The organism is Bacillus sp. GW823-FHT06A10, assembly GCF_058795375.1.
The window spans coordinates 2,780,539-2,838,209 of sequence record NZ_JBXAHT010000001.1; the positions used below are offsets into that span (position 1 = coordinate 2,780,539).

The 57,671-nt window shown below is 35.1% G+C and carries 52 protein-coding genes (1 of these 52 running past the window's edge); 12 read left to right on the top strand and 40 right to left on the bottom strand.

Annotated elements, in window-relative coordinates; all coding sequences use genetic code 11:
- The 7 genes from AC1Q8M_RS14070 to fdhF all read right to left on the bottom strand — a co-directional run.
- A protein-coding gene (locus AC1Q8M_RS14070; RefSeq protein WP_098015675.1) for a molybdopterin-synthase adenylyltransferase MoeB crosses the window boundary here: on the bottom strand, positions 1-541 show its 5' portion. 476 nt of this gene lie to the left of the window's left edge; the window shows 541 of its 1,017 coding nt (coding positions 1-541); it begins with the start codon at positions 539-541; the stop codon falls past the left edge of the window.
- 24 nt (positions 542-565) lie between these two features.
- On the bottom strand, positions 566-1,345 hold the full coding sequence (locus AC1Q8M_RS14075) for a formate channel (protein ID WP_000863998.1): 780 nt from the start codon (positions 1,343-1,345) through the stop codon (positions 566-568).
- Between the two features lie 190 nt (positions 1,346-1,535).
- A complete protein-coding gene (gene moaA / locus AC1Q8M_RS14080; protein WP_000844119.1) occupies positions 1,536-2,552 on the bottom strand; it encodes a GTP 3',8-cyclase MoaA in 1,017 nt (338 codons plus the stop codon).
- A gap of 16 nt (positions 2,553-2,568) precedes the next feature.
- Positions 2,569-3,366, bottom strand: coding sequence for a formate dehydrogenase accessory sulfurtransferase FdhD (gene fdhD / locus AC1Q8M_RS14085; RefSeq protein ID WP_000802685.1), 798 nt, complete (start codon positions 3,364-3,366; stop codon positions 2,569-2,571).
- 16 nt (positions 3,367-3,382) lie between these two features.
- Positions 3,383-3,727 carry a Na-translocating system protein MpsC family protein gene (locus tag AC1Q8M_RS14090; protein WP_000039582.1) on the bottom strand — a complete coding sequence of 115 codons (345 nt, stop codon included), beginning with the start codon at positions 3,725-3,727 and terminating at the stop codon, positions 3,383-3,385.
- Between the two features lie 115 nt (positions 3,728-3,842).
- Positions 3,843-4,325 carry a helical membrane plugin domain-containing protein gene (locus tag AC1Q8M_RS14095; protein ID WP_098855470.1) on the bottom strand — a complete coding sequence of 161 codons (483 nt, stop codon included), beginning with the start codon at positions 4,323-4,325 and terminating at the stop codon, positions 3,843-3,845.
- A 12-nt stretch (positions 4,326-4,337) separates the two neighbouring features.
- Entirely contained in the window at positions 4,338-7,277 is a 2,940-nt protein-coding gene (gene fdhF, locus AC1Q8M_RS14100) for a formate dehydrogenase subunit alpha (RefSeq protein ID WP_098855471.1), read from the bottom strand.
- A 298-nt stretch (positions 7,278-7,575) separates the two neighbouring features.
- Between fdhF and AC1Q8M_RS14105 the strand changes: the two genes are divergently transcribed.
- From AC1Q8M_RS14105 to AC1Q8M_RS14115, 3 genes are read left to right on the top strand one after another with little or no spacing between them, the layout of a single operon-like run.
- Positions 7,576-9,114 (top strand): spore germination protein, encoded by a 1,539-nt coding sequence (locus AC1Q8M_RS14105; protein ID WP_000534547.1) that lies wholly within the window; start codon positions 7,576-7,578, stop codon positions 9,112-9,114.
- The gene (locus AC1Q8M_RS14110; protein WP_000166524.1) at positions 9,111-10,208 is read left to right on the top strand and encodes an endospore germination permease; all 1,098 of its coding nucleotides are present in this window, start codon (positions 9,111-9,113) and stop codon (positions 10,206-10,208) included. The genes AC1Q8M_RS14105 and AC1Q8M_RS14110 overlap by 4 nt, the downstream gene beginning before the upstream one ends.
- Positions 10,209-11,345 (top strand): Ger(x)C family spore germination protein, encoded by a 1,137-nt coding sequence (locus AC1Q8M_RS14115; RefSeq protein WP_098855472.1) that lies wholly within the window; start codon positions 10,209-10,211, stop codon positions 11,343-11,345. It abuts the gene before it with no gap.
- Positions 11,346-11,419: 74 nt separating this feature from the next.
- Here AC1Q8M_RS14115 and AC1Q8M_RS14120 read toward each other — a convergent pair whose 3' ends face one another.
- The 6 genes from AC1Q8M_RS14120 to AC1Q8M_RS14145 all read right to left on the bottom strand — a co-directional run bounded on the left by AC1Q8M_RS14120 (position 11,420) and on the right by AC1Q8M_RS14145 (position 20,194).
- A complete protein-coding gene (locus AC1Q8M_RS14120; protein WP_000051664.1) occupies positions 11,420-12,802 on the bottom strand; it encodes an APC family permease in 1,383 nt (460 codons plus the stop codon).
- A 499-nt stretch (positions 12,803-13,301) separates the two neighbouring features.
- Positions 13,302-13,442: a hypothetical protein gene (locus AC1Q8M_RS14125; protein ID WP_001116193.1), complete on the bottom strand. Its 141-nt coding sequence runs from the start codon at positions 13,440-13,442 to the stop codon at positions 13,302-13,304.
- Positions 13,443-13,499: 57 nt separating this feature from the next.
- Positions 13,500-16,862 (bottom strand): tubulin-like doman-containing protein, encoded by a 3,363-nt coding sequence (locus AC1Q8M_RS14130; protein ID WP_098360623.1) that lies wholly within the window; start codon positions 16,860-16,862, stop codon positions 13,500-13,502.
- 79 nt (positions 16,863-16,941) lie between these two features.
- Positions 16,942-19,038: a vWA domain-containing protein gene (locus tag AC1Q8M_RS14135; protein WP_061660597.1), complete on the bottom strand. Its 2,097-nt coding sequence runs from the start codon at positions 19,036-19,038 to the stop codon at positions 16,942-16,944.
- A gap of 256 nt (positions 19,039-19,294) precedes the next feature.
- Entirely contained in the window at positions 19,295-19,633 is a 339-nt protein-coding gene (locus tag AC1Q8M_RS14140) for a VOC family protein (RefSeq protein ID WP_000511529.1), read from the bottom strand.
- A gap of 225 nt (positions 19,634-19,858) precedes the next feature.
- Complete coding sequence (locus AC1Q8M_RS14145) at positions 19,859-20,194, bottom strand: hypothetical protein (RefSeq protein ID WP_098360622.1); 336 nt, start codon at positions 20,192-20,194, stop codon at positions 19,859-19,861.
- A gap of 134 nt (positions 20,195-20,328) precedes the next feature.
- Between AC1Q8M_RS14145 and AC1Q8M_RS14150 the strand changes: the two genes are divergently transcribed.
- A complete protein-coding gene (locus AC1Q8M_RS14150) occupies positions 20,329-20,724 on the top strand; it encodes a hypothetical protein (protein ID WP_053563839.1) in 396 nt (131 codons plus the stop codon).
- 40 nt (positions 20,725-20,764) lie between these two features.
- Here the strand turns inward: AC1Q8M_RS14150 and AC1Q8M_RS14155 are convergent, their stop codons facing one another.
- The 9 genes from AC1Q8M_RS14155 to AC1Q8M_RS14195 all read right to left on the bottom strand — a co-directional run bounded on the left by AC1Q8M_RS14155 (position 20,765) and on the right by AC1Q8M_RS14195 (position 32,234).
- Positions 20,765-21,484 carry a class I SAM-dependent methyltransferase gene (locus tag AC1Q8M_RS14155; protein WP_071714658.1) on the bottom strand — a complete coding sequence of 240 codons (720 nt, stop codon included), beginning with the start codon at positions 21,482-21,484 and terminating at the stop codon, positions 20,765-20,767.
- A 115-nt stretch (positions 21,485-21,599) separates the two neighbouring features.
- Positions 21,600-23,306 carry a peptide ABC transporter substrate-binding protein gene (locus AC1Q8M_RS14160; RefSeq protein ID WP_000728481.1) on the bottom strand — a complete coding sequence of 569 codons (1,707 nt, stop codon included), beginning with the start codon at positions 23,304-23,306 and terminating at the stop codon, positions 21,600-21,602.
- A 292-nt stretch (positions 23,307-23,598) separates the two neighbouring features.
- Positions 23,599-25,305, bottom strand: coding sequence for a peptide ABC transporter substrate-binding protein (locus tag AC1Q8M_RS14165; protein ID WP_000728443.1), 1,707 nt, complete (start codon positions 25,303-25,305; stop codon positions 23,599-23,601).
- 371 nt (positions 25,306-25,676) lie between these two features.
- The gene (locus AC1Q8M_RS14170) at positions 25,677-27,389 is read right to left on the bottom strand and encodes a peptide ABC transporter substrate-binding protein (RefSeq protein WP_000727534.1); all 1,713 of its coding nucleotides are present in this window, start codon (positions 27,387-27,389) and stop codon (positions 25,677-25,679) included.
- Between the two features lie 348 nt (positions 27,390-27,737).
- Complete coding sequence (locus AC1Q8M_RS14175; RefSeq protein WP_098855659.1) at positions 27,738-28,775, bottom strand: LCP family protein; 1,038 nt, start codon at positions 28,773-28,775, stop codon at positions 27,738-27,740.
- A 17-nt stretch (positions 28,776-28,792) separates the two neighbouring features.
- Positions 28,793-29,791 (bottom strand): anti-sigma factor, encoded by a 999-nt coding sequence (locus tag AC1Q8M_RS14180; protein WP_492334156.1) that lies wholly within the window; start codon positions 29,789-29,791, stop codon positions 28,793-28,795.
- Positions 29,792-29,803: 12 nt separating this feature from the next.
- Positions 29,804-30,337: an RNA polymerase sigma factor gene (locus AC1Q8M_RS14185; RefSeq protein WP_065229191.1), complete on the bottom strand. Its 534-nt coding sequence runs from the start codon at positions 30,335-30,337 to the stop codon at positions 29,804-29,806.
- A gap of 204 nt (positions 30,338-30,541) precedes the next feature.
- Positions 30,542-31,348, bottom strand: coding sequence for a DUF2705 family protein (locus AC1Q8M_RS14190; RefSeq protein WP_098855658.1), 807 nt, complete (start codon positions 31,346-31,348; stop codon positions 30,542-30,544).
- Complete coding sequence (locus AC1Q8M_RS14195; protein WP_025118000.1) at positions 31,341-32,234, bottom strand: ABC transporter ATP-binding protein; 894 nt, start codon at positions 32,232-32,234, stop codon at positions 31,341-31,343. Before AC1Q8M_RS14195 ends, AC1Q8M_RS14190 begins: the two co-directional genes overlap by 8 nt.
- A 155-nt stretch (positions 32,235-32,389) precedes the next feature.
- Between AC1Q8M_RS14195 and AC1Q8M_RS14200 the strand changes: the two genes are divergently transcribed.
- Entirely contained in the window at positions 32,390-32,992 is a 603-nt protein-coding gene (locus tag AC1Q8M_RS14200) for a TetR/AcrR family transcriptional regulator (protein ID WP_120460340.1), read from the top strand.
- Between the two features lie 94 nt (positions 32,993-33,086).
- On the opposite strand, the gene AC1Q8M_RS14205 is transcribed toward AC1Q8M_RS14200, so the two are convergent.
- Positions 33,087-34,055 carry a helix-turn-helix transcriptional regulator gene (locus tag AC1Q8M_RS14205; protein WP_002094112.1) on the bottom strand — a complete coding sequence of 323 codons (969 nt, stop codon included), beginning with the start codon at positions 34,053-34,055 and terminating at the stop codon, positions 33,087-33,089.
- Positions 34,056-34,114: 59 nt separating this feature from the next.
- On the opposite strand from AC1Q8M_RS14205, the gene AC1Q8M_RS14210 reads away from it, so the two are divergent.
- Positions 34,115-34,558, top strand: coding sequence for a VOC family protein (locus tag AC1Q8M_RS14210; protein WP_000171338.1), 444 nt, complete (start codon positions 34,115-34,117; stop codon positions 34,556-34,558).
- A 55-nt stretch (positions 34,559-34,613) separates the two neighbouring features.
- Here AC1Q8M_RS14210 and AC1Q8M_RS14215 read toward each other — a convergent pair whose 3' ends face one another.
- The 8 genes from AC1Q8M_RS14215 to AC1Q8M_RS14250 all read right to left on the bottom strand — a co-directional run bounded on the left by AC1Q8M_RS14215 (position 34,614) and on the right by AC1Q8M_RS14250 (position 45,620).
- A complete protein-coding gene (locus tag AC1Q8M_RS14215; protein WP_000719780.1) occupies positions 34,614-35,645 on the bottom strand; it encodes an oxidoreductase in 1,032 nt (343 codons plus the stop codon).
- Between the two features lie 270 nt (positions 35,646-35,915).
- Positions 35,916-38,339 carry a DNA topoisomerase IV subunit A gene (gene parC / locus AC1Q8M_RS14220; protein ID WP_001147467.1) on the bottom strand — a complete coding sequence of 808 codons (2,424 nt, stop codon included), beginning with the start codon at positions 38,337-38,339 and terminating at the stop codon, positions 35,916-35,918.
- 1 nt (position 38,340) lies between these two features.
- Complete coding sequence (gene parE / locus AC1Q8M_RS14225) at positions 38,341-40,305, bottom strand: DNA topoisomerase IV subunit B (protein WP_001062197.1); 1,965 nt, start codon at positions 40,303-40,305, stop codon at positions 38,341-38,343.
- A gap of 375 nt (positions 40,306-40,680) precedes the next feature.
- Entirely contained in the window at positions 40,681-41,094 is a 414-nt protein-coding gene (locus tag AC1Q8M_RS14230; RefSeq protein WP_000151392.1) for a CoA-binding protein, read from the bottom strand.
- Positions 41,095-41,173: 79 nt separating this feature from the next.
- Positions 41,174-42,415 carry a S1C family serine protease gene (locus tag AC1Q8M_RS14235; protein WP_000542643.1) on the bottom strand — a complete coding sequence of 414 codons (1,242 nt, stop codon included), beginning with the start codon at positions 42,413-42,415 and terminating at the stop codon, positions 41,174-41,176.
- Positions 42,416-42,618: 203 nt separating this feature from the next.
- Positions 42,619-43,296, bottom strand: a complete 678-nt coding sequence (locus AC1Q8M_RS14240; RefSeq protein ID WP_001044679.1) for a response regulator transcription factor — start codon at positions 43,294-43,296, stop codon at positions 42,619-42,621.
- An 18-nt stretch (positions 43,297-43,314) separates the two neighbouring features.
- Positions 43,315-43,767, bottom strand: a complete 453-nt coding sequence (nrdG, locus tag AC1Q8M_RS14245) for an anaerobic ribonucleoside-triphosphate reductase activating protein (protein ID WP_000867078.1) — start codon at positions 43,765-43,767, stop codon at positions 43,315-43,317.
- The gene (locus tag AC1Q8M_RS14250) at positions 43,764-45,620 is read right to left on the bottom strand and encodes an anaerobic ribonucleoside triphosphate reductase (protein ID WP_000940082.1); all 1,857 of its coding nucleotides are present in this window, start codon (positions 45,618-45,620) and stop codon (positions 43,764-43,766) included. The genes nrdG and AC1Q8M_RS14250 overlap by 4 nt, the downstream gene beginning before the upstream one ends.
- Before the next feature lie 225 nt (positions 45,621-45,845).
- Here AC1Q8M_RS14250 and plsY point away from each other — a divergent pair, with 225 nt between their 5' ends.
- Both plsY and AC1Q8M_RS14260 read left to right on the top strand, forming a co-directional pair.
- Positions 45,846-46,442: a glycerol-3-phosphate 1-O-acyltransferase PlsY gene (gene plsY, locus AC1Q8M_RS14255; RefSeq protein ID WP_000258974.1), complete on the top strand. Its 597-nt coding sequence runs from the start codon at positions 45,846-45,848 to the stop codon at positions 46,440-46,442.
- 108 nt (positions 46,443-46,550) lie between these two features.
- Positions 46,551-46,841 (top strand): HesB/YadR/YfhF family protein, encoded by a 291-nt coding sequence (locus AC1Q8M_RS14260; RefSeq protein WP_001054455.1) that lies wholly within the window; start codon positions 46,551-46,553, stop codon positions 46,839-46,841.
- A 26-nt stretch (positions 46,842-46,867) separates the two neighbouring features.
- Here AC1Q8M_RS14260 and AC1Q8M_RS14265 read toward each other — a convergent pair whose 3' ends face one another.
- The gene (locus AC1Q8M_RS14265) at positions 46,868-47,287 is read right to left on the bottom strand and encodes an acyl-CoA thioesterase (RefSeq protein WP_000495808.1); all 420 of its coding nucleotides are present in this window, start codon (positions 47,285-47,287) and stop codon (positions 46,868-46,870) included.
- A gap of 109 nt (positions 47,288-47,396) precedes the next feature.
- Here AC1Q8M_RS14265 and AC1Q8M_RS14270 point away from each other — a divergent pair, with 109 nt between their 5' ends.
- Positions 47,397-48,689 carry a glycoside hydrolase family 18 protein gene (locus tag AC1Q8M_RS14270; protein WP_000614858.1) on the top strand — a complete coding sequence of 431 codons (1,293 nt, stop codon included), beginning with the start codon at positions 47,397-47,399 and terminating at the stop codon, positions 48,687-48,689.
- 86 nt (positions 48,690-48,775) lie between these two features.
- Here AC1Q8M_RS14270 and sspN read toward each other — a convergent pair whose 3' ends face one another.
- From sspN to AC1Q8M_RS14290, 4 genes are all read right to left on the bottom strand, one after another.
- Positions 48,776-48,910, bottom strand: a complete 135-nt coding sequence (gene sspN / locus AC1Q8M_RS14275) for an acid-soluble spore protein SspN (RefSeq protein ID WP_000527987.1) — start codon at positions 48,908-48,910, stop codon at positions 48,776-48,778.
- A gap of 43 nt (positions 48,911-48,953) precedes the next feature.
- Positions 48,954-49,097, bottom strand: a complete 144-nt coding sequence (locus AC1Q8M_RS14280) for an FbpB family small basic protein (RefSeq protein WP_001254699.1) — start codon at positions 49,095-49,097, stop codon at positions 48,954-48,956.
- A gap of 139 nt (positions 49,098-49,236) precedes the next feature.
- Positions 49,237-50,184: a 3'-5' exonuclease gene (locus AC1Q8M_RS14285; protein ID WP_000528766.1), complete on the bottom strand. Its 948-nt coding sequence runs from the start codon at positions 50,182-50,184 to the stop codon at positions 49,237-49,239.
- 115 nt (positions 50,185-50,299) lie between these two features.
- The gene (locus tag AC1Q8M_RS14290; protein WP_000269064.1) at positions 50,300-50,875 is read right to left on the bottom strand and encodes a TlpA family protein disulfide reductase; all 576 of its coding nucleotides are present in this window, start codon (positions 50,873-50,875) and stop codon (positions 50,300-50,302) included.
- 252 nt (positions 50,876-51,127) lie between these two features.
- Between AC1Q8M_RS14290 and AC1Q8M_RS14295 the strand changes: the two genes are divergently transcribed.
- Positions 51,128-51,385, top strand: a complete 258-nt coding sequence (locus tag AC1Q8M_RS14295) for a hypothetical protein (protein ID WP_001083875.1) — start codon at positions 51,128-51,130, stop codon at positions 51,383-51,385.
- Positions 51,386-51,423: 38 nt separating this feature from the next.
- Here the strand turns inward: AC1Q8M_RS14295 and AC1Q8M_RS14300 are convergent, their stop codons facing one another.
- Together AC1Q8M_RS14300 and acnA are read right to left on the bottom strand one after the other, a co-directional pair.
- A complete protein-coding gene (locus tag AC1Q8M_RS14300; protein ID WP_086387325.1) occupies positions 51,424-53,058 on the bottom strand; it encodes an ABC transporter ATP-binding protein in 1,635 nt (544 codons plus the stop codon).
- Between the two features lie 117 nt (positions 53,059-53,175).
- Positions 53,176-55,899, bottom strand: a complete 2,724-nt coding sequence (gene acnA / locus AC1Q8M_RS14305) for an aconitate hydratase AcnA (RefSeq protein ID WP_000238552.1) — start codon at positions 55,897-55,899, stop codon at positions 53,176-53,178.
- Positions 55,900-56,190: 291 nt separating this feature from the next.
- On the opposite strand from acnA, the gene sspO reads away from it, so the two are divergent.
- Positions 56,191-56,340: a small acid-soluble spore protein SspO gene (gene sspO / locus AC1Q8M_RS14310; RefSeq protein WP_098360616.1), complete on the top strand. Its 150-nt coding sequence runs from the start codon at positions 56,191-56,193 to the stop codon at positions 56,338-56,340.
- A 41-nt stretch (positions 56,341-56,381) separates the two neighbouring features.
- Here the strand turns inward: sspO and pdaB are convergent, their stop codons facing one another.
- Both pdaB and AC1Q8M_RS14320 read right to left on the bottom strand, forming a co-directional pair.
- Positions 56,382-57,107, bottom strand: coding sequence for a polysaccharide deacetylase family sporulation protein PdaB (gene pdaB / locus AC1Q8M_RS14315; protein WP_061665781.1), 726 nt, complete (start codon positions 57,105-57,107; stop codon positions 56,382-56,384).
- A 46-nt stretch (positions 57,108-57,153) separates the two neighbouring features.
- On the bottom strand, positions 57,154-57,417 hold the full coding sequence (locus tag AC1Q8M_RS14320; RefSeq protein WP_001146295.1) for a hypothetical protein: 264 nt from the start codon (positions 57,415-57,417) through the stop codon (positions 57,154-57,156).
- Between the two features lie 121 nt (positions 57,418-57,538).
- On the opposite strand from AC1Q8M_RS14320, the gene AC1Q8M_RS14325 reads away from it, so the two are divergent.
- Positions 57,539-57,661: a small acid-soluble spore protein P gene (locus AC1Q8M_RS14325; protein ID WP_000517654.1), complete on the top strand. Its 123-nt coding sequence runs from the start codon at positions 57,539-57,541 to the stop codon at positions 57,659-57,661.
- Positions 57,662-57,671: the final 10 nt, after the last annotated feature.

Consider the following 57,671-nt stretch of genomic DNA (forward strand, 5'->3'; position numbering starts at 1 on the left):
ATGTCACACCTGTAACAGGAATATTTTTCAGCATACAATGTAAACACGGTGTCTCTTGCGGAATAATTGTATAACTCATACCATACGATCCAACGCAAGAACCATATACCCAAGGAATATTATGTTTTTGTGATAAATCATTTATTACAAATCGAATATCAAAATTATCTGTTGCATCAATGATTACATCTACACTTTTTAATAGACCTTTCATATTTTCTGAAGTTGCATCCATTACGAAAGCATGTATTTGTACTTCCGAATTAATTTGTTCTAACCGATTTTTTGCAGCAATTGCTTTCGGCATTTTCTCTCTCGCATCTTGTTCAGAGTACAATTGTTGCCTTTGTAAATTACTCCATTCAACGTAGTCACGATCAATAATCGTCAACTTGCCAACACCTGCACGTACGAAACTTTCGGCACTTGCACTTCCTAATGCGCCTGCCCCTACAATTAACACATGTTTATTTCGAATTTTTTCTTGTCCTTTACTCCCAATTGGTTTGAACAACTGTTGTCGTGAATACCGATCAGCCATTACATACCCTTCCTCTCAAGAACTCTATTTCATATTAGAATGTTGTTTCTGATAACAAGCAAAGTAAGCAAAACCAACAAACCCAGCTCCTCCAATTACATTCCCGATAAAAACAGGAACAAAATTTTTAGCCAAATCCATCCACGTTAGATGACCAGCAAAAATAACAGCGGAAATGACAAACATATTTGCTACTACTTGCTGAAATCCAATCACTACAAATGCCATAATTGGAATCCAAATTCCGATGATTTTTCCGACAAAATCACTCGTCCCGTAAGCGAGCCAAAGAGCAAGACAAACGAGCCAATTACAACCAATTGCTAAAATTAAAGTTCTCCCAAATGATTCATGTAACTTCCCTTCCGCTATCGCTACCGTTTTATTTAAATACTCTCCCTCTGTTAATCCGCCAAGATGCCCAAAGCAATACGCAACAAAAATTGCCCCAATAAAATTCATGAGAGTAATCCAAACCCAGTTATTCAGTACACTTATCAATGTAATTTTCTTTGCATAAAGCGCCATAGACAGTGACATCATATTTCCCGTAATTAATTCTCCTCCTGCTAATACTACGAGCATGAGTCCAACAGGAAATACTGCTCCTCCTAAAACATTCACTAGACTTCCCCAGCGCTCAGGTAAATTCCCTAAAACTCGAATGTTAAGTAAAAAACCTATCGCAATAAACGCTCCTCCTAAAAAACCGAGAATAAGCATCGCTGGCAATGTCTGTCTTACTTTTTGAACACCGGCCTCAATGACAAGCTCAGCAATTTGTTCCGGCTTATGAAATGCCATTACCCATTCCTCCATTTTCTCCAAATAAAAAAGCAGCTTCAAAAAACCTCCTCAAATAAAGGTTTTTGAATGCTGCTTAATTTCTCTGCACATCTTTTACAGAGATATCAATCATCACTTTTACTATAAAATAGAAAATCCACAACTCTTGTAAATTTTCCATTTTTCACTATGAAGCTAGCTTTATATATTAACCACCGATATGTGACATTTCAATTTTAGGTATTGCTTTCTTATTTGTATGATTTAAGCGTTCATCTGAATAACGATCTTCCCTATTATTCCATATATCGCGTACTACATCTGTAATGTCCTCATCTGTATGTTCAGAACGAAGCAATTCTCTTAAATCATTTCCTTTAGAAGCAAATAAGCAAGTATATAATTTTCCTTCTGCAGAAATACGAGCTCTCGTACATGATGAGCAAAAAGAATCTGTTACTGATGAAATAATACCTATTTCCTCATCGCTTCCTATATAACGATACCTAGTAGCCACTTCACCAGAATAATTTGCTTCTATCCGTTCTAACGGCATAACTTGATGAATCGTATCTACTATTTCTTGTTTGGAAATAACTTCACCTAACTCCCAGCCATTATAATTCCCAACATCCATATACTCAATAAACCGAAGAATATGCTTATTTTCTTTAAAGTATTGCGCCATCTGCAAAATATCTTGTTCATTTTTCCCTTTTTGAACGACCATATTTATTTTAATTTTCATACCAACTTCAGCAGCAGCCTGTATTCCTTCCAGAACCCTTTGCACTTTGCTCCTATTACCATTTAAATAGAAAAACCGATCTTCTTCCAAGGAATCTAAGCTAACTGTTACACGTGATAGTCCCGCCTTATATAAATCAGGAGCAAACTTTTTAAGTAACGATCCATTGGTTGTTAAACCGATATCTTCTACACCATCAATTTTATTAAGGCGCTCAATAAGCTTTGGAAGACCTCTTCGAAGTAACGGTTCTCCGCCCGTAATTCGTAACTTTCTTACACCTAAAGAAACAAAAATACGTGTTATCCTTTCAATCTCATCAAAAGATAAAATTTTATCATTAGACAAAAACGAGTAATCAGGACCAAATATTTCTTCTGGCATACAATATCGGCAGCGAAAATTACAGCGATCAGTAACTGAAATACGTAAATCCTTTAACGGACGTTGCAACTTGTCTAATGTAACTGATTTCATCTTCATTGCCTCACTTTTATTTTATATTTAAAACACGTTCTGGATGGGTATATACATTTAAGGAGTGATTACGAATAAATCCTATTGTCGTAATACCTAAATCTTCCGCTAGTTGCAAAGCTAACTCAGTTGGAGCTGATTTTGATAGTATAATTTCACAACCGATTTTTGCAACTTTCAATAATATTTCCGAAGAAATACGACCACTAAAAACAATGATTTTATCTTTTATAGAAATATCGTTTCTTAAACAATAACCGTAAATTTTGTCTAGTGCATTATGCCTACCAATATCCATTCGGCTTAAAATAATACCATTCACATCACATAAAGCTGCATTATGAACCCCACCAGTATGATGAAACGTATCCGCAGATTGCTGCATTTCTTTCATTAACCGAAAACAATCCTCTGCCGTAACCTGTACATGGACACCCTTCATTTTTTTTGCACTTAGTGCATCATTTGCAAAAATAAACCCTTGCCTACTCATACCACAACAAGACGTAATATAGCGTTTATTTTGCATTTGTTCATAATACGGATTTACTTTTGTCGTTGTTACATGCACAAAGCCTTCTTTCTCCTGCACCCATACACTATCAATATCTTCATACTTCCGAATGATTCCTTCAGACGCTAAGAAGCCTATTACCATATCTTCTATATATTCTGGAGTACTAACCATTGTAACAAACTCCTGTCCGTTCATTTTAATGGTGACAGGAAACTCTGTTACAATGCTGTCCTCTATGTGCTTAAATGCTCCCTGTTCATAACGAAAGATTTCTCTTTCTACCTGTATCGGTTTCACGATCAGTATCCTTCTCTCACGTTATATTTTTATCAAAAACAAATACAGAAACTGCAATATCTTCTTCTACTTTCATATCTGAAAATAAATTCACTAATTTCGCTCCAACAAGTTCCTCCAAATGTTCACGGGAATTCGCAGCATACACTTCTTGAATCATTTTCGTTCTAGCCATATGAACCATTTCCGCACCGTCCATCGTACTTGAAATAAATTTTTCAGTAGGTGTTAAGTTTCCATAAAGAGTCGCTATAGCCATATTTTCCGCAAAAACAGTATGAATTCGTTCTGGTCCTTTTCCGAAAAGTTCCTTTCGAAGTTTTCGGATCATATCATTAAATTCATGTACTTTTTTTGACATACAATTATACCTCCCAAAAGCCTCATTTTACTTTATTATATATTTTACCAAAATGAGCCTTCCGCCCAAACTATTTCCTACAAATATTTGGGCGGAAAGGTTCACTTCATGAAGTTTATTCGTCTTTTAACCCTTTCCCCATTCCTTTTAAGAAATGAAGCCCAAACCCGATAGCGCGGTTAATATCTGGGTCTTTCAATACTTTCATAAGATCGAATACCCCTACTTTTTTATTACTTTCTAGATGTTCATTACCTTCTTCTAGCCCGACTAATAAACTACCTATAAGCTTTTTCGTAAGTTCTGGGTCAAGTTCAGTTAACGCACCTGCAGCACCCATCATATTATTAATTAAATTTGTAACAGGCTCACGAGTTACTTGACCTAGAACAATCTTTGCAATTGGTTTTTTCGCTTTCAGCATAGAATTTGCAGCTTCTAGCATTCCAATGTCATTTAATTCCCCTACTATATTAAACATCTGATTTAGAGCTTCTTCATTATTTGTTAAAAGCTCCTTTAAATCATCTAATTTTTGCTGTTTTATTTCTTCCTCAGTTAATTCTTGTTTTTGAATCATTTTTATAGGTGCAGCCATAGTTTTCTCCTCCTACTTATGCGTTAAATGCACATACCCTGGACGTGCCCACTTACGATGTACCTCAATTCCAGCTTGAGGGTGACGTTTTTTATTGCGTGGGTTCGCTTTTGGCATCGGATTTTCGCCATCAACTTCTAACACTTTCATACGCACTTTCGTTTGTTTATACGCAGGTGTATTCGTACGTACATCCACAGCAGGACCTGTTAAGAAATTAATTGCCGTTTCGTTATCTGTAGAGTTCATCGGTAAATATAACTCATTCGCTTTTACACGATCTGTAACGAGTGCACGTAATTTTAATGCTCCAAAAGGAGAGACAAGACGAACTAACGAACCCGTTTTTACGCCACGTTCTTTTGCAAGGTCTGGAGAGATTTCAACGAAAACACCAGGTACTTTCGTTTGGATACCTGTTGATTTATTTGTCATATTCCCTTCATGGAAATGCTCAAGCATACGACCGTTGTTAATGTGAAGGTCGAACTCCGCTGGAAATTCAGCTGGACGTACCCAGTCAGCAATCGCAAAACGAGCTTTTTTATCTGGGAAGTTAAATCCATCTTGGAACAGAAGTGGTGTATTTGTTCCATCAAAACTTCCCCAATGGAAACTGTTCCATCCTTCAAGCACTTCATAGTTCGCTTGCGAGAATAATGGTGATAAACTTGCCATTTCAGCAAAGATTTCACTTGGGTGGCTATAATTCCAGTTTGCCCCTAGTTTATTCGCAACCTCCTGGACGATCCACCAGTCTGGTTTCGCATCTCCTAACGTAGGAAGAACTTGATATAATCTTTGGACACGGCGCTCTGTATTTGTGAAAGTACCTTCTTTCTCAAGAGATGGCGCTGCTGGTAATACAACATCTGCATATTGAGCAGTTTTAGAAAGGAAAACATCTTGCACAACGAAGAAATCAAGGCTCGACAACACTTCATGTACATGATTCGCATTAGAATCTACAAGAGCCATATCTTCTCCGACAAGATACATTGCTTTCATTTTTCCTTCGTCAATTGCGTGAAGCATTTCAATATTATTAAGACCTGGTTCACTATCAATTTTCACTCCGTAAGCAGTTTCAAATTTCGCACGTTCCATTTCGTTAGTAACGTGCTGATATCCTGGAAGCCATCCTGGTAAAGTACCCATATCACAAGCACCTTGTACGTTATTGTGACCTCGAAGTGGGTATGCACCTGCTCCTGGACGACGATAGTTCCCTGTTGCAAGAAGTAAGTTTGAAATTGCAGCGGAAGTATCAGAACCACCTGTATTTTGCGTTACCCCCATACCCCAAAGGATACATGTACCATCTGCATCACGAATCATTTCAGCCATTTGAATAAGTGTTTCTTTTGAAATACCTGTTACTTCTTCTGCATATGCAAGTGTATATTCTTCTAGACTTTCTTTGAAATCTTCAAAGAAGTTTACATTCTCATTAATAAATTCCTGATCATGCCAACCTCGATCAATCATATATTTTGTAACAGCCATTAACCAAACTTGATCTGTTCCTTGTTTTGGACTAATAAAGACATCTGATCGCTCTGCCATTTCTGTTTTACGAAGATCAGCTACAATTAACTTTTGTCCGTGTAATTTATGTGCACGTTTAATACGTGTAGCTAAAACAGGATGACCTTCTGTCGGATTACATCCTACAATAATAACAAGACCAGATTGCGCAATATCTTTAATCGTTCCTGCATCACCGCCCATACCAATTGTACGGAACAAACCATCCGTTGCTGGTGATTGGCAATAACGTGAGCAGTTATCAATATTATTCGTTCCAAATACTTGTCGAGCTAATTTTTGAATTACATAATTATCTTCATTTGTAATTTTAGAGGAAGAAATAAATCCGATAGAACCTTTACCGTACTCTTCTTTAATAGTACCTAATTTATTTGCAACTACATTCAGTGCTTCTTCCCATGTAGATTCAACAAACGTTCCATTTTTACGAATTAAAGGTTTTGTAATTCGTTCTTTAGAATTTACGAAATCCCAACCAAATTTCCCTTTTACACAAGTGGAAATTGCGTTAACTGGTGCATCTGAAGATGGCTGTACTTTAAGGATTTTACGCCCCTTCGTCCACACTTCAAACGAACAACCTACACCACAAAATGTACATACTGTTTTCGTTTTCTTCGTACGAGTATCACGCATGGCCGCTTCCACTTCTGATACTGCAAAAATACCGCTATATCCAGGCTCAACTTCTTTAATTAAATCTACCATCGGTTCAAGAATATCTGGTTTTAATCCCGTCATAAATCCAGCTTCACCGAGCATCGTTTTCTCCATTAAAGCGTTACAAGGGCAAATCGTTACACATTGACCACAGCTAACGCATGAAGAATCATTAATATTTACTCCTTCATCCCAAATAACTCGTGGGCGTTCCGCTTCCCAGTCTATCGATAACGTTTCATTTACTTGTAAGTTTTGACACACCTCAACGCATTGACCGCATGCAATACATTGATTAGGGTCATAGCGATAAAACGGATGCGTCATATCAACTTCACTTACATCTACTTTCGGTTCATAAGGATATTTTTGATGTTCAATTTCCATTAATTCTGCTGTATTATGCAGTTTACAGTTCCCATTGTTGTTGTCACATACTGTACAGTATAATAAATGATTTTCTAGTAACCGATCCATCGCCTCTGTTTGTGCTTCTTTTGCGCGAACAGAAGCACGTTCAATGTCCATACCTTCCGTTGCTATCGTCGAACAAGAACGCATTAACTTTCCGTCAACTTCTACAATACAAGTGTCACATGTTTGAATAGGATCTACTTCTGGCACGTAACAAATTTGCGGATGTTCAATCCCGTTCTCATTAATAACACCCAATATCGTTGAACCAGGCTCCGCTGTATACTTTTTTCCGTCAATTGTAATATGAACCATGTTGTCATTCATGGTCTCTCCCCCTTTTTGAGAATAAAAAAACTCCACCACGAAAATATACGCACCACATTTTGGGCACGCTATCATCATGGTGGAGTAGTTTATTAGCACATCTTGCTAAAATACCAATCCATTTATTCATAAATAAAACGATAGATTCATAACAGGTCATATCACGATTCCATCTTTAACACTATAATTATAGCGTTAAATGTACAAATATACAATATAAATTTTAAACTGCGCATATGTCTGTATGTAACTATCCATAATAACCCATATAAAGTTCAACGAGGAATAAGGTGAATATATGGGATCTTTTCGAAAATGGATAAGGGGCGAAAAATCTTTCTCTACTCATGAGCAATCTGAAACTGTATTAAATAAAGAAATTTCTTCCTCCATGCCGCTTAATCTTAAACACTTATCCAAATTATTTAGTGGTATTCCAGAATTAATTACACGCACTTTCCCGTTAAAAAACGGAAAAGAAGCTGCTCTTATATATATGGAAGGACTTGTAGATAAAACTGTTATTAATGTAGATATTCTTCGTCCTCTCTTATTTAAAGAATGGAATGAAGATGATTTTTGGGAATCTTCTGTTTCTATAGGGAATATTAAAAAAGTTCAGAAGTGGATAGACATTGAGCAATCTCTCTTACATGGTAAAAGTATTTTATTTATAAACGGGCAATTATCAGCTTTAGAACTAGATACGCAAGCGGCGCCAAAAAGGAGTATTGAAGAACCTACAACAGAGACTTCCATAAAAAGCTCACACGAAGGATTTAATGAAGTGGCAAGTGATAGTATCGCACTTATTCGTCGCTATATTCCAAATCGCGAATTAAAAGTGAAGGAATTCACTGTTGGCGAACGAGCAACCTCTAAAGTTTTTTTACTTTATCTTGCAGATGTTGCAAACGAAGATGTTGTACAAGATATGGCCTGCCGCATTGAATCAATCAAAGTAGATGCTATTCTTACTACCGGTGAATTAGAAGGATTTGTTGAAGATAATTCCTATACTCTCTTCCCACAATTGTCTATCACTGAACGTCCTGACACAACGGCACATCATATTTTGAATGGGCGAATTGCTGTTGTTGTAGATCGCTCACCAGGCGTATTAATAGGACCGATGACCTTTTCATCCTTTTTTCAGACGATAGATGATTACAGCTTCAGACCTATGATTCCATCTTTTATACGACTCCTTCGTTTCACTGGGTTATTTATTGCAATATTTGCTCCTGCTCTTTATATTGCTATGATTTCCTTCCATTATGAAGTGATTCCGCTCAAATTGTTGTTAACGATTGGAGAATCTCGAGCCAAAATTCCTTTTCCCCCCATATTAGAAGCTTTATTAATGGAATTAGTTCTCGAAATGCTCCGAGAAGCAGCGATTCGGCTTCCTGGGCCTGTTGGACAAACAATCGGCGTCGTAGGAGGAATTGTAATTGGACAAGCTGCGGTTCAAGCTGGGATTGTTAGTAACGTTATGGTTATCGTCGTATCAATTACTGCGGTTGCCTCTTTCATTATTCCTAACTTAGAAATGTCAGCAGGAATTCGGCTTCTTCGATTCCCAATGATGATAGCTGCCTCTTTATTTGGCGTCATTGGAATTATGGTTGGAATGGCAATCATTATCATCCATATTCTTTCTATGGAATCACTTGGTGTGCCATATGGTAGTCCTTTTTCTCCGTCATATGCTTCGGATTTAAAAGATACCCTTGTACGTTTCCCCTGGAAGATTATGAAGAAACGGCCACTATCTCTACAATTAAAACAAGATAACCGGCAAAGAGATGTTGAGGAAAAGGAGGAGAATAAGTGACAAAACGTGCAAAGAGGGAAATCACTTTATTTCAATACATTTTAACTATTAGTGGTGTTCAAGTCGGATTCGGCGTACTTACACTCCCGCGTGAAGTTGCACAAGGAGCGAATACAGATGGCTGGATGTCTATTATTATCGGATGTGTCATTACTACTTTAGTCAGTCTATGTATTGTAAAAATCATGGAAAAACATCCAGGATATACTTTACTTGATGTGCTGATACGCTATCTTGGAAAATGGCTAGGAAGAGTAGTAATGATTTTTTGGATTTTATATGCTGTACTCGCAGCTGTTTCCTTAATTTTTTCCCTCTTATACGTTATTCATATTTGGATTTTACCTAGATCTCCTATGTCTTTAATTATGATTTTGCTATCTATTCCAATGCTTATGCTTGCATGTAAAGGAGCACTTATTATTAGTCGTTTTGCTGTTTTCACTGTCATCTTTACACTTTGGATGCCATTATTATTATTTATTCCTCTTAAAGATGGGCATTTTATATATCTTCTTCCTCTTATCAAGGAAGGATGGCTACCAATTATAAACACCGTAAAATCAACTATCATTGCGTTTCTCGGATTCGAGTTTGCGTTTGTCCTTTATCCTTATTTAACTAACAAAGCATCTGCAAAAAAAGGAATTGTTATTGCAAATTTGATTACGTTATTTATTTATCTTCAAATCACGTTCGTTTCTTTTATTTATTTTAGTCCAGATGGTATAACAAAGTTTTTATGGCCAACTCTTTCTCTTGTTACACCGTTTCATTTCTCATTTCTTGAGCGGTTTGAAATTATCTTTTTGTCATTTTATCTCTTTATTATTTTTGATTCCTGTATTCCTTATATTTTTACTGCTTCAGATGGTATTAATCAATTACTTAACAAAAAAGGCAGTTCATTACCTATTTATTTTTTATTATTCGGGTGTATTTTCATCTTATTCTTTTATATCCCTTCTTCTTATCAGATAAGTTCGTTGCGGGAATTTTGGGGAACTGCTAGTTATTTTATCGTTTTTCTATTCCCAGTTGTATTTCTCTTATACATGACACTTTATCAGCATTGGAAAAGGAGAAAAGTTTAAATGAGACGCTTTATTCATTTTATTATATTTTGTTTTCTCATAATTTTTTTAGCAGGTTGTGAAGATCGGCTTGATTTAGAAAAACAATCCATCTCATTAATTTACGGTTTTGACGCAAAAGCAAAAGGAAAATTAATTGTGTATCACGTAAACCCTATTTTCAATGAAGATGTAGAGAAAAAGTACGAAATTCATGAAGCGAAAGTACATACACCCCGAGAAGCAAAAGATACGTTTAACAGTTCAAGCAGCGGTTTAGTGTCCACAGAAAAGTTACAGCTTATATTGTTTAGCACGAATTTTTTAAAACAAGAAGGAGCTATGCCTTATCTGGATGTTTGGTATCGCGACCCTAAAAATACAGGGAATATGCGCATGGTTGCAGTAGATGGCTCCATTTCTTCTGTTATATATAATAATTTCAAAGATAAGCCTGCTCTTCCTGAATATTTAACAGATTTAATTAATACGAACAAACTATACAATCGGACCGTGTTTACGACATTCCATGAATTTCATAGACAAACTTTTAATAAAGGCGTAACTCCTGCTATTTCAGAAATAAAAAAAGGGAAGAAAGATGTTATTGTTACCGGTTCGGCACTATTAACCTCTCGTGGAACTTATAAGATGTCTTTAAATCGCTACGAAAGTGCCCTTCTTCTTATGGTGCAAAAGAAAGCTAATATACCCGTTTCACTTACAATGAAAATCCCCTCTAATTTAGTTGAAAGTAATAGCCATCTAAAAGATACAAAAGGCGACGATTTTATAACAATAAATGTTCTTAGTATGAGTCATGATATCGGTACAGACTATAGCGATAACCGCTTCAAATTTAATATTAAAATGGATTTAAAAATTGCCGTATCTGAACTTACATTCAACATGGATATAGAAAATGATAGAAAAAAATTAACTTCTCTTATTACAAAACAACTAAACAATGATTTAAACGATTTAATCCACAAAATTCAAAAACAGCAGCTTGATCCATTCGGATTTGGTGATTATGCGAGAGCGTTTCAATATGAAGAATGGAAACAAGTTGAAGATGATTGGCCAAGTTCCTTTTCAAAAGCTAATGTGAAAGTGGCACCAACTATTAAAATTTTAGAAAATGGGATTATTAAATAGAAAAAACACGCTACTTATTCTTATATGAATAAGTAGCGTGTTTTCATTTCCATTACAAGTATTATTTCAATGGACTATACTCTATTTCCATTTCTAACATTACTATGTTTTTTAGCATATACAAAATATATGAAAACGCCTATTATAATCCATGCCACAAAACTAATTAAAGTAAGCTTAGAAAGGTTCAAAGCCAAATATATACAACTTACTATTGAAACGATAGGTAAAAAAGGTACTAGAGGGGCACGGAATGGCCTCTTCATATCAGGATGCGTCTTTCTTAATACAATGACAGCTATAGATACAAACACAAATGCTGTTATCGTTCCCATATTCACTAAATTAGCTAATAAATTCAAATCCACTAATCCCGCTAATAAAGCTGCTAGTATACCTGTAACCCACGTATTAAAAAATGGAGTTTGTAAACGTTTATGGACACTTGAAAGTCTTTTTGGTAACAGTCCATCTCGACTCATCGAGTAAGATACACGAACAAATGCAAACATAGCTACTAACAGAACTGTTGTTAGCCCCGCTATTGCTCCCACCGATAACAACCCAGCAATTCTATCTTCTCCTACAGTGCGCAACGCATATGCAACCGGATCAGCAACATTTAATTCCGTAAACGGAACCATTCCAGTTAGCACGAATGAAACACCTACATATAGAACGGTACAAATGAACAAGGAAACAAGTAGCCCAATTGGCACGTTACGTTGTGGACGCTTCACTTCCTCTGCGGCTGTTGCAACTGCATCAAATCCTAAAAAAGCAAAAAATACAGTAGCAGCGCCCCCTACCACACCGTGAAAACCAAACGGTAGAAATGGTTGCCAATTCTCTGGTCTTACATATTGTGTCCCTACAACAATAAATCCTACAATAACAGCCAGTTTAATAATAACCATTATATTATTAATTCGTGCACTTTCTTTTGCACCACGGCTTAATAAAAATGTAACAACTAAAATAATAAGAACTGCTGGTAAATCAATGATTCCACCCTTCCCCATTCCTGGTGCCGAAGCAAAAACCGTAGGAATGTGAATATTAAAACCTAGTAGCAATGACTGAAAATATGCTGACCAGCCTGCTGCAACCGCAGAAGTCGCTAATAAATACTCCAGCATAACACACCAGCCAACTATAAATGCAAAAATCTCACCTAGTGTCATATATGTATATGAATATACACTTCCCGAAACTGGAACTGTAGATGCAAATTCAGCATAACAGAAAGCTACACATGCACATATAATTGCCGCTAATACAAAAGATAATACAATCGCCGGACCAGCATGTTTCGCTGCTACAATACCAGTTAATACGAAAATACCTGTACCAATAATTGCTCCAATACCTAAAAGAGTTAAATCAATCGCTCCTAAAGTTTGATTCAATACTTTTTTCTTTTCTTCATCCATTGCTTTCTTTATGAAAAGACTCATTCTTTGAAACCTCTTTTTCAAGTTTATCTCTTACTTGTTACATTCTTTATTACTGTTCTATTTTAAAAATAAAAATATACATAGTTCACTTCCCCTATAGACTTAGTAACCCACCTCATAAAAAACAGAAAATTCAATCTCTTTATACCGTATTGAATTTTCAAAATAGTAATCATACCAAAAAACCATTAAGAATGCTGATTGAATTTATCATACAATTAATTATATTGTCAATAATAAATCACTCAAAAATAATCGGTTGATTATGTATCAAATGTTATTTTTATACATAATTATTTTCTTAAAAACATTGTTGTTTTCCACCTTAATATTCATATTCATTTTATTACATTGATTTTCATACAACCTTCATTACATACAATGTAATGAAAATCATAATAACCTCAAATTAATTACTATTCAAAAATAATAATTAATTTGAGGTTATTTCACCATTTTAATACTAACAAAAAAGTGCAGATTTTCATCTGCACTTTTTTTATTCTTCCACTTCAGCTTCTGCACTACTATTTTCAAGATGCTCCTTCTGAGCTTCCTCTTGCAACTCTGCTGAAATCATCCCATAATAAAGTTCCGGATATAACCCAAATATTTGATATACACTTCCTAAAAACGGCATCAGAATCCCTCTTTTCTAAAGTTGTATTGCCACTTTTAAGGATTCCCTTTTCATTCACTATACATTCGTTTTTGGCGTTTCTTCTTCATCTTGAATACTTAATAAATTTTGCCATTTTTTATACGGAGCGCTATTTGGATCTACATATCCTTTCGCATGCGAGCGATCCCACAATTGTTTAATAAACATTTCTTTCTCTTTCTTTGCAACCATATCAGCACCTGTACCGTAATAGTTCTGGAAATACAACTCGATTTCATCAAGGAATAGTCTTAATAATTCATCTGATGTTTCTTCTAACGTCGGATCATACTTCGCTTCACGGTCATACATTAAAATCATGTCTAAAAGATTGTGGACATGTTCTTTTCTAAGCCATCTTACATCTTGGGCTCCTAATACGAACGGATGTGTATATAAATGTCCACCTTGTATCATCGCCTTTTCTTGCTCTTCTTCAAATCGTGACAAGATGTTTTCATAAATAAACGGATTATGAAGCAATGCTCTGTGTAATTTATAACTTTCGCTTGAAATATTTTTCCCCATCGACTGAATTAAAAAGCTACGTCCCACACCGTTATATTGATACACAAACTGTCCATCAACAGCAACTAAACTAATCCAGCGATACATATATGCGTATAGTAATGCACGATTACATTTATCATAATCTAATTTTGTTTGAGTCGCATTCAAATCTGGCATAAAGGCTGGTAAGTGCCAATACTTATCTAAATGCGGCGTTAAACTAGATTTTTTACTATTTAATTTGTTTACACGGCGATAATACGATTGGAAATAGTCCCCTTTATCATTCATAAATCCGTTTGAAATATGTCCTGATGATAATTTAGGAAAATCTTGCAGCGATAAGCCATAATGTGCTCGATAACAGATCACTTCAAATGGCGAAAAGGCTTCGTGTACTGTATCTTTTTCTTTAAACATTTCTTGAATCAATTCCTCTTGTAGCTCTTTCTTTAAAGAAGGATGTATACCCCAATATTGTAATTCCCTATGATGAGCAACTTTCGGAATGAACGGACTTGCTAAATGGCACAGGTCTTCAATTTTTTCACGCACGTATTCATTGCGATCACGTTTCTTATAATCTGCTTCTTTTCGCAATGCTTCAATAATATTCAATTCTAATTTATCACGATAGCGTACTTGCAGTTCGTCATAACAATAGCTCAGTATATGTTCGCGATAGAAATCCTCTACCTTTTTCGACTGAATCTCTTCTGTTTTCGCATCACGACAATATTCCCCATACAAACTCATATAAATTTCCGCTGATATATCTTTCGGTAGTACACCTAAATTTAAATGTTGCTGCATATCTTGCCATATCTTTTCTTGCAGCTGTTCCTCTGCTAATACATATACATTCGTCGGGTTTGTTTTCCCTTCAAATTCCTTACTGCGCTTTTGGATTTCAAACAATAAATTTTCACGTGTTTCATGTAAATTATCAAAAAATCTTTCCCAATATTGAATCATTTTATTAACTGCCTGATATAGCGATTGATACACAAGTTCTAATAGCATTTCTTTTCGATATTCATTTAATTTGTGTACATATTGCGTTACGATGTCTTCAAATTCTCTTTTGAATAAACGTTGCTGATTATTAATCATTTTTCCGAACCAGCCTTGTTGTTGAGCAATTTCTACTCGGCGTACAGCCGTTACCGTGCCATCGATATTACCTACATTAAATTTTTTATCGTAGTTTTGAATTACATTACGCTTTTGTTCATTATTTTCATGTAATCGATTCATTTTTTCTACTAACTGTTTTCGAATTTCATATAACATAAAACGTGCTGCTACTGGGTGAACTGGATCTGTTTTCTTTAAAAACCATGTATTTAATTGATAGGACTGCCCTTCAGAACCACTTGGTGAAAAGCGGTCTGATTCAATCATGTCATATAAAAGTGTCGTTACATGTTCATGTACACGGCTCGGAATCGCATATGCATATAAGCGAACCGCATGATCCACTCTTGCCACTTCACCTTTCATTTGTTCCATCATTTTCAGTTTCGCAGCTGAAATTTTACACTCATGTTGCAGACGATTTAATTCCTCATCTTTTTGCACCGTTCGTTGTACATAACTTTCTACAGCTTCTAAAAACAGTTTTGATTTCGCAACTCCGAGCTTACCACCTTCTGCTCCTTCACGTGTTTCATTGTACATTTGTCTATAGAAAATATGAGCTTGCTCTGGACGGGTAGCAAGATGCTCCAAGTCCTCTAAATAACTTTTACCTCTCTCCGGCTTTTCACGCTGCATCCCACGTTTTACATCTTGGTCGTATCTTTGCTTCTTCTCTTGAAACAGTTGATCTAAATGCAGCCACGATTCATCTAAACCTTGCACCGCCCATTTTAAAGCACAATATTTTAACACATGCTCATATGGATAAATGAGTTTTGCCGTTCCTGCCCCGCAATATCGTCCTTTTCCACTTGATTCTGCTAATTGCTGAATTTGATTGTCTTCCTGTGCAAAATGACTTGTAGACATCGGGCTAAATAACTGTAAATAAATTGTATTTGCCATCTGTTCCATATAGTCTGATAAATTGTGTAAATGGTGTCCATGTAGATTTTCGTAATCGTATAAGAAACAATAATTGTACGGTAAATGATGTTGTTTAATTGTATGATTCGTTCTTCCGTCTTCATCTACTTGATCAGGGCGATACTCTAATTCAATTGTTACGCCACCGCGTTTTGATAATTCTCCAGTAGAACCGAGCGTAATAGCATGTAATTCTTTTAACGATGCATAGCCATTTGCTTGCACCGTTTCAAACTCTTTCGCACTAACCGTTCTCGTCTTTACTAAAACATCCGGCATTAAAAACGCACCGCGTATTAAAATGTTATGATGCTGCAATTTCTTCCGAAGCATTTCACGTAAATATAATGCAATTTGCAGAAACATCCCTGAACCTGTTCCGCCTGCTAGTGATGTTACTATAATGACACGCACACCATATTCCGTTTGATCACTTGTAACCGGAAAAATTTTCTCGATTTCTTGCCAAAAAGACGTCAATTTATCTTCTTTCATCGCAGCACGTAATGCTAAACGTGAAATGACGCGTAACTGTCCTGCTCCTTCTGTTAATGGCTTATCAAGTATAGTCGGATCCATCGGAAACCACTCTGGGATCGTTGGATCTCCCGCAATATACTCCCTAGGCGTTTTACTAGAACTTGTTTGTGTCTTAAACTTTCGAATATGATCAAATTTACTTAATGTATTCACATCTGTATCAAATACGTGCATTGCTACCTTTTTCCGGCGCTCTTCAGGCAATTTTTCATATATTTGATGCGTCACAGTACTACCGATTCCACCTAAACCAATTAATATTGTTGGAACTTGTAATGTCATGTGAACCACCTTCCTATTCTTGCTTGTTTGAAAAAAGGGAAAGAGAATCAATACTCCATCCCCGTCTTATCCCTATCTACTATTCACATTCATACTTGTAAATCTCCTTACCATATCCTCTATCAATTAGTAAAAGTTCATTTGGATATAGTGTCTTATGTTCCATTCCTACTTCATCTTTTGTTATAAACATCCCATCAATAATCATTCCAACTACTTGTGATTCTTTCGCTACAAAGACAGATTTCGAACCTTTCTTCGCTATAAACGTAACGGATTGCACTGTTTTTCTTTCTGCTCTAAATGGGATACCAAAATAATGGTTCCACCATTTATTTCGAAGTAATTCTGGCTCTGATTGATATAGCCAATCTTTCGCTACCTCTTGATCCCATTCATAATACAGTAGTGCCTTCCGGTGAAATCTCGGCCGAACAATCCATCCTAAAACAATGATTCCTACTACTAGCAGTAATAAAGTGATAGGAATGACAAACTTAAAAATAAGCGCATATTTTTCATAAAACGGAGCATCTTGAATATGGAATGTTATGTTTTTCTTTACTTCTTGTAATTTTGAATCCTGCATTACGATGGTAGCTTCTACGGTGCCGGTATCTGTAAAATTAAATGTGTCGGAGTAATAGGGACGAGGATAAACATAGATTTGATTTCCATGTTGCTTTATTTCATAATTGATTGATTGTTTAGATGTGACACCAGTAGATTTTAATAGTTTTTTTACAGCTTCTTCTGTCATCGGCTTACCATCTAACTGTGGCTGCAAAACAAATGGTTTACTATTCTCTAAATTTGTCACTTTTTCTTCATAATCTTTTGTAACAGTTTGAAGTGATAATTTCGGTTTCTCAGCTGTTTCAATTTTAAATTCTTTCGTCTGTCTATAAAACCCCTTTATATTCATATGAACTTTCCCGCGTACTAACCCTTTACCAAGCTTAGTTTCGTAATAAAACACATGCCTTTTATCGTCCCACTTCATCGGATATTGTTTTCCGTCTATTTCTACTTCTGCCTGAAAGTAAGAAGACTGAACTGGCAACTCCGTAGGCTTCGCTTCAATAACAGCAGTAACCCCTTCGTGCATTTCCTCTACATTTTTTTGACTACTATCATCTTTGTCATAAGTAGAAACCGTATAATTAAGCGCTGGTTCAACTAGTACTTGTAGTCCTTCTTTCTCAATGTCCTGGTCTACTTCTATCGTATAAGTTCCTGGTTTAATAACTTCCTGATTTTCCGTACTTATATGAACTATATTTCCGAACAATTTTGCTTCTCCTGGTGCATGTATGGAAAAAGAAGATTGTAATTGTAATGGTTTAGAAATTTGTGTGACCTGATAATCGGGCAGAGAAGGCGATTGTCGTACAAGCGTCATACGCTTTAATGGAAACGGTGTTGTAATCTCTACTCTTTTCCCCACTACTTTCGTTTTTACAATCGATTCAACAGAGGAGAATGGATCACGATTTGCAACTAATGCTGCCACTTGATTTACACTTTTTACAATGCCATCTTCTCCGCTTGACGGCATAGTAACACCATTTATCTCTTTCTTCCATATTTCTTTGAACGTGTTTAATTGTTCTTTTTCTTGTTGTCCTAAATCTTCTTCCATCGTAATTAAGACTGGGTGTAACGATATCTTTTTTGCATCCATTTCTTTCTTAAACTGGGCTAATTTCTGCAAAATTTGTTCTTTTCCGCCAACCTTATCTTTCTCTAAATCATTAAATGCCCCGTCAGTTAATACAATAAGCCAAAATTCACGTTTTCCATCTATATCTGCTTCCTTTTTTATAGATTGCATCGCCGTTTCTACCGCGCTAAATGGAGTATTTAAATACGTTTTCCACGCTCCAATTCCCTCAATTTCTGTTTGCCTTTTATCCTTCGTTAACGAAATGTTTAATGGATCATTCGGCTTACTCATTGGAACGTAAGAAAATTTATCTTTTTCATCTAATAGCGCAACTAAACTTTGCAAAGCATAATTGGCATATTTCCAGCGATCGTTATTTCTCATGCTGCCCGAATCGTCATATACAAGTGAAACGACCCTTTCCTTTGCCTCCTCTCCTTTTGCAAAAGCTGATAAAGGTAAACATATAAATAGAAACAACATGAACGTGGCACAAATTCGGATTTTCATGATGAGGCTTCGCCACCTTTGTAGACAAATTCCTATGTTTAAATTTATGAGAGGAAACAAGATATATGACTTGTATTTTAGGACAACTAACCCACCATAACTTTATTATGTAAACAGATTATACACTTGGTAATATTCCTTCTAGCATTCTCTATCCAATTATATAAGTAAAAAAGCCTGTTTAAGCTCCACGCTTAAAACAGACTTTTCCTACTTTTTATTTTAAAAACACATAACAAAAAGTTTGATTTTTAACTTAACACATCACTTCTATTTTAAATCCACCGGGTGCTTCAACGTAAAACGTATACGCATGGGCTTGCTTAGGAGGCTCGACCAAAAATCCATCTTCCTTCAATCTTTGATTTATCTTATCTACTTGTTCTTCACTTTCTTGTGGAAATCCTACGTGAAATGTTTTTGGATACTGAACTTCTTTTCCTTTCATTAAAGTTAGTATAAATCCATCATTATCACGCATAACTGCAAAGGCATTCCCCCTTGTTCCACTACAAATTAAACCAAAATACCTCTCTAAAAACTCTCTAGATGCTGTTACATCTGTAACTGTTAAATTAAGATGTTTAATTCCCAATCCTTCACCTTCTTTCTCAATTTTCTAATATTTTATCATATAAAGTGAAACTTGAATCAGTGGAAGTTTTGTTCATCTCCCACTGATTATTGGCCCTCACCAATCGGGATCTTACGGGCAACAGGGCCCCCACCTAACTTCTTTGCTTCCGCTGAATTTTGAGGTGAAGGTCTTACTGCCCACAAATAGCGGGACAAATAAAAAACACGCCTTTCACAGCGTGTTTCATTTCTTCACATACACTTCAACAATCGGATTATCTTTATGATCCGCATGCAAGCGTATATTCGCTTCACTTGTATTATAAATACTAGCTAATAACATTATCGTTAACACATTAGGTATCTTCGCATCACTTCCGTATTTTCTCTCAAGCCCTTCCTTATATTCAAAATCTAAATCCCCCTGCACATATGTATACACTTCAAAACCATCTTCTAAATTGCAAACTACTGTATCAATAATATCTGCTCCTACTTGCTTCTTCATTTCCTCTCGCAACGCTTCAATAAATTCTTCCCACGGTACTTCGTATGTCTGAAACTGATCTGTAGATTTCATGCCTTTTCCTCCTTATATATCCTCTTCTTATATTTCCCCTTTCCTATAACAATTATGATAGATAGGACATTCGTACAAGCCGCACTTGTCCCCCTTACATATCGTATTACTGTAATGCGGAAGGAGGAAAGAACATGCATAGACAAAAATGTTATGATACATGCCGACGTTATTTCGGAAAAGTTGTTCGGATTGAAGACCGTGATGGCCGTATACATTTAGGTAAAATAATTGATTTGACACAAAACTCTGTATGGATCGAACCGGTGCAACAGCGCTCATCTTTTGATTCAGGATTCGGATACTATGATGCTTATGCAAACGGTGGTTGTGACCTTTGCGGCGGCCTTAGCAGATGTGATAGTTGCGGATTTGGATGCGGTGGTGGATTTAGCAGCTGCGGATGTGGTGGCCGTGGTTGCGGTAGTTGTGGTGGCGGCGGCTGGGGTGGCGGCGGTTGTGGCTGGGGTGTTGAACTCGGATTTGGTTTCATCTTCGGAATCACATTAGCTGCATTATTTTTCATTTAACATAGTAAAGAGTTGGCTACCTTTAGCCAACTCTTTTTCTTTATTTTTCACATATAAAAATACGATGCCCTAAAATGTGTTGGTACATAAGCCGTACATTTTCATGCTGTACCCACGCCTCATATAACTCATTCGGAATATGTGAGGATACATTCCATTCTGGCTCTTCTACATAGCCAGAGATTGTTTCTGCAATCGTGCCACCGCCAGCAATTGTGATTCTTTTAAAATTTGCTTTCTGAAATAATTGTACCCACTCATTCTCAGTTAATAGTTCTTTCATGCCATATAATTGGGCGATTTTTTCTTCCTCACCCTTATCAATGTGCCTATCAATAATCATTTCAATGACAACAAGCTTACCATCCTGCTGTAATACACGATAACACTCCGAGATAACCCTTTCTTTCTCTGTAAAAGCGATGATTGATTCTCCAAGTACGAACTCAAATGAGTTATTCAAACAAGGTAATTGCTCTACACTTCCTTCAATTAATTGTATAGCTAACCCTTCAAACAACCATCTATCTTTTGCCTTTTGAATCATAATTTCATTCTTTTCAACAGTTGTTACTTTATAACCAAATTCCCTTGTCATATATGCCGCTGTTTTTCCCGTACCGCAACCTATTTCAAGGACATTCGCTCCATATTTAAAAGGCAGTTGTGCTAACAATTGTTTTGTTAACGTAAAACCACCAGGATGAGCACTTCCTATTCCGTAATAAGCTAGGAAATCGATGTATGTGTTTCGCTTCATAGGACTCTCCTTCAAGTTTTCTATAATACATATATTCATCCTCAAAAAAATAGTGCACAGAAAAAAAAGCATTTTCAAGTGCAATGTTGCAACTTGAAAACGCTTTTTTCTTTTACTATTTCTCTTCTACATACGCCCATTTGAAACTATATTCCGGACTAATATTATGTTTTACAATTCCCTTTACATTTGGTTTCATAACATACGATCTACCACTTTGATATAAAGGTACGAGCGCTACATCTTCTTCAAGTAACAATTTTTCTGCTTTCCCTAGCTCTGTCCAACGTTTTTTTGCATCAGCCATCCATTCCGTCTTACTTTTATTAATAATGTCATCATATTTTGAATTTGAATAGCTCATCTGATTCTGTGAATTTTTCGTTTCAAACATATCAAGATATGTCATTGGATCCGCATAATCTGGATTCCAGCCACCATATGAGAAATCATAATCTTGGTCTGATTCTAATTTTAGTTTTTGCTTAAATGGCTGAAGTTTAATATTTACTGTTACACCCTTTAAATTCTTTTCAATTTGATCTTTTACATACTCCCCAACCTTTTTCGCATTACCAGTATCATAATTTAATAGCTCTATTGTCACTTGATCTTTTCCAAGTTCTTTTTTCGCAGCTTCCCAGGCTGCTGCTGCCTTTTTAGAGTCTTGTTTAAAACCATTTTTAAACGTTTCTGCGAAATCTTTACCGTCTGGTCCAGCTGCTAAACCTTTTGGTACTAAATAATCCACTGGTTTTGAACCATCATTTAAAATGACATTCGTTAAAGCTTTCTTATCGATTGATAATGCAATTGCTTCACGTAATTTTTTACTCTTTAACGGTGTATCTTGCCCACCACGTTTTTGATTTAGACGCAAGTAAAACGTACTTGTTTCTGAATATGCACCAAACTCTTCTTTATTATTTCTATACTTATCAACAAATTCACCTGATAAAAGTGTAAAATCAATCGCACCTGTATCATATAAATTTACTCTTGTAGCTGGTTCTTTTACTACACTATAGTTGATTTCTTCTAGTTTTACAGTCTTTTTATCCCAATACTGATCATTTTTCTTTAATTTCCAACCTTGTTCATGCTTCCAATCAGTAAGTACAAACGGTCCATTATAAACTGTCGTATCAGACTCTAAACCGTATTTATCTCCTTTTTCTTTTACGAACTTTTCATTTAATGGATAGTATGACGCGAATGCCATTAAATTTAAGAAATATGGTACTGGTCTCTCTAGTTCAACTTCCAGCGTATAATCATCTACCGCTTTTACACCTAATGTAGAAACTTCTGCTTTCCCTTGATTTATTGCCTCTGCATTTTTAAGATAGTAAGCAATAAACGCATACTCAGCAGCTGTTTTTGGATCTACTAGACGTTGCCATGCAAATACGAAATCTTTCGCTGTTACAGGATCACCGTTTGACCATTTTGCATCTTTTCGTAATTTGAATGTATATTTTTTGCCATCCTCGCTTTTCGTACTAGATTCTGCCGCCGCTGGAATTGGCTTGTTATCTTTATCTAGACGATATAACCCTTCCATCGTGTTTCCTAAAATTTGAGAACCTAACGTATCTGTATTTTTAGAAGTATCCATCGTCGGAATTTCATTCGTTTCTGTACGATTCATTACTTGCTTTGCCGCATATTTAATATCGGATTTTTTCTCTTCCCCGCCACTATTAGATGTCGTAGTCGTTTTCTTCTCCCCACCAGAAGATCCAGAACATGCTGTTAACGCCACACTCATTGCTAATACTGGCGCTACAACCGCCGTAAACTTTTTCATCTTTTTCTTCATTTTTGTACCCTCCCCAATTATATGTACGAAACTAACTTTGAGAGATTTCCAATTTAAATTATCAGAAAATTATTACTAATTATTATTCTACTAATTTTTCTCGAATTGTAAAGTATTTTTAAAAATATTCATAATAATTAATTTATTTACTTCAATAACAATCTATTACTACTATACGAATTCTCCCACATCTACTATATGTAAGTACCACTTTTCTTATTCTTCTCTATTTAATTTAATAGTAAAAGAGCGTTCTAAAAGTCATTATCTACCTTTAAAACGCTCTTATTTATTATTTCCCTTCCGTTACATAAGCCCACTTAAAGCTATATTCTGGACTGATGTTATGTTTCACAATTCCTTTAACATTCGGTTTCATTACATACGCTCTACCTGTTTGATATAAAGGAATTAATCCTGCATCTTCTTCAAGGAACAATTTCTCTGCTTTTCCTAACGTTTCCCAACGCTTCTTGGGATCAGACAATAATTCATTACCTGCTTTCGCTACCATTTCATCATATTTTGGATTCGAATAACTCATTTGGTTATATGGGCTCTTCGATTCAAACATATCAATAAACGTCATTGGATCCGAATAATCTGGGCTCCAACCTGCAAATGAAACTTCATAATCTTGCGCTGACTCTAATTTCAGTTTTTGTTTGAACGGCTGAATTTTCGTGTTAACCGTTACACCTTTTAAGTTTTTCTCAATTTGATCTTTAAAATAGTCAGCAATTTTTTTCGCAGTTCCATCATCATAGCTTAGTAGTTCAATTGTCACTTGATCTTTCCCAAGTTCTTTTTTCGCTGCTTCCCAAGCTGCTGCACCTTTTTTCGGATCATATTTTAGACCATTTTTAAATGTATCTTGGTAATCTTTACCGTCAGGCCCTGTCGCAAGCCCTTTTGGTACTAATTGATCTGTCGCTTTTGAACCGTTATTTAAAATAACGTTCGCTAAACCTTTTTTATCAATTGATAATGCGATTGCTTCACGTAGTTTTTTGCTCTTTAACGGTGTATCTTGTCCGTTACGCTTTTGATTTAAACGTAAGAAGAATGTACTTGCTTCTGAATACTCACCGTACTCCTCTTTGTTCGATTTATATTTATCAACGAATTCTCCTGATAATAGTGTAAAATCAATTGATCCTGTATCATATAAGTTTACTTTCGTCGCAACTTCTTTTACTACACTATAGTTAATTTCTTCTAATTTCACAGTCTTTTTATCCCAATACTGATCATTTCTCTTTAATTGCCATCCTTGTTCATGTTTCCATGACGCCATAACGAACGGTCCGTTATACAACGTTGTATCTGCTTCTAAACCGAACTTATCTCCTTTTTCTTTTACGAACTTTTCATTTAAAGGATAGTACGATGGGAATGCCATTAAATTCAAGAAATACGGTACTGGCTTTTCTAATTCTACTTCTAGCGTATAATCATCTACCGCTTTTGCTCCTAAATCTGTTAGAGGTTTTTCACCTTTATTAATTGCTTCTGCATTTTTAATATAGAAAGCGATAAACGCATATTCTGCAGCTGTATTTTTATCGAGTAAGCGCTGCCATCCGTATACGAAATCTTTCGCTGTTACAGGATCACCGTTTGACCATTTTGCATCTTTTCGTAGTTTAAATGTATATTTTTTGCCATCCTCGCTTTTCGTACTAGATTCTGCCACAGCTGGGATTGGCTTATTATCTTTATCTAATCGATATAAACCTTCCATTGTGTTCCCTAAAATTTGAGAACCTAATGTATCAGTAGATTTTGAAACATCCATCGTCGGAATTTCTTGATTTTCTGTACGATTTAATACTTGTTTCGCTGCATATTTAATTTCAGCTTTTTTCTCTTCCCCACCACCACTAGACGTCGTAGTTGATTTCTTCTCCCCACCAGATCCAGAACACGCTGTCAACGCCATACTCATTGCTAAAACTGGCGCTACAACCGCCGTGAACTTTTTCATCTTTTTCTTCATTTTTGTACCCTCCCCAATTATATGTACGAAACCATTTTTGATAGACTTTCTAATAAATAGTTATCAGAAAATTCTTATTAATTAATATTCTACTATTTTTTCCGCTTTTGTAAAGTTATTTTTAAAATATTCTAAAAATTATTTTTTTACTATAGTAAAACGTATTTTTTACAATTGTCATGATACAAATTCTTCCTTACATCTATCGATTTATTTACATGTAATCTCATAATAAAAAGAGCATTCCAAAAGTAAATAGTCTACTTTTGGAATGCTCTATCATTTATCTTTCTATTGTACGAGATTCTCACTACAAAATAAGCTAAGAAACTTGTATACATCCACTTAAAGATAACATTACTGTTTAAAAATTATTTTCCATCTTTTTCAGTCATATATGCCCACTTGAAGCTATACTCTGGGCTAATGTTATGGTGAACGATGCCTTTTGCATTTGGTTTTTGAACATATGCATCACCACGTTGGTATAAAGGTACAAGTGCTACATCTTTCTCAAGAAGTAATTTCTCAGCTTTTCCTAGCTCTTCCCAACGTTTCTTCGCGTCACCCATTAATTCTCCACCAGCTTTTTTAATCATATCATCATACTTAGAATCAGCGAAGCTCATTTGGTTATGAGAATGATTAGACTGGAACATATCTAAGAATGTCATTGGGTCAGCGTAGTCAGGTCCCCAACCAGCAAATGATAAATCATAATCTTGCTCTGTTTCTAATTTTAACTTTTGTTTGAATGGCTGAAGTTTAATATTAACTGTTACACCTTTTAAGTTTTTCTCGATCTGGTCTTTTACATATTCTCCAACTTTTTTCGCATTACCAGTATCATAGTTTAATAGCTCAATTGTAACTTGGTCTTTTCCAAGTTCTTTTTTCGCTTCATTCCATGCAGCTGCTGCTTTTTTCGCATCTGGCTTAATACCATTTTTAAATGTTTCTTGGAAATCTTTACCATCAGGTCCGGTTGCTAATCCTTTTGGTACTAAGAAGTCCGCAGGTTTAGATCCATCATTTAAAATTACATTTGATAGATTTTTCTTATCAATAGAAAGCGCGATTGCTTCACGTAATTTTTGGCTCTTTAACGGTGTATCTTGTCCGCCACGTTTTTGGTTCAGACGTAAGAAGTATGTGCTTACTTGTGAATATGTGCCAAACTCTTCTTTATTATTTCTATACTTATCAACGAATTCACCTGATAGAAGTGCAAAATCAATTGCATTTGTATCATATAAATTTACTCTTGTAGCTACTTCTTTTACTACACTATAGTTAATTTCATCTAGTTTTACAGTCTTTTTATCCCAATATTGGTCGTTTTTCTTTAATTTCCAACCTTGCTCATGCTTCCAATCAGTAAGAACGAACGGTCCGTTATATACTGTTGTATCAGACTCTAAACCATATTTATCTCCTTTTTCCTTCACGAACTTCTCATTTAATGGATAGTACGATGGGAACGCTACTAAGTTTAAGAAGTATGGTACTGCTTGTTCTAACTCAACTTCAAGCGTATAGTCATCTACCGCTTTTACTCCTAGCTCTGCTACAGGTTTTTCACCTTTATTCACCGCTTCCGCATTTTTAATTGGAAATGCAATAAATGCATACTCAGCAGCTGTTTTTGGATCTAATAAGCGTTGCCATGCATATGCAAAATCTTTCGCTGTTACAGGATCACCATTTGACCATTTTGCATCTTTACGTAGTTTAAATGTATATTTTTTACCATCCTCACTCTTCGTGCTTGATTCTGCAGCAGCTGGGATTGGTTTGTTATCTTTATCTAATCGATATAAACCTTCCATTGTGTTCCCTAAAATTTGAGAACCTAATGTATCTGTATTTTTAGAAGTATCCATTGTTGGAATCTCATTTGTTTCAGTACGATTTAGTACTTGTTTTGCTGCTAATTTTCCTTCTGATTTACTATCTCCACCAGAGCTAGAATTTGTGCTTGTCTTCTTATCTCCACCTGATGTAGAACATGCTGTTAATGCCATACTCATTGCTAAAACTGGTACTACAACCGCTGTTAGTTTTTTCATTTTTTTCTTTTTCACTTTCTGTACCCTCCCTAATTCTTAACGCTCTCATTTAAGAATTTTCTGATGATTCTGTTTTTCTTTATATATTTATCAGAAGATTCTTATTAACTATTATTCTACTAATTTTTCGAGTTTTGTAAAGTGTTATTATTGAAAATTTTTAAAAAATTATTTTTTTACAGTAATATTCATAAAAATTACTTAACCTTTCGAAACACTATACCTCATGGAATTCTATGTATTGATTTAATAGTCTTTATATCCCTTCACTATAAAATAACTTGTAAATTATTGTTAATAAATAATGTATATTGTAACAAACCTCTTTTCTACAAAAATAAAAAAGCAGACATTTCGTCTGCTTTAATTCTCCTCAATTTGCTTTTCACTTAACCCTAGATGTGTTCTAAGAGTATTACTCAAACTCTGTAGATCTTTTTTATTAGGATTATAATAATATACACGTTGCCCGTTTGGGCCATTAGGTAAGTATAAATCATCACCAGCTAATTGTATTTTTTCAACTGAACCTTTTAAACCGTATTTATAAAAAGATAAAATATCATCCATTACTAAATTTGTTTTAAAATCACTATCAACCGCCTCAACTATTTTTTCTAGCTTCGTAATCGATCCTACACTTTTTAATTTACTTAAAATCGCTTCAATAACAAGTTGTTGGCGCTGTCCTCTCATTGCATCACTATCAATATGGCGCGTTCTTGCTAGTGCAAGTGCTTCTTCGCCATTTAATTTTTGTAATCCTTTTTTCAAATGAATCGCATCAGGTTCATCTTTACTATTTTGCTCCGTAAATTCAACCGGGACATCCACTTCAATACCATCTAACCCATCAACAATTTTAGTAAAGGAACCAAAATTAAATTTCACAAAATAATCAACGGGCACCTGTAACAATTTTTCTACCGCTTCCACAGAAGCTTGCGGTCCTCCATCTGTACCATTTTTAACGAAACCACTTCCATATGCATGGGTTATTTTATCTTTTTTCTTTTCAACTGGAACATATGTATATGTATCACGCGGTATGCTCGTTAATTTCACTGTTTTATCGTCTTTATTAAAAGTCGCTAACAATAATGCATCTGTATGAAATGCACCATTATATTCCTTTTGTCGTTCTTGATTTTCATCAATTCCCATAATTAAAAGTGAAACATGATTTGCAATTGGCTTTACAGATTTCTCACGTAAATTGGATTTTTCACCTCGTGCTAAATTCAAATTAGATTTTTGTACGAGACTAGAAGTTTTCATATATACATAGGCTCCATAGCCAATTCCACCAAATAGTAATACCGCCAGTAGTAAACTTATTATCGTTTTCTTTTTATATTTTTGCTTATTTTTCTCTTCTCTTAAAGATGAATGATTCTCCATTTACTCTCCTCCTGTTTCTATTCATCCAATATGTTTTTCATTCTTTCATATTTAGCGCTATCCTTTTGAAACATACTTTCTTTCAATCCCTTATCTATTTGTATCCATTCAGTCGTAACTGAATATTGAATCAAGCCTTCTTGAAAACTAAGAAATTTCAACATAATCCCTGTATTTTTCTCCACAACCATTTCGAATTTCCCTCTTAAATCTTCAGAGGTGCTAACAGGCATCTCTATGTTGATGACTCCTTCAATTTTGTAACAATCTAATCCAAGATATTTCGTTTCTTTATAATTCCAATCTTTATATCGAATTAACAAATCTGCGAATTCTGATTGAATACTATATTTAGCTAGCCCTATATATTCATCATCATATCGCTTTTTTTCACCTGCTTTTTTCAATAACCTTTCCGTAGGATTTAATTTTAATAGTTCATTGTTTCTTTCTTTCGGGTTCCATTTTGTCTCTTTATAGGTATACTTCTCATCATCAAACTCTTTTTTCTTGCCCTCGTTATATATAATTGTTCGTTTTTTCGCTAGTTTATCTTCTTTCGAAGAGATACCTCTTTGTTTTTCCGTATCAATCGCATACTTATATGTTGTAGCAATTCTTGATGAGCTAGAATATTCCTCAAATTGTCCTGAAATATTTTTAAAATAATCAATAAAATCTAGCATTTTTTGATGAATCTTTTCTTTATCTGGATAATGTACATTCGATTTTATTTCTTCTTCATTTTCAAAATCAGAAAACGCTTTTTTCTTTACATATTCAAATACTCCACCATTTTGCGCAAAACTTTGTATAGAAAACTCAGACATAGATACCACTGAAAGTATACAAACCGCTGCACTAATTATCATCATATGAATTTTGTAACTCTTCTTTTTTACCTTAAGATTATGTAGCGTGCCATTAATTTTTTCATTTAACTCTGGAGGTACTATAACATTTTCATCTTTTATTCTCTTCTTTAATTTCTCATCAAATAATTTTTCATTATCCATCCTTTACACCCCCTATTCCATCTTTAATCGTTTTTGTAGTTGTTCCCTCGCGCGTGACAATCTTGATTTCACTGTTCCTTTCGGTATTTCTAACAGCTTTGCTATACTCTCTTGATTCATATCTTCATAATAATAAAGCACCGTAACAGCTCTTAATTCTTCATGTAACGATTGAATCGCATTACACAAATCTATATCTTCATACTGATCACACGCACTCATATTGTAATCATTCTCTTCTGTCACAATTACATTTTTATACGCTCTAATAATATTGTTACACTCATTTATTAGTATTCGAATTAACCAAGTTTGAAAAAATTCTTCTTTTTTTAATTTTTTTATATTTTCATAGGCCTTTAAAATTGTTGTCTGTATCGCATCCTCTATATTTGTCTCATCACGTAACATCGCCTTTGCTATTCGATACATCTTCACTTTTTCTGTATGTATAAGCGCTATAAAAGCTTCATGATCACCTTTTTTCGCTAAAGCAACATCCGTTTCTTCTTTTATAATTATTTTATATAAAGGGATTACTTTCACAATTGCTCCTCCTGTTTCATCCTCACTTCATCACTTCCAATTTAACTTTACATGTATTAGACGTATGAACCTAGAAAAAGGTTCAATTTTTTGAATATTTTTGTAATCCAAAAGATAAATACCCTTTATAAGTGTTATGCGATAAACAATACTAGTTTAAATTTACAAATAAAAAAAGCCCACTTTCTCAGTGGACTTTCTACTTTATAACGGTAAATCCCTCTTCTTAAACACTACAATTGCTACGATGAAAATACAAAGCGCTCCAGCAGTTAAACCTATACTTACCGGCCATATATTATATGATCCTTCAGCAATTTCTTTCGGACGAAACAGCGTGAATAATGATAGGTTTTTCATCCATTCTAACTTATCACTTAACTTCCCTACCATATCCAATACGAAAAATAGGATAGTTAAACTCGCTGAATAACTTAGTGCTTTTCTTTCGTCATTACATATGCAAGAAAAGAAAAATGAATACGCACTAACGACTAAAAATATGAGCCCTCCGACTATATTTATCTTCAAAAATAATTCTTTATTTAAGTTATTATCTTGTAAAAACCATTCTGCACCTACTAAACCAGCTACATACGTAACAGATACAATAATCAGAAGTTCCAATATGACAACAGTAGCTTGTGTAATAGCAATTTGCACTCTAGATACAGGTGTTGCTAGCAAGTATGCCATTGCTCCTTTATCTACATGACGAGCAATTAAATGTGTCGCAACTGTTACGCAAAAAATTGTTAAAATTATAATAAACAATAGACTATAGTATTCGCCCGCTAGAAAATCCATTACGTTTTGAATCGGACTTTCCATACCAACGATTTTTTTCACACTATCAGGCATGGCAGCTATTAATTCATTTAGCCCTTTCGCTGATACCATTGACGGGAATATCCAAATTAATAACCACAAATATAAAGCCGCACCACACGCATAACTCAAAATACTTTTTTGTGTTTCTTTCAAACTAGCTAAAAACAATTGCTTATTCATGCGTTACCCCTTCTTTCTTATCGTAATAATGCATAAATAAATGTTCTAAATCCATCGCTCTCGTTTGAAGTGCCGTTACATTATAGTTTGAAAGTGTTTGTAAAACAGTTTGATAGTTTCCTTGTACAATGATAGATGCCTCTCTGCCTTTTACCGCTTCAAATTGCAAATTACACTTTGTAAGGGACTCAATCTCTTCTTGTGATGATACTGTTACATCTATCACCTGTCTTCTCATTCCTTGTAAATCGTGAATATTTTCAACCGTTACGAGTCGACCATCTTTAATAATAGCTACTCTGTCACAAGTTCTCTCAATTTCAGTAAAAATGTGTGATGACATTAGGATTGTTTTTCCTCTTTGCTTTTCCTCTAATATTAAATCTATAAACACTTGCTGCATAAGTGGATCAAGTCCAGATGTTGGTTCATCTAAAATTAACACCTCTGGATCGTGCATAAATGCAGCGACTATCCCTACTTTTTGCTTCATTCCTTTAGACATTTTGCGAATCGGTGTTTTCACATCAAATTGCAGACGCTCTATCAGTTCATCTCGTCTTTTCGTATCCTTTAATCCACGCATTCCCTGCATTAATTTTAAAAACTCTAATCCGTTCATTCCTTCAATAAAAGAAATTTCACCCGGTAGATAACCAACTTCCCTTTGAATTTTCGCTGCTTCATTCCAACAATCTAATCCAAAAATTGTCGCTTTACCAGCTGTCGGTTTTATAAATCCCATTAAATTACGAATCGTCGTTGATTTTCCGGCACCATTCGGTCCTAAATAACCAAATACTTCTCCCTCTTTTACATCAAATGTAATATGAAACAAACCTTTTCCATTCGAAAACTGTTTTGTGACATCTTGAACTGAAATCATAATTCCACCTCATTTTTTGAAATATTGAATATGTGATATTTCAAAATTATTGTACTCCTCATCTTCCATATTCGCAACAACTTTTTGAAATATTTATTAGTCCATATTTCAAAATTATTGTTTTCCATTATTTTTTCTTGTATATTTTAAGTGAGGTGATTGCATTGAACGGCTTTGAAAGAGTAAAAGAAAAGAAAAAGCGTGCCATTAAAGAAGCAGCATTCGTATTATTTTCAGAACGTGGATTTAATGAAGTGAAAATAGAACATATCGCAAAAGAAGCAAACGTTTCTCAAGTTACAATTTATAATCATTTCGGAAGTAAAGATGCGTTATTTAGGGAGCTTATACAAGAATTTATCATATCTGAATTTCAATATTATAAAGAGCTTGCAGAAGAAAAATTACCTTTTCATGATATGATGCAAAAAATGATTGTAAGAAAAATGAATACTGGCGGGTTATTTCAACCTGATATGTTACTGCAAATGATGCAAAGGGATGAAGAACTCCGTAAGTTTATTTATAGTTATCAAAATGAAAAAATCCTGCCCTGGTATTTAGAAATATTAGAACAAGCTCAGCGCAAAAACGAAATTAATCCACACCTTACTAAAGAAATGATGTTACTTTACATTCAAATGTTTACTAAATTAGGTGATGATTTTGGGGCACAACTTCTTGAAGGAAATCGCGAAAAACATATACAAGATATCGTCACGATGTTCTTTTATGGACTGTCCGTCCCAGAAAAATAATTGTTTCTAAAAAACAAATACAATCACCAAAAAGCCCTTTGGATATTTAAATCTCAAGGGCTTTCTCATATCAAATAAATAGCTAAAACTAACTTTATCTTAAAGAAGTTAAATGCTGCTTTATAGATAACACCTTATTATAGATTAACTCTTTTAGCATAACAGGCTGAATCGAAATAATCGTTTCACCGAAATTCAGAAAATAATTTGAAATAAAATCAGATTCTTGCTTGTTAAAATAGCCTGTTATAATGTAATTTTCATTTTCCTTTTGCAACCTCATGGAAGGGTAATTCTCTTTATCAAAAATGTCTTTTCCTTTTTGATTAACAATGACGCTAAAATCAATTGCATCAGGCTTCCTGTGAAAAGTAGTAAGATAACTTAATAATTCTTCAAGATTTTTTGGATGAACATTGCTTGTTTCCACAATAGAAAGAATTTTATCACATCTAATTATTTGAACATGATTTGTCTCAAAATTAAAGATTTTAGCATACCACTGGCCAAATTTAGATTCTATTCGAATAAATTGGGCAACCAATGCTTTCTCCTCACCTTTTTTTAAATATGTTAAATGATAAACTCGCTCAGCAAAAATCCCCTGTAAAATTTCTTTTAAGAACGGACTAAAATTACTATGATTTGTTACTTCAAAGGAAAGCGTTAGTTCCATGATTGAAATATTTTTACTCACATTATCAGGTAATACATGTTTAAATTTATTTTCAAGCGCAATACTTTCTACATTAAATGGTTTTGTCTTGTATCCATTTAGCGTAAGAATTGAAAAGTATAACGCATACATTTCATCCACACTAAAATAAATTGGTGATAACACATTATTTTCTATAATTTTATAACTTCCATTTCTACCCAGTTCAGAATATATGGGTACACCTATTTCTTCCAATGATTGAATATCTCGCAACGCGGTACTTTTAGAAATATCATATCTAGTCATTAAATCTTTTAAATTAAAATATCTTTTATTCTTTAAGAAAATAAGCATATCATTTATTCGTTCCGTTTTTTTCATATTTCCCTCCCAAAAAGGTGTCATGTATTGAAACCCTTTTAATCTATATTATAATTATCAACTAATAAAGGAGTTATATATTTATGACATTAGAAATAGCTATTTTTCTTTCAATGAATGGGCAAGCAAAGGAGGCGATTAATTTTTATATACGTAATTTAGAAGCCAAAAAGTTAATGATTGTTACGTATGAAGAACTGGCGAAAAGAGATAGTTCTTTTAAAATTACAAGTGAAAATAAAGATCATATTGCTCACTCTGTTTTACAAATTGGGAATACAAAGCTAATGATAGCAGAAGATACAATGAATACTAATGAACGTTATAACGTTGGAAATAACATGTCACTTTGCATTCAAAGCGCTAATTTAGAAGAAATACAAAGGTTTTATAATAATTTAATTTCCGATAAGCATGTGAAAATAATCTCTCAGCTAGAAAAAAATATATTTAGTGAAGCATATGGTATTATTGAAGATCCTTATGGCATACAAATCCAATTAATGTATGATAAACGACTAAACTAATTAATTAATCATATTCACATATTCCTAATAAAAAAGACACGAAATTCGTGTCTTTTTATTTTATAGAAATGACTCTACCCTTTTCACTGCTTTCAATCGCTAATTGAATCAGTTTAATAACATCTAAACCTTCTTTTGCTGTTACAGGTAGTTCCTCACCATTTAATATACTATCTCGTACACCTTTATAATAATTGTCATAACAACCGACTTCTGTTGGAATACGCTCTAAGCTTTCTTCTGTTTCTAAAGTAGCAAAATTCTCTTCATCGTCTACCCCATAACCGTTATTGCCTGGCTTCATTCCATTTTTTAATTGCTCTTCCTGCGAATCCATACCGTACTTCACGATAGAACCTTTCTCTCCATGCACTATAAAATGCGGTCCAGCTTTTTTCACATAACTGCTGCTACGTAAAATGACACGTTTAACTCCGTAATGCAGTACTATGTGGAAATAATCATCCACCTCTGCACCTGGTCGTTGTTTTATTACATCTGCACTTATCGCATCTGGTTTCCCGAATATTGATAACGCTTGGTCAATTAAATGCGATCCTAAATCGTATAATATACCGGAACCTGGTAGATTTTTTTCTCTCCATCGATCACGTACATGTGGACGGAAACGATCAAAATTTGATTCATATGCGTATACATTCCCTACTCTGTTTTCTCCTAACAATTTCTTAATTGTTAAGAAATCATTATCAAAACGACGATTATGATATACGCTTAACATTACATTATGCTGCTCTGCTAATGTAATAAGCTCTTCCCCTTCTTCAATTGAAACAACAAATGGTTTTTCTACAACAACATGCTTACCGTTTAAAATTGCTTCTTTTACATATGGAAAATGAGTTGTATTAGGTGATGTAATAACAACTAAGTCAACATCAGCTCGCTTCACCAATTCATCAATTGTACTAACAACATTAGCGTTTGGTAATGTTTCTTTTACTACCTCTTCTTTTGAGGATAATACAGCTCGAATATTATATTCTTCTATTGTTTGCAATAGTGGGATATGAAATGTCGTACTAGAAAAACCAAATCCTACAATCCCTACACCTATTTTTTTCATGTTGCCCCTCCATTTGTGCCGCTTTAACGGGCAGTAAGATTCCTAACCCAAAATTCAGTGAAAGCTAAGGAATTAGGTGAGGAATCAACTGCTTGTTAAAGCCCGATTAGTTCAACTAATAATCAGTGAGGATGAAGAAAATCCCCATTGATTAAAGTTTCACTTTATGAGAACGATTTCATTCAGTTATTATAACAAGATTATTATTATTTACATAATAAATTGCCTAGAAAAAAGCATCTTGCTACTATTCATAGCAAGATGCTTTTTTTACTCCGGTCGTTTTTTCGTCCACGTTTCTACTACTTCACCAGTATCATTTACATCTAGCACTAGGCTACCATTACTATACCGGTCTTTATTTCGATACGCTTTCGGATCAATCTCTTCTACAATGTTTTTCTCTGTCTTCATGTAAACTAATTCATCGTCCCGAACAATTTCAATACCGACAATGCGGTACGGATTACGTTTTAACTCTTTGAAAATAACAAGACCTCGCTTCGCCCTCGTTGATTTTTCAATTTCTGATGCTTTTAGACGTTTTACAGCACCACGCTGCGTTACGAGAATAAGTTGATCTTTATCACCATTTAACGGTTTACCAGAAGCGACATAGTCATCTTCTTTTAAATTAATTGCTTTCACACCAGCAGCTCTTACACCGACTGGACTTACTTCATCTTCATGGAAAATAAGTGCATATGCACCATGTGTAGCAAGAACGATATCACTCGTTCCATCTGTCGCAAATATATCGACAACTTCATCATCTTTTTTCAAGTTTACAGCAACGAATGCCCTTGAATAACGCTGAACTTTATATTGATTTAATTCTGTTTTCTTTATCATACCATTTCGTGTTACAAATACGATAAATCGTTTTTCTTCCTCAAAGTTCGGTACAACCGTTGCCCAAATGATCGTTTCATCTCGGTCGAGTGAAACGATATTTGCAACGTGCTGACCTAAATCTTTCCAACGAATATCTGGCATTTCGTATACTGGAAGATATATATAGTTCCCTTTACTTGTGAATAAAAGAACTGTTTCAGTCGTATTCGTATCGAATCGTTCAAGTAAGATGTCACCCTCTTTCATACCGAAGTCTTTGCCGTTTGATGCATTATGTGAGCGCCATCCAGTACGTTTCACATATCCTTCTTTCGTTACAGTAACGATGACATCTTCTTGTGGAATCATCACTTCTACGTCTATTTTAATTTCTTCAATTTGTTCTTCAATAATAGCACGGCGATCATCACTATATGTTTTCTTAACTCTCTTCAAATCAGTTTTAATGACTTGAAGTAATCTTTTTTCACTTTGTAAAATTGACTGTAGCTCTAGAATTTTCTTATTAAGCTCATCTGCTTCTTCTTGTAACGCCGTAATGTCTGTATTCGTTAAGCGATATAATTGCAAGGAAACAATTGCTTCCGCCTGTGCTTCTGTAAAGCCAAATTTTGCACTTAAATTATCTTTCGCATTACGTTTATCTTTTGAAGCTCGAATTGTCTCGATTACTTGATCTAAAATCGATAATGCTTTCTTTAAACCTTCTACAATATGTTGACGATTTTCTGCTTTTCTTAATTCATATTGCGAACGTCTCGTAATAACCTCTTTTTGATGTCCAATATAAGCATCCAAAATTTTTGGTAATGTCATAAGTGTTGGACGACGATTATTAATCGCTACCATATTAAAGTTATATGGAATTTGCAAATCTGTATTTTTATATAAATAATTTAAAATACCTTCGGCGTTTGCTTCTTTCTTTAATTCAACAACAATTCGTAAACCAGTACGATCTGTCTCATCACGCACTTCAGCAATACCATCTAACTTTTTATCTAGACGTAATTCATCCATTTTCTTTACAAGGTTTGCCTTATTCACTTCGTAAGGAATTTCAGTGATTACAATTTGTTGTTTCCCACCGCGCACTGTTTCAACTTCTGCTTTTCCGCGAATAATAATTTTACCTTTACCTGTTTCATACGCCTTTTTAATACCATCAATCCCTTGAATAATACCGCCTGTTGGGAAATCTGGTCCTTTCATAACTGTTAATAAATCATCAACAGTACTATTTGGCTTATCAATACGCATCATTGTAGCATCAATAACTTCTCCAAGATGATGCGGAGGAATTTCTGTTGCATAACCAGCGGAAATCCCTGTAGATCCGTTCACTAATAAATTCGGGAACGCTGCTGGTAATACAACTGGTTCTTCACTCGTATCATCAAAGTTTGACACGAATTCAACTGTTTCTTTATCAAGATCACGTAATAATTCAGATGCGATTGGTGATAAACGAGCTTCCGTATAACGCATTGCTGCCGCTGGATCCCCATCTACACTACCATTATTACCATGCATTTCAACTAAAACATTACGTACTTTCCAAGTTTGGCTTAAGCGTACCATTGCCTCATATACAGAGGAATCTCCATGTGGATGATAATTACCAATAACGTTACCTACTGTTTTAGCTGATTTACGAAACGCTTTATCATGTACATTACCTTCTACATACATAGAATATAAAATACGTCTTTGTACTGGCTTTAAGCCATCACGTGCATCTGGAAGTGCACGATCTTGAATAATATATTTACTATAACGTGCAAAGCGATCACCTAACACGTCTTCAAGCGGGAGGTCATGAAACTTCTCTGCTTGCATGTTATTCCACCTCCGTCTCCATAATCATTTCATTTTCTAAAATATTTCCTTCTTCTTGCATGCCAAACTGTACATTGCGTTCAATCCATTTACGGCGCGGTTCTACTTTATCGCCCATTAATGTTGTAACGCGACGCTCTGCTCTTGCTGCATCATCAATTTTCACGCGAATTAATGTACGCGTTTCAGGATTCATTGTTGTTTCCCATAATTGATCCGCATTCATTTCACCAAGCCCTTTATAACGTTGTAACATATAGCCTTTTCCAACTTTTTTCGTTACACCGTCTAATTCCTCATCTGACCAAGCGTATTCAATTACTTCACTCTTACCTTTTCCTTTACTTACTTTGTATAAAGGAGGGAGTGCGATAAACACTTTACCCGCTTCGATAAGTGGCTTCATATATCTGTAGAAGAACGTTAATAACAATACTTGAATATGAGCTCCATCCGTATCGGCATCGGTCATAATTACAACTTTATCGTAGTTAATATCTTCAACATCAAATTCATTTCCTACACCGCCGCCAATCGCATAAATGATTGTATTAATCTCTTCATTTTTAAAGATATCAGCAAGCTTTGCTTTCTCTGTATTAATTACTTTACCACGTAATGGTAATACGGCCTGGAAACGACGGTCTCGTCCTTGTTTCGCTGAACCACCAGCAGAGTCACCCTCTACTAAATACAATTCGTTTTTCTGAGGATTACGTGATTGTGCAGGTGTTAACTTCCCGCTTAACGTACCTTCTGATTTTTTCTTCTTCTTACCACTACGTGCTTCTTCTCTCGCTTTACGAGCAGCCTCACGTGCTTGCGCTGCTTTAACTGCCTTTCTCACAAGAAGTGTAGCTACATCCGGGTTTTCCTCTAAAAAGTAAGCTAAATGCTCTGAGACAATGGCATCAATAGAAGAACGGGCTTCACTTGTACCAAGTTTCCCTTTCGTTTGTCCTTCAAACTGAAGTACTTCTTCTGGTACACGTACAGAAACGATAGCCGCTACACCTTCACGAATATCTGTACCTTCTAAATTTTTATCTTTTTCTTTTAATAATGAAACTTTACGAGCATACTCATTGAACACACGCGTCATTGCTGTTTTAAATCCAGCTTCGTGTGTTCCACCATCTTTTGTACGTACGTTATTTACAAACGAAAGAATATTTTCTGAGTAACCATCATTAAACTGGAATGCTAGTTCTGCTTCAATCCCGTTTTGTTCACCAGTGAAATATACAACCGGGTGAATTGAATCTTTTTCTTCGTTTAAATATGAAACGAAAGCTTCGATTCCTGTTTCATAATGAAATATATCTTCTAAATCATTACGTTCGTCTTTTATCGAGATTTTCATTCCTTTTAATAAGAATGCAGATTCACGTAATCTCTCGCATAATGTTTCATAATTGTAATTTGTCGTGCTGAAAATCGTTGTATCTGGTTTGAAGTGCATTGTCGTACCAGACTCTTTCGTTTTCCCGATTTTCTCTAACGTCGTTGCAGGAACGCCACCATTTTCAAAGCGTTGTTCATAAATGTTACCATCACGTTTAATTGTTACTACTAACCATTCTGACAAAGCGTTTACAACTGATGCCCCAACACCGTGTAAACCACCACTCGTTTTATAGCCACCTTGACCAAACTTACCACCTGCATGAAGTACAGTTAAAATAACTTCAGGTGTAGGTTTCCCAAGTTTATGCATTCCCGTAGGCATTCCTCGCCCTTTATCTATAACGCTAATACTATTATCTTTATGTATTACGACTGAAATTTCGTCGCCAAATCCCGCTAACGCTTCGTCAACGGAGTTATCTACTATTTCATATACTAAATGATGCAATCCACGGCTATCCGTACTCCCGATATACATACCCGGGCGTTTTCGAACGGCTTCAAGTCCTTCTAACACTTGAATCGCATCTTCATTATATTGGAACTGATGCTTCGCCAAACTCCTTGCCCCTTTCCTAATCCAAAATCAGAACATATGTTTCTATTATAGAATAACGCCTCGACTATAGTTTTGGCAAGTTATCTTATCTCTTTTATATACCATCTTCAATAGAAAAATCCTTGTTTTCTCACAAGGATTCCTCTAGGCTACTATTTCAGAAAAATAATCGTTTGTCAACGAGAAATGGATATGTATTCCAAGATTACACATTCCAAACCTTTATTATGATCCAAATGATCAAGATCCAAAATGGGATTACAAATAACAATCCCCAAAAACAGCCTTTAAAAAATCTCATGATGAACACCTCGTTCATCGGCCCTACTTATCTATAATGAGGGCTGAATCAATCTTTCTACTTTTAAATCTATACTATTTTGTCATCGCATGTTCTACTTTAATACAACGATCCATTATTACAGTATAGTCTTTTTCTTTTAAAAGTTTATATGTATCTTCATCTTGTACTCCTAATTGTGCCCAAAAAACATCTGCATCAATCTCTACAAATTCTTTTGCAACACCCATTAAAAACTCTGAGCGACGAAATACATTTACTATGTCAACGTGTTCCTTAATATCCTTTAGTGAAGAAACTGCCTTTTCTCCAAGCACCTCATCTACTGTTGGATTAACTGGAATAATACGGTATCCAGCATCTTGCATTGCTTTTGAAACCATATACGATGTACGTTCTGGCTTATCTGATAATCCAACAACCGCAATTGTTTTGCTTTTCTTTAACACTTCACCAATTTCCGTACGAGTTGGGTTTTCAATTGTCATAATTAATCCCTCCTATTCCTTTAGTATAGCCGATAAAGAAAGTCTCTTTCAATATGAAAGAGACTTTCTTTTATTTCGATTATTGATTCTTTGTAGCTGAATTATCTGCTAAAGTAGCCGATTTCGTCATTTTTTGACCGTTACGGTAGAATGTAACTTCTACTTTCTCGCCTACTTTTTTCTTTTCATATAAATATTTACGGAATTGAAGTGAGTTTTCTACTTTTTGATCATCTAATGCTACTACAATATCATATTGCTCTAAACCAGCTTTTTCTGCCGGTGATATTGGGTAAATTTTACCTAATACAACACCATTCGTTACTTCTTTCGGTACTTTCAATTGATTGACTGCATAAGCTTGCACATCTTCTAACGAAACGACACCTACTCCAAGAGCTGGACGTTTTACCACTCCGTCTTTTTCAAGTGATTCAATAACTGGCTTTGCGATATTAATTGGAATAGCAAATCCAATTCCTTCAACTTCTTGCTGTGCAATTTTACTTGAATTAATTCCAATTATTTCACCATTTTGGTTAAATAATGCACCACCACTATTACCTGGGTTAATCGCTGCATCTGTTTGAATAACTTGTGCTTGCCAATCTGGTCGTTTATCGCCATCAATATCAACTGGAATTTCACGTTCTTTACTACTAATAATGCCTTCCGTTACACTTCCATCAAATCCTAGTGGGTTACCGATTGCAATTGCTTTTTCACCCGCACGGATTTTACTTGAGTCACCTAAAGTTGCAACTTTATTCACATTAGAGCCGTCAATTTCAACAACAGCTAAATCTAACCAAGGATCTTTCCCTACTAACTTTGCATCTACCTTTTTACCATCACTTAGTTTTACAGCAAGTTTATTTGCACCATCTACTACGTGGTTGTTTGTTACAATATATGCTTTATTTCCTGCTTTTTTATAAATAACACCTGATCCTGAACCAGCTTGTTGTTCTTGACCTGTCGGTTGCATTGCAAATGGATCAACACTTTGCTGCATATTAATAACACCTACAACAACGTCTTTCGCTCCTTCAATCATACCAGGTAAATCAGTTTCATTTTTCGCTTTATTTACAACAGGAACTACAGTACCTTCTACTTTTGAATCCGAACTAAATGATGATACTGGTGCTCCATTATTTTGAGCCCATGGCATATATGGTGCTGCAAAACTAATCGAAACCGCTCCGACTACAGCTCCCACTAAACCTGTGAAGAAATAGCCTTTTTTACTACCTGATTTTCTCACTTCTCTCGTTTCACTATGCTCTTCATTTAAATTTGGTCCGTCGTAATATCCCATGTTTTATTTCCCCTCTCTGGTGAATTCGTATTTTCAGTATAGTCACGTTTTGTGTCCTTCTTGTGAACTCATCGTGAAATCCAATTAAAAAAATACTCCTATCTAACATTGTAGACAAGAAAAGTATTTTTTGTACATTCTACCTTCAAAAGAGAGTATAAAATCGCCATTTTCCTAGGCTAAATTACACAAATCGTTCTAGATTATTCTTCAAATTTATAACCAACTCGAATAACAGTACCGATATGCTTCGCTTTATCTCCTAACTTATTTCGAAGTTTTTTAATATGGGTATCAACCGTTCGGTCATCACCGTAATAGTCATATCCCCATAACTGGTCTAATAAATGTTGACGTGATAAAACGATTCCTTTGTTCTCCATTAAATAAACAAGAAGTTCAAATTCTTTATGTGTCAATATAATTTCTTCTCCATCTACTAAAACAGTTCTAGATAGACGATTCACTTCAATTCCAGCTAAAGACATAGCATTTTCTTCCGCTACACCTACCGCACCATCCGCACGTTTCAATAACGTCTTTGCACGAGCTACTAACACTTTCGGGCTAAATGGTTTGGTTACATACTCGTCTGCACCTAATTCGAAACCTAGCAATGTATCATCCTCATCCGAACGCGCTGTCAACATAATAATTGGTACTGCTGATTCTTTTCTAATTCGTCTACAAACAGACCATCCATCTATTTCCGGTAACATAATATCTAACATAATTAAATCAATTTCATGCTCTGCAAATAACTCTAACGCTTTTTTCCCATCTTCTGCTTCGATTACTTCAAAGCCTTCATTACGAAAATAATCACTAACAATTTCACGTAATCTTCTTTCATCTTCAACAAGCAATACTGTTTTATTCATATAATCTATCCCGCCTTTTTACTCTTTCAATCGAATAATACGTTGATTGGAGCTTCCGCGAAATGGAAGTGTTAAATCTTTTTTCTCAATTTCAAACCTTCCATCGACTAAAACATCCCCATAATGTAACAACTCTATCATATCATTATTTTGAGAACTCTGTATCTCTTCTAACGTATAACCTGTATACATCCATAGGTTTTTTTTCAAATCTTTCACGATTTTTGCTACCTTTTTCACTTCAGCAGCTTGAAAAAATGGATCTCCACCTGAAAATGTTACATCAGTTAATGGATTACTTGCAATCTCTTTCACAATTTCTTCTACTGTCATTTCCGTTCCGTTGCAAATATTCCACGATTTTGGATTATGGCAACCGACACAACGATGCGGACAGCCCGCAAAAAACACGACTGTCCGCAATCCTTCTCCATCTACTACACTATCATGAATAATATTCATCACTTTCATTTATGTTTCACCCGATCTATCTCTTCACTACGTTTCGCACTATTCCACTTCGACATATCTCCTACAAGATAGCCTGTTATGCGGCGAATTCTTTCTATATTAGCCTCATCTTCATTCCCGCAACTTGGACATTCATTTCCAATAACCCCGTGATAACTACAGCACTTACAACGGTCAACAGGATGATTAATTGAACCGTATCCAACGCCATGTTCTGCCATGGCTTGTACAATTTGTTTTAATGCCTTTTTGTTATGCATCGCTGCTCCGTCTAGTTCAATATACGTAATGTGTCCTCCATTACAGAGAGCATGAAACGGGCCTTCTAAACGGATTTTATTTATCGCTTGAATGTTATAATAAACTGGAATATGGAATGAATTCGTATAGTAATTATGGTTCGTTATACCGCTAATTACGCCAAATTCTTCTCTATCTTTTTTCACAAACTTTCCTGATAATCCTTCTGCTGGAGTTGCAATTATCGAGAAATTCAGTTGATGTTCTTCTGTCGCTTTATCCATTCTATCTCTCATAAAGGAAATAATTTCATACCCAAGTTTCCATGATTCTTCATCTTCCCCATGATGCTTTCCTGTTAAAGCTACTAAACATTCCGCAAGACCGATAAAACCAACACTTAACGTCCCTTGTTTTAAAATCGAAGCTACGGAGTCTTCAGGCTGCAATGCTTCTCCACCACGCCATACACCTTGTGAATATAAAAACTGAAAATCTCTTGCTCGCTTCGTACATTGATACGCAAATCTTTCTAATAACTGCTTAATTCCTAAATCTAAATAGTAGTTTAGCGCTTCAAAAAATGCTTCTTTTGAACCACTAATTAACGCTAATTTCACTAAATTGATAGACGTAAATGATAAATTCCCTCTACCAATCGCTGTTTCTTCTCCATGTATATTAGACATAACACGGGTACGACATCCCATGTAACATACTTCACTTTCTGGTCTTCCATCATAATGCACTGCATTAAACGGAGCATCTAAAAATGAAAAGTTAGGGAATAATCGCTCTGCAGTTGTCTCTAATGCTAATTCAAATAAATCGTAATTCGGATCACTTTCTTCAAAATTCACACCTTTTTTCATCTTGAAAATTTGAATCGGAAAAATTGGTGTCTCTCCTTTACCAAGTCCAGCTTGTGTCGCTTTTAATAGTTGTTTAATTAACATTCTTCCTTCTTTTGACGTATCTGTTCCGTAATTAATAGAAATAAACGGTACTTGTCCTCCGCCCCTACTATGCATACTATTCGAATTATGAACGAAAGCCTCACACGCTTGATACGTATCATTTTCCGTTTCTTTCCATGCAAATTCTTCTATTTGTTCTTTCGTAAGCGGATATGATTGTAATCGTTTTTTATGTCTCTCAATTGTTTTTCGTACATAAGGTGCTAAATCAATATCAAAGAGTGCAAACGATTGACCGCCATGCTGCATATTTTGATTCGCTTGAAAAATAATAGACGAAAGAGCCAATGCACTTTTAATGTCTTGTGGTTGTCTCATATGTCCATGTCCAGTATGAAAACCGTTAGCAAGCATTTGCGCTAACGGAATTTGCGAACAAGTCGTCGTTCCTGTCGCATAAAAATCTAAATCATGTGGATATAATATATTTTCATTTATCGCTTTTTTCACTTGATCTGACAATAAATTCTCAACAGCATAATATTTTGCACTCTCAGATGCGAACGTTCCCATTACACCCATTGGAGAGCGGCCGTCTACATTTGCATTTTCTTGCATTAAATCTTGTTCATTGCCGTGGACTATCGTCTCGAACACTTTCATTAATTCTTCTCCACGTGTATTATTTTGTAACATTTATAACCCTCCACCAATATGTTGTTGTCTTTTGATTAAAATGTTACTACATATAGTCTTGCTGTTTCTGCGAGAAATGTAACATTACTGTGAAATTTTTTTCACGAAATAATGAATTTTTCATTTACAAAAAAGAAATGTGCTCTTTACAAATGTATGGTACAATATACGGGAAAAACTCTTTTTACCCTTTATCAACACATTTGAATAAAGGAGACTGAACTTATGGTTACTACATATCTTTTATTTATCGTTGCCTACTTACTTGGCTCGATTCCATTTGCACTAGTTGTTGGAAAAATTGGCTACGGAATCGATATTCGTGAGCACGGGAGCGGTAATCTAGGCGGAACAAACACATTCCGTACATTAGGGAAAAAAGCAGGTTTTACCGTTACAATTGCTGACATTTTAAAAGGGACATTAGCAACAAGTCTACCAATGATTTTCGGATTAGATATTCACCCACTATGGTTCGGATTAGCGGCTGTTCTTGGACATGTCTACCCGATCTTCGCGAAATTCCGTGGTGGTAAAGCAGTTGCAACTTCTGCTGGGGTGCTATTATGCTATTCACCAGTTGTTTTTGCAATATTGGCTGTTGTATTTTTCACCCTTTTATTTACAACAAGATACGTATCACTTTCTTCTATGGTAACAGCAGTTGTTGCTGTTATTGCATCCATTGTTAGCGGGGATAAAATCTTCATTATTGCGATGTGTTTATTAGCAGGTATGGTTATTTATAAACACCGTGCAAATATCGGACGAATTATAAATAAAACTGAACCAAAAGCAAACTTTTCAAAAAAGCAAAAATAAGATCGTAACCCACATAACGCAAAAAGAAAACGTGAAGCATATTAATAGCGTCTTTTTGCGTTATTTTTTATACTAAAGAAAAAGCAACATAACTTGGAGGAACTATACATGAATCTTTCCGTAACAAAAGAAGCAGCACAATGGTATAAAACTGAATTAAACTTACAATCAAATGAAACACTACGCTTTTTCGTACAATACGGTGGTTGCAGTACTGTGCAAAAAGGACTTTCTTTAGGTATTCGTAAAGATGATCCTGCACACCCTGCTGTTCAAATTCAAGAAGAAGGTATTAACTTCTTTATTGAAGGCGATGATGAATGGTTCTTCGATGGACATAATTTATCTGTTACACTTAATGAAGGTGACGACTTCCCACAATTTAATTATGAAAAATAAAAAAGCGCGGCTTCTGCCACGCTTTTTTATTTTTTCTTAATTTCCTCATATTTCGCATACCACTCAGGATATAACTTTTTAAATGATACAGGGCGGAATCCTTCTTTTTTCGCACAAATATTCGTCGTACTTGCAGTAATACAAAGATCACCATCACCATTATATATTTCATATCCATATACAACGCGAAGCGGGCTCACAGTATCTACCCATGTTTTTACGATTGCCTTTTCTCCATAACGCATCGCTTTACGATATGAAATTTGTAAATCTAACACAGGAGAAATAATTCCTTCTTTCTCCATTTCAACATATGAAAAACCTAAATCTTGTATAAGTTTCGTGCGACCTAACTCAAGCCACACTAAGTAGTTTGAATGGTAAACAACACCCATTTGATCTGTTTCCGCATAACGGATTTCAACTTCATGTTCTGCTACAAACATATGTATTCGCCTTCTTTCACTTCTGCTACCTTGCATACATTTAATCATAATACAGTGACATCAAAAATAAAATAAAAACAGTGAATCTTTTACTGAAAGGAGCCAGCATATGATTCAAATTGTAACTGTTCGTAGTGGTGATAGCGTATATAGCTTGGCATCAAAATATGGATCAACACCTGACGAAATAGTAAAAGACAATGGACTAAATCCAGCTGAAACGCTCGTTGTTGGTCAGGCACTTATCGTTAATACGAAAGGAAATAATTATTATGTACAGCCTGGTGACAGCCTATATCGAATTTCTCAAACATATAATGTCCCCCTCGCTAGTTTAGCTAAAGTTAATAATTTATCTTTAAAATCTATTCTCCATGTCGGACAACAATTATATGTACCAAAAGGCACAAAACGAGCTGTAGAATCCATCGCTTATTTACAACCTTCAACTATACCGATTAAAGAGAGTTTAGTTAATGCGACACGCGCCATCAATCCATTTTTAACATACTTAGCCTATTTTAGTTTTGAGGCAAAAAGAGATGGCACATTAAAAGAACCTACTGAAACAGCTAAAATTGCTAATATTGCAACGCAAGGTAAAACAATCCCTATGCTCGTTATTACAAATATTGAAAATGGTAATTTCAGTGCCGATCTAACATCAGTTATTTTACGCGACGCAACGATTCAAAACAAATTCATTACTAACATTTTGCAAACAGCTCAAAAATATGGCATGCGAGACATTCATTTCGATTTCGAGAGTGTAGCACCTGAAGACCGCGAGGCGTATAATCGCTTTTTACGAAATGTAAAAACACGCTTACCTAGCGGGTACACATTGAGCACAACTCTCGTACCGAAAACAAGTTCAAATCAAAAGGGAAAATTTTTCGAAGCTCACGATTATAAAGCGCAAGGGCAAATTGTTGATTTCGTCGTCATTATGACATATGACTGGGGATGGCAAGGCGGTCCACCGATGGCGATTTCTCCTATCGGTCCAGTGAAAGAAGTACTTCAATATGCAAAATCTCAAATGCCTCCACAAAAAATTATGATGGGGCAAAATTTATACGGGTTTGATTGGAAGCTTCCATTTAAACAAGGAAATCCACCCGCAAAAGCAATTAGCTCTGTCGCAGCTGTTGCACTAGCTCGTAAATATAATGTTCCTATTCGTTATGATTTCACAGCCCAAGCTCCTCATTTTAATTACTTTGATGAAAACGGCGTGCAACACGAAGTTTGGTTTGAAGATTCACGGTCTGTTCAAAGTAAATTCAATTTAATGAAAGAACAAGGTATAGGCGGTATTAGTTACTGGAAAATCGGTTTACCATTCCCGCAAAATTGGCGTTTACTCGTTGAAAATTTTACGATTACGAAAAAAGGCTGACAAAAGTCAGCCCTTTTTTTCATATTACTGCTAAAAACTCATCTTTCATTTCCTCACAAAAAAGAAGAATGATAACATTCTCCTTTTTAACCGTTATCAACAATCGGTTGTTTACCTGTTTGATCTTGCATTTGCTTTCCTTTATTTCCACCAGCTTTTTTCGATTGTGTTCCAATATGATTTGGTGCAAAGTCTTTTGAATTTTTTTTCGGATTACCCATTACTATCGCCTCCTTAACACTAGTATCGTACTAGCGTTAAGAATTATTCAGCTTGCTTAAAAAGTTTCATTTCATAACGTTTTTCGATGCGCTCTTCAATGCGATCAATTGCATCACGATCGCTTAATAATTGTTGTTTATTTTCATTTACAAGTTCTTCAAACGATTTACGGCGACTTCTTCTCATGTTGTTCACCCTCTCTCCTTCACTTTCTTATTACATAGTATGAGCAAACGAAAAACTCTTTAATCAGATTTGTAAGAAAATTTTATGTTTTGGTACTCCTAAAAAAACTCCGTGTACAATATATTGCACACGGAGTTTTTCATACCATAATATTTAAATACTCTTTCAACTTTTCATCTGCATTCATTTCATTTTCTTTATAATCATGAAGCGCCTGTAATACAAAATCATACTGCTCTAAAATATAACTTTCTAATTTCATAACATCCTCTAAGCTATTAAGCATAATTCTCGTATTACCAACTTCACTTTTTAACGCCGGTTCACATTTTAAACTTGTACATATTTCTTTCACATCTTCTTCTAATATCTCTGTTAATACATATTTCTTTCGCCCTTTTACCTTTAATCTCATAACTGGATAAAAAGCTTTTATATCTAAATAACTTCCTACGTTCATACAACGTAGCCATTCTACATTACGTTTATTACGTGCAAGCATTTCTTTCACCGCTTCGTATACTACGATTTCATCAAGTGAGACCTTATTTACTTTTCTCTGTCCTTCTTCTTCAATAGCTGCACACTTTTGATAAACAGCAGCACACGTAATGCAATCGTCAAATGCATTATGAGAGCTTAAACGAATTCCAAGCATTCGCTTTAACGTTTCAAGTTTATGATTAGGCGCATGCTTCATGTATTTCTTCACTAAAAATACAGTATCAATTACTTTATTTTTAGGTTCAGGTAGCCCTAGCATATTTACATTACTTTTCAAAAAGCGCATATCAAAAGAAGCATTATGGGCCACAATAACATTTGTATGTAAAAATGCTAAAAATAAAGGTAATACCTCTTCAATCGTCGGTGCATCTGAAACACGATAATTGGTAATACCGGTTAAACTCGTTATTCGGTCCGGAATTGGTCGCTCTGGATTCACGTATGAAACAAATTGATCTACCAGTTCATGATTACGATATTTCACCGCTGCAACTTGAATAATTTTATCATTATAAGGGTTAAATCCTGTTGTTTCAAAATCAATTACAACATAATCTAACGGTAAGGATACATTCCCCACTCCATACACTCCTTTATCTCTAAACGATTATATTTCTTACATCATATCATGAAGTTATTACTACTTGAAAAAGAAAAGGCAGAAATGGGAACTCTCCACCTCTACCTTTTCACCATTATTTTAATTTAGCAACCCTTTTCTCCATCTCTTTTTGCGTCATCGGCCCAATAAACTTATCTTGAATGACACCTTTTGTATCTATAAAATACGAAGTTGGAATCGTAATTACTTTATACGCTGTTGTCACATCAATGTTCTTGTCCAATAAAATAGGAAAAGTAATTCCTTTTTCTTTAGCAAAATTGCTTACCTTTTCTTCCCCCCCACCTTTTTCTGAAGGCGTATAGTTGATTGCTAAAATTTCTACGTTTTCTTTATGTTCTTTATAGAAAGCCTCCATATCCGGCATTTCTTGTTGGCAAGGTCCACACCACGTTGCCCAAAAGTTTAAAATCACTTTCTTTCCTTTTAAATCTGATAGCTTTACATTCGTTCCATCTAACTTCGTTAATTCGAAGTCTGGCGCACTCTTCCCTATTTCAATACCATTACTTGCAATCATCTCTTTCATAGCAGCTTCACTTTGTTCTTGCTCCCCTTGTACCATCTGCTCTTTTTTACCAAACTGTTCATAAGCTGCATATCCCGCTAAACAAAGTAACACTACAATAATCGTAAGCTTCCGCCACATGTTATATCACCCTAACGTATTTATCTTCTTATAACTTAATTACTCAAATACTATATACCTTATTTTAGCTTATACGGACAAGCTTGGAAATATTCAGAGTCGAAATAATTAGAATATTCTCATTTGAAGTGTAATCTTTTCCTTTTTATCATATAATTAGAAAAACAGATGAAGTGTTGTTTATCTTCTTATGGGCCCATTCACCTTTTTACTTTCGTAGTTATATAAACTTCAACAAAAGGGGGATTTTTTATGAATTCATTCGAAAAAATAACATTATATATTCTTAGTTTTCTTTTATACCCAATCGGTATTATTACATGGATCATTTCACTCTTTAGTAACGATCTTGAAAAAAAGAAAGTAGGGCGTATTTGTCTTTACATCTCTCTAGTCTCATTCGTCCTTTTCTTAATCCTTGGAATTGCAACTTTCCTTATGACTGCTACTTTTAACGTAGATCTAAATCATTCAGAATCTATCCAATATCAAATAAATGATATTGAATAAAGATAAGGGCACTGCTCTTATCTTTATTCACATCTCTTTCAAAATGAATGACTATTTATTAATTTTTCAGGACTTCCACATGCAACAATACTTCCTTCTCTCATTATGACAACATGATCCGCTAGTATCACTTTCTCTACATCATGTGTTGCCACAATTCTCGTTACATCTCTTCCTAGTCCTTCAATCATATTCCAAACAGTTTCTTGATTACTCGGATCTAACCCCGCAGTCGGTTCATCTAAAATAATAAGATTCGGATTTGAACCAATCGCTCGTAATAATGCAAGACGTTTTCTTTCTCCTCCCGAAAGCTCTTCTCCACTTTTATGTAGTACAGTTTGAATCCCCTTAGGTAAATCTCTAATTATCGGCTTCATATTTATAAGGTCAATATTTTTTTCTAATTCGTTTTCTAAATACTCCTCCCGGAAATACATATTCTCTTTTACTGTCGTCCGAAAGAAACGAGGTTCTTGCCACACTGTAGTCATTCGAGCCTTTTGACCATAATAAACAACACTACCGTTAGATGGTTTATACAAACCTGTCATTAATTTTAAAAGTGTTGTTTTTCCTGCACCACTTTCTCCGACAATGATAACGAATTCACCAGGATTAATTTGCAAATCAATATTATTAATTCTACATTTCTCTTCTTCACTCTCCTGAAATGAAACATTTGTTATTATCATCCCCATCGCTCTTTCTACATTACTATCTGCCACTCTTTTATCTAAAAAGGAAAAAACTCTATTTGCCGAAGCGACTGCAACTTGTGTCATCATTAATAAATCGCCCACGTAACGGACTGGGAAAAAGAGCATTTCAATTGTAGCTAACACTGCAACAAGTGAACCAACTTCCATTTCCCCTTTCATTATTTTTTGTGCGCCTACAATGAGAACAACGATATATGCTCCTGTTTCAATCACTGTTCCAACTACTCCAATGCAATGTTGCATCATCGTCTTCTTTACTTCCGATTTATAAGATTGTGCCGTTACTCCTTTAAATAAGCGAATGGCCCATTTTTCTTTTTGTACACTACGTAAATCTTGTATACCCTTTACAAACTGTGACACCATCTCTACAACACTCGATTGATTTTTTTGAGCAATGCTTGCAATATCCCTTACCTTTTCTCCCATCAGTATTGGAACAATTGCACTGAAAAATAAAAACGGAGTTACCCACAATATAAACTGTATATCTATATGTTGTAGTGCTATGAAAGCTCCAATAAATTGGGCAATAGCGTGTATATACTCTATTAATATAGAACCATATAATCTGACCCAGTTCGGAATATCAGATACGACCAAAGTTTCTAACTCCCCTTGCTTAATCTTCTCACTCTCTTCAAACGGTAATGAGAAATAGTGACGCAATAATTCTATACGTTTCGTTTGTAATATACGTTGACTGGCTTTTGAGCTTATATAATCAAATAAAAGATTGTTCGTCCACATTAAAAAGCGAATACCCGCAAACAAAGCTATATATAAATACGCACCTTTTAGCTCCCTTTGAATAAGATTGTCTACAATTAATCCCATGAAAATTGGGCGTGATAAATTTAAAATAGCAGCAATTATCCCACTACATACAGCTGCCATTACTAATATTTTCTCTTTTCGTAACGGCCACAATATTCTTTTATATTCTTTCATGACGTTCCCTCCACTTTTCGTAGTAAAAAGAAAGGGATGAAACCATATGGTTTCATCCCTTTCCATAAAATAAGGAAGCTAACTATTGTTAGCTTCCTTATTTTTCATTTCAATTATTTAGTTTGACACTTTTGATTCTTCGATTTTCTCACGAAGAACCATTTGCAGAATACCACCGTGACGGTAGTAGTCAATTTCTACTTCACTATCGAAACGAGCTACTACTTCAAATTGTTTTTCGTTGCCATCTAAATCAGTTGCAACTACTTTTACAAGATCGCGCGGTCTAACTGTTTTGTCAATTTGAATTTCAAATGACTCGTTACCAACAAGACCTAACGTTTCAGCACTTTCGCCATCTTTAAATTGAAGTGGTAATACACCCATTAATACTAAGTTACTGCGGTGAATACGTTCGAAGCTTTCTGCGATTACTGCTTTAATACCTAATAAGTTAGTACCTTTCGCAGCCCAGTCACGAGAACTTCCCATACCGTAATCTTTACCAGCAACAACTAGAAGACCTGTTCCATCTTCTTTATATTTCATAGCAGCATCATAGATTGATGTTACTTCACCAGTTGGCCAATATGTTGTATATCCACCTTCTGTTCCTGGTGCGATTTGGTTTTTAATACGGATGTTTGCAAATGTACCACGCATCATAACTTCATGGTTACCACGACGAGAACCGTAAGAGTTAAAGTCAACTGGTTGTACGCCGTTTTCTAATAAGTAGCGTCCAGCTGGTGTGTGCTTACCAATTGAACCTGCTGGTGAAATGTGGTCTGTCGTTACAGAATCACCAAATTTACCAACTATGCGTAAACCTGATAACGTTTCAACTTCACCTGGCTCTTTAGATAAACCTTCAAAGAATGGTGGGTTTTGAATGTATGTTGAATCATTATCCCAAGTATATAAAGCTTCGTTTGAAGTTTGGATTTCATTCCAACGCTCATTGCTGTTAAATACTTGTGCATATTCTTTCTTGAACAGTTCAGATGTAACAACACTTTGAACTACATCTTCAATTTCTTTAGCTGATGGCCAAATATCGTTGAAGTAAACAGCATTGCCATTTGCATCTTTACCGATTTCATCATTTTTCAGGTCAATATCAACAGTACCTGCAAGTGCATATGCCACAACAAGTGGTGGTGATGCTAAGTAGTTTGCTTTTACAAGAGGATGAATACGACCTTCAAAGTTACGGTTACCAGATAAAACAGATGTTACTAGTAAGTCGTTTGCTGCGATTGATTCTTCTAATTCTGGCGCTAATGGACCAGAGTTACCGATACAAGTCGTACAGCCGTAACCAACTGTTTGGAAACCTAATTGGTCTAAATATGTTGTTAAACCTGATTTATCTAAGTACTCAGTAACAACTTTAGATCCTGGTGCTAATGATGTTTTTACGTACTCAGGTACTACAAGTCCTTTTTCAATTGCTTTCTTCGCAACTAGACCTGCCCCGATTAATACGTATGGGTTTGATGTATTTGTACAGCTTGTAATTGCAGCGATTGCAATTGCACCTGTTTTCATCGTTACTTCTTTATCTTCTAATGTAACCTTCACTTCTTTATCGAACTCTTGCTCATTAAATCCAAGTCCTTGTGTTCCAACTGGTGCTAAAACAGCTTTGTGGAACGCATCTTTCATATCTGAAAGTGGAATTAAATCTTGTGGGCGTTTCGGTCCAGAAAGGTTAGATTCGATTGTATTTAAATCAATTTCAACAAGATCAGTGTAGATTGGATCTTTACTGTCTGCTGTATAGAATAAACCGTTCGCTTTACAGTATTCTTCAACAATACGAATTTGCTCTTCATCTCTACCTGTTAAACGTAAGTATTCTAATGAAATATCATCGATTGGGAAGAATCCACAAGTTGCGCCGTATTCTGGTGCCATATTTGAAATTGTTGCACGGTCAGCTAAAGGCATGCTCTTTAGTCCATTACCGAAGAACTCAACAAATTTACCAACTACACCTTTTTGACGTAATACTTGTGTTACTTTTAATGCAACGTCTGTTGCTGTAGTACCACTTGGAAGTGTGCCAGTTAATTTCACACCGATTACTTCAGGTACTGGGAAGTATGAAGGCTGTCCAAGCATTCCTGCTTCTGCTTCAATACCACCAACGCCCCATCCAAGAACGCCGATACCGTTAATCATTGTTGTATGCGAGTCTGTTCCAACTAATGAATCTGGGTATGCAACTAAGTCACCTTCAGCATTTTTCACAGCATGAACAACTGGTGCTAAATATTCAAGGTTTACTTGGTGTACAATGCCTGTAGCTGGTGGAACTGCACGGTAGTTATCAAATGATTTTTGTGCCCAGCTTAAAAATTTATAACGTTCTTCATTACGTTTAAACTCTAAGTCCATGTTGAATGCAAGCGCGTCTGCCGTACCCGCTCTATCAACCTGTACAGAGTGGTCAATTACAAGGTCTACAGTAATTTCAGGATTAATTTTGTCAGGATCCCCACCCATGTCTGCCATTGCTTTACGAAGCGAAGCCAAATCAACAACAGCTGGAACACCAGTGAAATCTTGTAAAATTACACGTGATGGTTTAAATGGAACATCGATATCTTGCACATCTTTCGTTCCCCATTTCGCTAAATTTGTAACATGCTCTTCTGTGATTACACGTCCGTCTACTTGACGAAGTACTGATTCAAGTAAAACTTTCACGGAATATGGTAATTGAGATACGTTGCCAACCCCTGCATTTTCAAGCGCTTTCAAATCATAATAATGATACGTTTTTCCATCTACTTCAAAAGTTGCACGTGATTGAAATGGATTATGTTTGACCATTATGTTTCCCCCCTGTTAAACGTGACTAAGTTGTCTGAATATAAAATGTAGACAAACTTTTCAATACCTTACGATAATATCTTATTACAACTTTCTAAATAAGTAAATAATAAGAAACTTATAGATTATCATAAGTTTTCTTTATGTTTCTAAATTTGAATAGCTTTCATGCTCCTTATGAATACTATTATCATAAAGTAAAGTGCTCTATCAGCGGTTTACTTACAGTTCATACATACTATGAACTGCTCATCATTCAACATACAAAAAATGTTATAGGGGTGAAATAAAATGGGTAAAAGAAAAGCAAATCATACTATTTCAGGAATAAATGCTGCATCTGCACAAGGACAAGGAACTGGTTACAATGAAGAATTTGCAAACGAGCCTTTAACTCCAGCAGAGCGACAAAATAATAAGAAACGTAAAAAGAACCAGTAAAGAAAAATCCCAAAAGGTCTATTTTCCTTTTGGGATTTCTTCTAATGTTTATAACGTAGTAATTCCGAAACCGTTACAAATCGATAGCCCTGTTTTTTCAGCTCAGGTAAAATTTTTGCTAGCGCTGCTACCGTTTGACTACGATCATTCCCTCCATCATGTAACAATACAATATCGCCACTTTTAGCATTTTTCACTACATGATTTACAATGGATTCAACCCCTGGATTTGCCCAATCACGCGGGTCTTGATGCCACGACCATAGAACGGTTTGATAGCCAGCCTCTTTCGCTGTTTTAAATACAGCATCGTTAATATATCCGCCAGGAGGACGGAATAGCAAAGGTTCTTTCACCCATTTTTCAAAAAATTTCTTTCCATCTAAAATATCATTTTCTAATTTTTCATCTGACGAATTACTTGCGTACAAATGATTCATCGTATGATTTCCAATCTCATGTCCCTCTTTTAACACTTGCTTTACTAAATATGGATTACGCTGAACTCGAAATCCAATCATAAAAAATGTCGCTTCCGCCTTATATTGACGTAATAAATCTAAAACTTGTGGTGTATACGTTGGATCTGGCCCATCATCAAATGTAATTGCAATAATTTTTTCATTATTAGGTACTTCCCATGTTACATAACCAGTTGGTTCTAACTCTTTTCTGAGCAACATTTTCGCTTCCACTTTTTCCACTTGAAATATATGTACTGCACATAACAAAGAAAAAACTAATAGAAAAATTTTCTGTTTTAGCATAACGTTTACTAAAGCAGCAAGGTTGTCGAATAGACAACAACCTCATTTACTTTTCTAATTGATCTACATTTCGCATTATATTTTGGAGATTATTTTCATATTGCTCAAGTTGTGGACGTTGTGTTTCTGAAGCTACCTCTAGTGCATTTTGAATTTGTTCATACGCTTCCTGAACCTCTTGGCGTAACTCTTTTAAATCATGACCGTAGTTAGGGTCATTTTTCACAATATTATTAAATGCATTTTCTGCTTGTGTAACTCCTTGCTGTGCCGCTTGAAAGGCTTGTTGCTTATCTTTATGATATGGCATTATATAATCCCCTTTCTATAATTGTTAGTCCCCTTTATCTTTACCTTTTTTTCTAAAAACATTCTCGTATAAAATCGCCAACTTCTCTCATTCTAAAAAGAAAGAGGAGGTGTCATATACAATGGGTAAAAACAACCGTGAATCAAAAGAAAAACAAGGACAACCTGAACCATTAAGCGGATCTCATAAAGTAAAAAACCGTAACCATTCACGCCAAAAAAAACATTCACATCATGATATGTAATAAAAACATT

What these genes read in the sequence shown, in the direction of transcription:
- AC1Q8M_RS14230 (WP_000151392.1), bottom strand. Translation starts at nt 41,094, where the DNA reads ATGACAATTGAAAACCCAACTCGTACGGAAATTGGTGAAGTGTTAAAG.
- fdhF (WP_098855471.1), bottom strand. Translation starts at nt 7,277, where the DNA reads ATGAATGACAACATGGTTCATATTACAATTGACGGAAAAAAGTATACA.
- AC1Q8M_RS14320 (WP_001146295.1), bottom strand. Translation starts at nt 57,417, where the DNA reads ATGCCATATCATAAAGATAAGCAACAAGCCTTTCAAGCGGCACAGCAA.
- AC1Q8M_RS14155 (WP_071714658.1), bottom strand. Translation starts at nt 21,484, where the DNA reads ATGAAGCGAAACACATACATCGATTTCCTAGCTTATTACGGAATAGGA.
- AC1Q8M_RS14125 (WP_001116193.1), bottom strand. Translation starts at nt 13,442, where the DNA reads ATGCCGTTTTTAGGAAGTGTATATCAAATATTTGGGTTATATCCGGAA.
- AC1Q8M_RS14270 (WP_000614858.1), top strand. Translation starts at nt 47,397, where the DNA reads ATGATTCAAATTGTAACTGTTCGTAGTGGTGATAGCGTATATAGCTTG.
- AC1Q8M_RS14095 (WP_098855470.1), bottom strand. Translation starts at nt 4,325, where the DNA reads ATGGCTGCACCTATAAAAATGATTCAAAAACAAGAATTAACTGAGGAA.
- sspN (WP_000527987.1), bottom strand. Translation starts at nt 48,910, where the DNA reads ATGGGTAATCCGAAAAAAAATTCAAAAGACTTTGCACCAAATCATATT.
- AC1Q8M_RS14265 (WP_000495808.1), bottom strand. Translation starts at nt 47,287, where the DNA reads ATGTTTGTAGCAGAACATGAAGTTGAAATCCGTTATGCGGAAACAGAT.
- AC1Q8M_RS14120 (WP_000051664.1), bottom strand. Translation starts at nt 12,802, where the DNA reads ATGAGTCTTTTCATAAAGAAAGCAATGGATGAAGAAAAGAAAAAAGTA.
- AC1Q8M_RS14190 (WP_098855658.1), bottom strand. Translation starts at nt 31,348, where the DNA reads ATGAATAAGCAATTGTTTTTAGCTAGTTTGAAAGAAACACAAAAAAGT.
- AC1Q8M_RS14260 (WP_001054455.1), top strand. Translation starts at nt 46,551, where the DNA reads ATGAATCTTTCCGTAACAAAAGAAGCAGCACAATGGTATAAAACTGAA.
- AC1Q8M_RS14205 (WP_002094112.1), bottom strand. Translation starts at nt 34,055, where the DNA reads ATGACACCTTTTTGGGAGGGAAATATGAAAAAAACGGAACGAATAAAT.
- AC1Q8M_RS14290 (WP_000269064.1), bottom strand. Translation starts at nt 50,875, where the DNA reads ATGTGGCGGAAGCTTACGATTATTGTAGTGTTACTTTGTTTAGCGGGA.
- AC1Q8M_RS14165 (WP_000728443.1), bottom strand. Translation starts at nt 25,305, where the DNA reads ATGAAGAAAAAGATGAAAAAGTTCACGGCGGTTGTAGCGCCAGTTTTA.
- AC1Q8M_RS14175 (WP_098855659.1), bottom strand. Translation starts at nt 28,775, where the DNA reads ATGGAGAATCATTCATCTTTAAGAGAAGAGAAAAATAAGCAAAAATAT.
- sspO (WP_098360616.1), top strand. Translation starts at nt 56,191, where the DNA reads ATGGGTAAAAGAAAAGCAAATCATACTATTTCAGGAATAAATGCTGCA.
- AC1Q8M_RS14105 (WP_000534547.1), top strand. Translation starts at nt 7,576, where the DNA reads ATGGGATCTTTTCGAAAATGGATAAGGGGCGAAAAATCTTTCTCTACT.
- pdaB (WP_061665781.1), bottom strand. Translation starts at nt 57,107, where the DNA reads ATGCTAAAACAGAAAATTTTTCTATTAGTTTTTTCTTTGTTATGTGCA.
- AC1Q8M_RS14280 (WP_001254699.1), bottom strand. Translation starts at nt 49,097, where the DNA reads ATGAGAAGAAGTCGCCGTAAATCGTTTGAAGAACTTGTAAATGAAAAT.
- AC1Q8M_RS14090 (WP_000039582.1), bottom strand. Translation starts at nt 3,727, where the DNA reads ATGTCAAAAAAAGTACATGAATTTAATGATATGATCCGAAAACTTCGA.
- AC1Q8M_RS14240 (WP_001044679.1), bottom strand. Translation starts at nt 43,296, where the DNA reads ATGAATAAAACAGTATTGCTTGTTGAAGATGAAAGAAGATTACGTGAA.
- AC1Q8M_RS14325 (WP_000517654.1), top strand. Translation starts at nt 57,539, where the DNA reads ATGGGTAAAAACAACCGTGAATCAAAAGAAAAACAAGGACAACCTGAA.
- acnA (WP_000238552.1), bottom strand. Translation starts at nt 55,899, where the DNA reads ATGGTCAAACATAATCCATTTCAATCACGTGCAACTTTTGAAGTAGAT.
- AC1Q8M_RS14135 (WP_061660597.1), bottom strand. Translation starts at nt 19,038, where the DNA reads ATGAAAATCCGAATTTGTGCCACGTTCATGTTGTTTCTATTTATATGT.
- AC1Q8M_RS14075 (WP_000863998.1), bottom strand. Translation starts at nt 1,345, where the DNA reads ATGGCATTTCATAAGCCGGAACAAATTGCTGAGCTTGTCATTGAGGCC.
- AC1Q8M_RS14115 (WP_098855472.1), top strand. Translation starts at nt 10,209, where the DNA reads ATGAGACGCTTTATTCATTTTATTATATTTTGTTTTCTCATAATTTTT.
- AC1Q8M_RS14160 (WP_000728481.1), bottom strand. Translation starts at nt 23,306, where the DNA reads ATGAAGAAAAAGATGAAAAAGTTTACGGCGGTTGTAGCGCCAGTATTA.
- AC1Q8M_RS14295 (WP_001083875.1), top strand. Translation starts at nt 51,128, where the DNA reads ATGAATTCATTCGAAAAAATAACATTATATATTCTTAGTTTTCTTTTA.
- AC1Q8M_RS14250 (WP_000940082.1), bottom strand. Translation starts at nt 45,620, where the DNA reads ATGTTACAAAATAATACACGTGGAGAAGAATTAATGAAAGTGTTCGAG.
- moaA (WP_000844119.1), bottom strand. Translation starts at nt 2,552, where the DNA reads ATGAAATCAGTTACATTAGACAAGTTGCAACGTCCGTTAAAGGATTTA.
- AC1Q8M_RS14130 (WP_098360623.1), bottom strand. Translation starts at nt 16,862, where the DNA reads ATGACATTACAAGTTCCAACAATATTAATTGGTTTAGGTGGAATCGGT.
- nrdG (WP_000867078.1), bottom strand. Translation starts at nt 43,767, where the DNA reads ATGAAAGTGATGAATATTATTCATGATAGTGTAGTAGATGGAGAAGGA.
- parC (WP_001147467.1), bottom strand. Translation starts at nt 38,339, where the DNA reads ATGCAAGCAGAGAAGTTTCATGACCTCCCGCTTGAAGACGTGTTAGGT.
- AC1Q8M_RS14210 (WP_000171338.1), top strand. Translation starts at nt 34,115, where the DNA reads ATGACATTAGAAATAGCTATTTTTCTTTCAATGAATGGGCAAGCAAAG.
- AC1Q8M_RS14150 (WP_053563839.1), top strand. Translation starts at nt 20,329, where the DNA reads ATGCATAGACAAAAATGTTATGATACATGCCGACGTTATTTCGGAAAA.
- AC1Q8M_RS14195 (WP_025118000.1), bottom strand. Translation starts at nt 32,234, where the DNA reads ATGATTTCAGTTCAAGATGTCACAAAACAGTTTTCGAATGGAAAAGGT.
- plsY (WP_000258974.1), top strand. Translation starts at nt 45,846, where the DNA reads ATGGTTACTACATATCTTTTATTTATCGTTGCCTACTTACTTGGCTCG.
- AC1Q8M_RS14235 (WP_000542643.1), bottom strand. Translation starts at nt 42,415, where the DNA reads ATGGGATATTACGACGGACCAAATTTAAATGAAGAGCATAGTGAAACG.
- AC1Q8M_RS14300 (WP_086387325.1), bottom strand. Translation starts at nt 53,058, where the DNA reads ATGAAAGAATATAAAAGAATATTGTGGCCGTTACGAAAAGAGAAAATA.
- AC1Q8M_RS14215 (WP_000719780.1), bottom strand. Translation starts at nt 35,645, where the DNA reads ATGAAAAAAATAGGTGTAGGGATTGTAGGATTTGGTTTTTCTAGTACG.
- AC1Q8M_RS14180 (WP_492334156.1), bottom strand. Translation starts at nt 29,791, where the DNA reads ATGGATAATGAAAAATTATTTGATGAGAAATTAAAGAAGAGAATAAAA.
- AC1Q8M_RS14145 (WP_098360622.1), bottom strand. Translation starts at nt 20,194, where the DNA reads ATGAAATCTACAGATCAGTTTCAGACATACGAAGTACCGTGGGAAGAA.